Consider the following 55,390-nt stretch of genomic DNA (forward strand, 5'->3'; position numbering starts at 1 on the left):
CCGACCTCAAGCCCGGCGGCCGCTATGTGGCCAAGGACATGGGCGAGGCCGGCGGCGTGCCGATGCTGCTGCGCACCCTGCTGGACGCCGGTCTGCTGCACGGCGACTGCATGACCGTGACCGGCAAGACCCTGGCCGAGAACCTGGCCGATGTGGTCTGGCGCGAGGACCAGGACGTGATCCGTCCGGTGTCCAATCCGCTGTCGCCGACCGGCGGCGTCGTGGGCCTTTGGGGCTCGCTGGCCCCCGAGGGCGGCATCGTCAAGGTGGCCGGCCTCAAGCACCAGGTGCACCGTGGCCCGGCCCGGGTGTTCGACGGCGAGGCCGCCTGTTTCGAGGCCGTGTCGAACCGCGACTACAAGGAAGGCGACGTCCTGGTCATCCGCTATGAGGGTCCCAAGGGCGGGCCGGGCATGCGCGAGATGCTGTCGACCACGGCCGCCATCTATGGCCAGGGCGTGGAGAACATCGCCCTGATCACCGACGGCCGCTTCTCGGGCGCTACGCGCGGCCTCTGCATCGGCCACGTGGGTCCCGAAGCCGCCGTGGGCGGTCCCATCGCTCTGGTGCAGGACGGCGACATCATCAGCATCGACGCCACCAAGGGCACCATCGACCTGGAGGTCGAGCCCGAGGAACTGGCCCGCCGCAAGGCTGTCTGGGCTCCGCGCAAGCACAACTACAACAGCGGCGCGATCTGGAAGTTCACCCAGCTGGTGGGCCCGGCCTATCTGGGGGCGACCACGCACCCTGGCGCGGCCGAGGAAACCCACATCTACGCCGACCTCTAGGAGGGCGGGGCCGTGCACCACGCGGCCTGGCCTGTTGATCCAGCGATGATCGCCCCGTTCCTGGCGGCGATCATCCTGATCGAGCTCACCCCTGGGCCTAATATGGGCTATCTGGCCGGGCTGTCGGCCCTGCAGGGCCGGCGGGCGGGACTGGTGACGGTCCTTGGCATTACCTGTGGCCTTGCAGCCTATATGCTGGCGGCGGTCTTTGGCCTGACCGAAGTGCTGCGCCAGAACCGTGGCCTCTACGAGTTGCTGCGCTGGTCCGGCGTGCTCTACATGGTCTGGATGGCCTATGACGCCTGGCGCGAAGGCGAAGCGGAAGCCGACGATGGAGCCGCCCCCGGAAGCGACTGGCGGCATTTCCAGCATGGTCTGCTGGCCAATCTGCTCAATCCGAAAGCGGCGCTGTTCTATGTGACCCTGCTGCCGGGGTTCATCAAACCCGATCATGCCGCCCCGGCGACCCAGGCCTTGGTGCTGGGCAGCTGCCATGTGCTGGTCAGCGTCGTGATTCACACGACCATTGTCCTGCTGGCCGACCGGGCAGGGGCCGTGTTGCGGCGGGCCAGCGCCAGCAAGATCGTGCGCGGCGGCTTCGCCCTGTCCCTGCTGGCCATGGCCGCCTGGCTGGCCGTATCGACGGCGGGCTGACGGGAGGTCAGCGACGGCGTCTGACTTCCCGGATGAAGCGGTATTCGTTGGCCAGTTCGAACTCGCTGGCCGGCACGATGCGGCGCGCCATGTCCAGTGGGCCCGGCTCGGGGGCTTCAAACTCGGGTTCGGCCACGGCCGCGCGGGGCCTCGGCAGGGAGAGTTCGCCCACGTTTGAGGTCCGGATCAGGACGGCGGCGGCCTCGTCCTGGCTGACCACGCCATCGCGGTTGGCGTCGGCCAACGACAGGACAAGAGGCTTTGGTGTGTCCGCCGCCTGAGCAGCGGTCGCGGCGGCAAGGGTCAGGCCGGCAATCAGCAGCGTGCGCATGGAACTCTCCGGATCGGCCGCAGAAGCCTATGCCCGGTGCTGCGTTCCAGCAAGAGCGCCAAGCTTGTATCAAATACCGCTGAGTTCGACGCCTTGCGCTCTATATCCTCGTCACCCCGGGACTTGTTCCCGGGGCCCATTGTTCCACCGCAGGTGCGGCGCAGAATAGAATTCTCACGATGAAGCTGACCCATGGGCCCCGGGAACAAGTCCCGGGGTGACGGGGTAGTTTCAGAGTTGGACCCTCTGAGGTCAGGATCAACGGCCGTTGGTATCAATCATCCAGGTCGAACGGCAACTCGTTCTGTCTGGTCTCGGGCCGGGGCGTGGCCTTGGACACCGGCTTGTAGGTCGGGGCCGGCGGAGCCTGGCGCGCGGGCGGATCGGGATCCCACGGTGGATCGTCACCGAACGGCAGGTCATCGCCGAGATCGTCATCCTCGAGGTCGAACTCATCGTCGAACCCATCGTCGGGCGCAGGCGGCTGCGGAGGGGGCGGCGGCGTCCGGCGAACTGGCGCGGGCACCGGCACCGGCTCGGGCGGGGCGTCGACGGGAGGCGGCGCTTGAACCTGGGGCTCGGCGCGGGGCGGTCGGGGCCGGCGGACGATCGCCTCGCAACGCGCCAGCCAGCGGTTGGCCTCCTGTACAGCATCAGCCGGCGCCGGGCTGTCGCGCCGCTGTTCGTCACCGATCGTCCAGATGTCGAGTTCGAAATCCGGATGCCGGGGATCGTCGAAGATCAGCCTCAGGCTGACCCGTTGCACCCCTGGCGGGGCCACATGGTCGACGGGACGGCGCGGTTCGCTGCGGAAAGCCCGGCCGGTGACCTGTCCGTCGATCAGGAGTTCGGCCCCCATCAACTCGTCGATCCGGTAGACGAGGCACCAGGCTCCCTTGTCCCAGGAGACGGCGGCCAGGCCGGTGGCGAACGAGAAGCCCGCGCCGCGTCCCCGGCCTCGGGCGAAGATCATCGCTTCCGGATCGCTCTTCAGGACATGGCGGAGGGCGCGACGAAGGCTGCGCTCCTCATCGTTGAACCAGATGGCAGCGCTGCCCAGAAAGGTCACCGCCGAGCCGGCAATGGCCACCAGCAGAATAAGGCGGGCGAGTTCGCTCATGGCTGCGAGGCTAGCGGGAGTCCGGGATTCGCGACAGGGGTCAGAGGTTCAGCTCGGCCACCACGGGAACGTGATCCGACGGCTTTTCCTTGTCGCGCTCATCGCGGTGGATCACCAGGTCCGTCAGCCGGTCGGCGGCCTGGGGCGACAGCAGCAGGTGGTCGATGCGAATCCCCAGGTTCCGGGGCCAGGCGCCGGCCTGATAGTCCCAGAAGGTATAGCCGCCCGGCGCGCCGTCGGCCTGCATATAGGCATCGGTGAAGCCCAGGTTCTTCAGGGCGCGGAAGGCGGCGCGGCTTTCGGGCTGGAACAGGGCGTCGCCCAGCCAGGCCTCGGGATTGGCCACGTCTTCGGCCTCGGGAATGACGTTGTAGTCGCCGGCGATGACCAGAGGCTCTTCATAGGCCAGCAGCCCCTGGGCATGGGCGTGCAGGCGGCGCATCCAGGCCAGCTTGTAGGCGAACTTCTCGGTGCCCAGCGGATTGCCGTTGGGCAGATAGATGCCGCAGACCCGCACCGGGGTGGGCGAGCCGATCACCGCCTCGATATAGCGTGACTGCTCGTCGGTCTCGTCGTCGCCCAGGAAGGGCAGGCCGCGCCGCACGTCTTCCAGCGGGAACTTCGACAGCAGGGCCACGCCGTTATAAGTCTTCTGGCCATGCACAGCGACGTTATAGCCAAGCCGTTCAAAGGCTTCCGTCGGGAACTTCTCGTCGACGCACTTGATCTCCTGCAGCACGGCCACATCGGGGGCCTGCGCCTCGAACCAGGCCAGCACACCTTCAAGGCGAGCATTTACAGAGTTGACGTTCCAGGTGGCGATACGCATTGACGGCTCCAGAGGGCGCGCGGAGGCTAGGGCTCATGGGGCGCGTGCTCAAGTCGGGTTACAGGATTTCCAGCCGGAAGCAGGCGATACTGCTGGGTCTGGTGACGGTCGGCTGGCTGTCGATGGCTGTGCTGGGCGCCATTCTGGCGGTGTTCGCGCCATTGGTCTTCGATCGACCGGGCAATCTGCTCAATCCTATGGCCTGGCTGGGCTTTGCCCTGGGCGCGCTGTTCTGGGCGGTCTGCCTGCTGGCCCCGGCCCTGGCCTGGCGAGAATGGCGCAGAGGCCACCGCACCCAGGCCTGGGCCGCCATGGCCGCGCCGGCCGCCTGGGCAGCGGTTACGGTGACGGTGTTGCAGTTCGTGCCGGGGTAGGGGGGCAGCGCAAAGCGATTGCCCCTGGGTCCCGGCGCTCCGCTTCGCTGCGGCCGGGATGACAAGAGTTATGGAGCTTAGTGGGACGCGAGGTTTGGCGAGCGGACACCGCACCGGCTGACTGGACGTCTCCGCCCGGCTAGATCGAGAAACTCACCCCGCAGCCGCAGCTGGACTTGGCGTTGGGATTGCGCACCCGGAACTCGGCGCCGGCCAGTTCGTCGACAAAGTCGATCTCCGAGCCCTTCAGCAGGGCCATCGAGATGACGTCCACAAGGGCGGCAGCGCCGTCGCGTTCGATCTTCAGGTCGTCGGCTTCCACCGTGTCGACCAGGTCAAACCGGTACTGGAAGCCCGAGCAGCCGCCGCCGTCCACGGCGACGCGCAGCATCATCGGCCGCCCTTCGGACTGGCCGATGGCGTTGATCCGGCGTGCGGCATTGGGAGAAAGGGTTACGGTGGTGTCGGTCATGGCTGTGGAAAACTCGTTCAGGGCCTATATGAGGATAACCGGGCCCCGGCGAAAGGGGTGAAAGCTTGCAGAGCGCTTCATGTCGTCATCGTCGTTCCTCGTTGTTCGCGCCCCCTATGCCGAAGATCCGGCCAAGTCACGCGGGCGTCGCTTCCAGGAAGACGAGAGCCGCACCCGCACGCCCTTTGCCCGCGACCGTGACCGGATCATCCACAATTCGGCCTTTCGCCGCCTGAAGGAGAAGACCCAGGTCTTCGTGGCGCATGAGGGCGACAACTTCCGCACCCGTCTGACCCACTCGCTGGAAGTGGCCCAGGTGGCGCGCTCTCTGGCCACGGCCCTGGGGCTGGATTCTGATCTGGCCGAGACCATCGCGCTGGGCCACGACATCGGCCACCCGCCGTTTGGCCATGCCGGCGAAGACGAGCTGCAGGCCAAGATGGCCCCCTATGGCGGCTTTGACCACAACGTCCAGACCTTCCGGGTGGTGACCGAGCTGGAGCATCGCTATCCCGATTTTGTGGGGCTCAACCTCACCTGGGAAACGCTGGAAGGCATTATCAAGCACAACGGCCCCGTCACCGAAAAGCTGGGCAAGCCGTCCTGGAAGGCGATCTCGAAATACGACCGCGAATATCATCTGGGGCTTGATACCTGGGCTTCGGCCGAGGCCCAGGTCGCGGCCCTGGCCGACGACATCGCCTATAACAATCACGACGTCGACGACGGGGTTCAGGCAGGCCTGTTCACCCTGGATGACCTGCTGGACGTGCCGCTGATCGGGCCGATCCTGTTTGCGGTGAAGAGCGAGCGGCCGGATCTCGATGCCCGCCTGACCCGGCTGGAGGCTGTGCGGCGGATGATCGGGGCCATGGTCGACGACGTCATGGGCGAGACCCTGCAAAGGGCCGCTGCCACCGGCGTGCAGTCGGCAGACGCCGTGCGAGGCTTGGACCACGCCCTGGTGGCCTTCTCGCCCGACATGGCCGAGGACCTGGCCCGTCTGCGGCAGTTCCTCTATGCGCGGATGTATCGCCACTGGAAGGTCAATCGCACGCGCAGCCAGGCCCGCCGCATTCTGGCCGAGATGTTCGACTTGTTTCTGCGGGAGCCTGACGTTCTGCCGAGCGTCTGGTTCGAGAAGTCGCAGAATCGCGACGAGGCGGGACGCGCGCGGGTGGTCTGCGACTATATCGCGGGCATGACCGATCGCTTTGCCATCGAGGAGCACAGGAAACTGTTCCACCTCGACGTCTGGAACTAGGTTCCAATCACGCGGCGTGGGCCGAGTCGCCCACAACCGTGATGGCGCGGGCGGTTATGGCGCGCTGGTCCCTTCGCTAAACTGTTGTCGCGCGCACGTGATTCGGCGGGTCGAGCCGTGCGCGCCGAGTTCTGGAGCCTTATCGCGATGTCCGATCCTCACCGTGGCGCCTATACGCCGCCGACCGATGCGCCGCTGTCGTTCGATGCGCGTCAGCCGGTGCGCGGTACGCGCCCGCTGCCCATGACCCTGATCATCAGTGCAGTGGTGCTGCTGACCCTGGTGGTGACGGTGGTACTGATCTATCGCGGCGGCGTTCGCGGCCCCAACGAGCCGCCGGCGACCGTGGGTTCGCAGATTGCCGAGATGAAGACCCCGCCGCCAGCCGGCAGCCAGCCGGCTGATCCGGCCGCCGGCCTGCAGATCTATCGTGAACAGGAATCGGCCCCGTCGCCGACCTTTGCCGCCCAGCCCGAGGCACCGCTGCCGCGTCCGGCCGCGCCGGTCGAGGCCAAGCCCGTGCAGCCTGCGGCCCTGCCGCCGGCCCAACCCAAACCGGCGCCGGTCACCACAGCCCCGCCGCCGGCCAAGCCCGTGGCAGCCAAGCCTGCGCCGACGATCGAAACCCTGGCCACTGCAGCGGTGGCGCCCAAGCCGGTCACCGCCGCGCCGAAGCCGGCCGCTTCGGCCGGCGGCCCGGCCATGGTGCAGATCGGTGCCCTGTCTTCCACTGCCCTGGCCGACAAGGCCTGGAACGACGCCGCTCGTCTCGCCCCCGGCATGGCCGCCGGCAAGGGCAAGAAGGTCGAGGCGATCGAGAAGAACGGCGGAACCCTCTATCGCACTTCGGTGACGGGGTTCGCCAGCCGCGCCGAGGCCAAGGCCTTCTGCGACGCCATCTCGGCTGCGGGCAAGTCCTGCTTCGTGAAGTAGGAGAGGGCGCTTGAACAGCTCCGCCGCGATCCTCGGCTGCGCCGGGACCACCCTGACCCGCGAGGAAGAGGCCTTCTTTCGCGCGGTGAAGCCGTGGGGCTTCATCCTGTTCAAGCGCAATATCGCCGATCCGGAACAGGTGCGGGCCTTGACCACGGCCCTGCGCGAGACGGTGGGACGGCCCGACGCTCCGATCCTGATCGACCAGGAGGGCGGCCGCGTCGCCCGCCTGCAGCCGCCGCACTGGAAGACCTATCCGCCCGGCCGTGCCTATGGCGAGCTGGTGGCGAACGATCCCCTGGTGGCTCGCGAGATCACCCGGCTGGGCGCGCGCCTGATCGCCCATGACCTGCGGGCCATCGGCATCAATGTCGACTGCGTGCCGGTGCTGGACGTGCCCGATCCGAAAGGTCACGAGATCATCGGCGACCGCGCCTATGGCGACACCCCCGAGCAGGTGGCAAGTCTGGGTCGCGCCGCCGCCGAGGGCCTGCTGGCCGGCGGCGTGCTGCCGATCATCAAGCACATCCCCGGCCACGGCCGCGCCATGAGCGACAGCCATCTGGAACTGCCGGTGGTGAAAGCCAAGCTGGCCGAGCTGGACGCGCGCGACTTCGCCCCCTTCCGGGTGCTGTCGGACATGCCCATGGCGATGACCGCTCACGTTGTCTACACGGCCATCGACCGTCGTCGGCCGGCCACGACTTCGAAGAAGGCCATCAAGAAAATCATCCGCGAATCCCTCGGCTTCGACGGACTTCTGATGAGCGACGACCTGTCGATGAAGGCCCTGTCGGGCGACTTCCGCCAGCGGGCCAGGGATAGCCTGTCGGCCGGCTGCGACGTCGTCCTGCACTGCAATGGCGACATGGCCGAGATGGACGCGGTGATGTCGGGCGTTGGCAAGTTGTCGAAGGAAGCCCGCCGCCGGGCCCAGGCGGTGATGGGGCGGCTGGTCAAGGTGGTCGAGCCGTTCGACGTCGATCAGGCCCGGGCCCGCTTCGACGCGGCGTTTGACGGGAAGTTTGCGTGAACACGGGCTTCCAGCCCACGCTCGACTTCGAGGCCGCCCATGCGGCCGCCGAGGACGGCGCGGCGCTGGTCATCGACATAGACGGCTATGAAGGCCCGCTGCACGTGCTGCTGGCCCTGGCGCGCAGTCAGAAGGTCGATCTGCTGCAGCTGTCGATCACCAAGCTGGCCGAGCAGTATCTGGCCTTCGTGCAGCAGGCCCGGCGGGTGCGCTTCTCGCTGGCGGCCGACTATCTGGTGATGGCGGCCTGGCTGGCCTATCTGAAATCGCGCCTGCTACTGCCCAAGCCCGAACGGGCCAAGGCCGAGGAACCGCCGGCCGAGGAGATGGCCGCGCAACTGGCCTTCCGTCTGGCCAAGCTGGATGTGATGCGTCAGGCCGTTGAAGCTCTCAAGGACCGGCCGCTGCTCAAGCGCGACGTCTTCATGCGCGGCGATCCGGAAGCGGTGAAGATCGTGTCGTCCACCCGGCTGGAGGGCGACCTCTATGGCCTGATGAGCGCCTACATCATCCAGCGCAAGAAAGAGCACAGCCGCCACTACGCGCCCCGGCCGCCAACGGCCTATCCGCTGGAAGACGCTCGCGATCGCCTGCGCAGCCTGTTGCCGAGGATGGAGGCCTGGACCACGCTTTCGACCGTGGCCCCCGTCGAGCAGTCGCTGGAGGAAGACGACGGCCCGTCACCGGCCTCCTACCTCGCCTCCACCCTGGCCGCCTCGCTGGAGCTGGTGAAGGAGGGCGTGCTGGACGCGCGGCAGATGGAGGCGTTCTCGGACATCTATCTGCGCGCCCGGACCGAGCGGGTGGAGGGGATGGGGTGAGCACTTTCAAAACCTCGCTCTCCCCGGCGAAAGCCGGGGCCCAGATCGAACCCAGGGCGATGGTGGTCCTGGCAAAGGCCCCATGCGAAACATCCCAAGACTCTCAGGCTGAATCTGGGCCCCGGCTTTCGCCGGGGAGAGCGGAGATGGGGTGCTTATGATCGACCCCCTCCACACCGAACGCTGCATCGAGGCCCTGTTGTTCGCGGCGGCCGAGCCGCTGAGTGATGTCGATCTGGCCAAGCGGCTGCCCGAGGGCGCCGACATCGCCGCCGGGATTGCGGCGCTGCGCGTGCGCTATGAGGGCCGAGGGATCGAGCTGGTCTGTGTGGCCAATCGCTGGCGGTTCCAGACCGCTCAGGACCTGGCCTTCCTGATGACCCAGGAGCGCGAGGAGCCGCGCCGCCTGTCCAAGGCGGCGCAGGAGACCCTGGCGATCATCGCCTATCACCAGCCTGTCACCCGGGCCGAGATCGAGGCCGTGCGCGGGGTTCAGGCCAGCCGCGGCACTCTGGATGTGCTGCTGGAACTGGGTCTGGTGCGGATGCGCGGCCGGCGGCGCACACCGGGCCGGCCGGTGACCCTGGGCACTACCGACGCCTTCCTCGAGCACTATGGCCTGGCGACCCTGTCGGACCTGCCCGGGATCACCGAGATGAAGGCCGCCGGCCTGCTGGAGATGAACCTCCCGCCGGGCTTCTCCGTCCCCGACCCGCTGGGCCTTCGTCCGGGCGAGGACGAGGATCCGCTGGAGGACGGCGACGAGGCCCCGGAGTTCGCTCAGGATTTCCTGGGTGTTTTAGATCAATAGGAGTGTGGGCTATGGGGAGTTTTTCGATTGTCCACTGGTTGATACTCGCGGGCTGGATTGCAGTGGTCGGGATACCCGTGTCAAAGATTTTGAAACGGATCGGCTTTTCCGGTTGGTGGGCAGCTCTTGCGTTCGTGCCGCTCGTCAACCTGATCGGGCTTTGGCTATTGGCTTCGCGGCGCTGGCCGATTGATCCACCAGAGCGAGACTCGTCGGAAATGTTTCTTTGACGGTGTTCCGGCGCCATTCGAGCGCCTATATCGAAGTGATATTGTAACTGAGCGCCGCACCCGCTATTCGGCCGCGTGACAAGGAGTTTTATCATGGGCGCTTTTGGACCGATCCACTGGATCATCGTCGGAATTGTGATTCTCGTGTTGTTTGGCGGTCGCGGCAAGCTGTCGGGAATCATGGGTGACGCTGCCAAGGGCATCAAGGCGTTCAAGGACGGCCTGAAGGACGACACCAGCAGCGAAGTCGCCGACAACAAGTCGACGGGCGCCCTGCCGCGCACCAAGGCCGAAGAAGAAGACCTGCGTAAGTCTTAAAGTCCCTCCGGGCGCGCGGGCGGGGCCCGTTGCGCGCGTCCCCTCCACCTCGCGGCTGCGGGCCTCGTCCCGTGCCGCTCTAAGGCGCGTCCATGCTTCCTGATATCGGCGGCACAGAACTTCTGGTCATCGCTGCGGTCGCCCTGATCGTGGTGGGTCCGAAGGATCTTCCCGTGTTGCTGCGCAAGCTCGGCCAGTTCGTCGCGCGGATGCGCGGCATGGCGGCCGAATTCCGCTCCAGCTTCGACGAAATGGCCCGGCAGTCGGAACTGGACGACCTGCGCCGTGAAGTCGCCGCTATGCGGTCGGGCGAGTTCACCTCGCCGGTCAAGGACGTCGTCGACCAGGCCAAGGACGTCGGGGTCGACCAGGTGTTCGCCGACATCGACGCCAGCCTCAACAGCGGCGCGGTCCAGCCCTATCCCTATGCCGCGCAGCCGGCCGTCGAGCCGTCGATCCTGTCGCCGGACAAGGCGATAGAGGCCGCGCCCGCCAAGCCGCGCAAGCCTCGCGCCGCCAAGTCCGTTCCCGTCATCGAGACTCCCGCCGTCGCCAAGACGCCGCGCAAGCGCGCCGCCAAGGCTGAGGTCGCCGTCGTCGAGGCGCCCAAGCCCGCTCGGGCACCGCGCAAGCGCGCGGTCAAGGCCGGTGGCTCCACCGCTTCGGATATCGCCTCGTGAGCCAAGCCATCGGACAAGAGCCCGAAGACGAGATCGAATCCTCGCGCGCCCCGCTGCTGGACCATCTGGTCGAGCTGCGCATGCGGCTGATCATCTGCGTGGTCGCCCTGTTCGTCGGTTTTGGCGTCTGTTTCGCCTTCGCCGACCAGATTTTCCTTTTCCTGGTCAAGCCGTTCACGGTGGCCCAGCAACTGCTGGCGGCCCAGCATTCGGGTGGCAAGCACGGGCCGTTTGACCTGCTGCTGGCCCTGGTGGGCCTGAAAGACATCCCCACCGGTTCGACCAAGGCGCTGGACCTCGTTTATACGGCGGCGCTGGAGTTCTTCTTCACCAAGATCAAGCTGGCCGGCTTTGGCGCTGTGGTCCTGACCTTCCCGGTCCTGGCCTGGCAGCTGTATCGCTTCGTGGCACCGGGCCTTTACAAGAACGAGCGCGGGGCTTTCCTGCCGTTCCTGCTGGCCTCGCCCCTGATGTTCACTCTGGGCGCGGCGCTGGTCTATTACATCATGCTGCCGTTCGTTCTGTGGTTCTCGCTGAGCCAGCAGGTGCAGACGGCGGGTATCTCGATCCAGCTGCTGCCCAAGGTCAGCGACTATCTGACCCTGGTGACCTCGCTGCTGCTGGCCTTTGGCCTGTGCTTCCAGTTGCCGGTCGTGGTGTCGCTGCTGGGGGTGGCGGGGATCATCTCCAGCAAGCTGCTGCGCGAGGGGCGTCGCTACGCCATCGTCGGCGTGTTCATCGCCGCCGCCATCCTGACGCCGCCCGACCCGATCAGCCAGCTGACCCTCGCGATCCCCATGTGCCTGCTCTACGAGATCGGCATCTGGTGCGTGTGGCTGATCGAACGCGGCAAGGCGAAGGATGAGAAGAAGGCCAACGAGATCGTGGCGGTTTGATCTTCCTTCTCCCGCAAGGGGAGAAGGGGCTGGTCCAGACAGCAAAAAACCTCCGCCCCGAAAGGGAGCGGAGGTTTTCTGTTTTCAGACGGTCCCGAAGAACCGGCGAGCCATTATCTTAGAGCGCGGCCAGTTGCTTGTTCGAGCCGTTGGCGGCCTGCAGCTGGGCCTTGGCCGAGCGGACGGCACCGCCGACGCAGGCCTGGAACTCGACGCGGCTGTTGAATTCCTTCGACGACTTGCAGACCGCGTTGGCGGCGGCCTTGATCTCGGCGTGGATCTGGTCGGTCGACTTGCCCTTCAGCGACACGCGCACGATGGTCACGGCGTCCTGACGCGAGGCCACCTTGGGGTTGGAGCGGGCCTTGATGATGCTGCTCAGCTGGCGGTTGGCGTCAGCGATGGCCGTATCGACGCACTCGCGCGAGGTGTTCTTTTCGGCCAGGCAGGCCTGCTCGGCGGCGGCGCGGATCTCGGTGTTGATCTGAACGTCGGACTTGCCGGCCAGCGAAACGCGAACCAGGGTAGCGGCGCTGGCCGGAGCGGCGATGGCGGCGGAGACGGTGATCAGGGCGGCGAGGGCGGCGAACTTCTTCAAGGGATTACATCCTGTGATGTGATGAATGGAAACGCGGTTCTGCGTACTTGGCCGTCTGTTTTTCATCTCCGCCTTAAGTTCACATGACAAAACGCGATTAATATCAATTATCTATAATTATCTCGTGTATTCGCGACCAAATGAACGTCGTTATGTGATTCAGCTTTTCGCAGTATTTGAATCTACACTTGGGCTGATGTGTCAGAGTGTCGCACTCTGCTGAATATTCAGATTGCTGAAAGGTGCCGGTTTCGAGGGCAGGGCGAGGCGCATTGCCGGAAGACGCGCCTGCGACCCTGAAAAGGTTGGCGCCTTGGGCGACGCGCCTTAGAGAGGGCCTTTCCTTACGTTCCTGTTCGAGCCCGCTCCGATGCACGACATCAAGGCCATTCGCGACAATCCCGAAGCCTTCGAAGCCGCCTGGTCGGCCAAGGGGCGCTCGGGCGCGGCCGCCGAGGCCGTGAAGCTTGATGCCCAGCTGCGCGCGGCCCAGACGGCGCTGCAGGAGAGCCAGGCCAAGCGCAACGAAGCGTCCAAGCGCATCGGCATGGCCAAGGCCAAGAAGGATGAGGTCGAAGCCCAGGCCCTGATGGCGCAGGTCGAGACCCTCAAGGTCCTGATGGCCGACGCCGCCGTCCTGGAGGCGCAGGCCGGCTCCGGGTTGAAGGACCTGCTGGCGTCGCTTCCCAACATCCCGGCCCACGATGTGCCGCCCGGCGAAGACGAGCACGGCAATATCGAGATCCGCCGCTGGGGTGACGCCTCCAGCCTGCCCGCCGGCCGCCTGAACGCGCCCAAGGATCACGTCGACCTGGGCGCAGCGCTCGGCGGCATGGACTTCGAAGCCGCCGCCCGCATGAGCGGCGCGCGCTTTGTGGTGCTGAAGGGCCAGATCGCCCGGCTGGAACGGGCCCTGGGCCAGTTCATGCTGGACCTGCAGACGGTGCAGCACGGCTATGTCGAGGTGAGCCCGCCGCTGCTGGTGAAGGACGAGGCGCTGTTCGGGACGGGGCAACTTCCGAAGTTTGAAGAGGATTTGTTTCAAACGACAGATGTCGATTGGTACAAAGCCGATGCAGCGCGTCACAAAGCCGAAATGGATTTCTGGAACGTCGAAGCTTGGGAGATGTCTGACCGGCTCGCCGAGCTAAAGGCAAAAAAGCTCCCGAAAGACGAAGAACGCATCAGCTACGATGCAATAACTCGGTCGAGTGTCGGGCAAATGCTCGGCCTTGGCCAAGCGGCAATTGAGGATTATCGCCGGACCGCACCAAGACAGCGCCGCTGGCTGATCCCCACCGCCGAAGTCTCCCTGACCAACATCGTTCGCGAGCAGATCACCGACGAAGCCGAGCTGCCCCTGCGGATGACGGCTCTCACGCCCAGCTTCCGCTCCGAGGCCGGTTCGGCTGGCCGTGACACGCGCGGCATGATCCGCCAGCACCAGTTCTACAAGGTCGAGCTGGTCTCGATCACCACGCCCGAAGAGTCCGAGGCCGAGCATGAACGCATGGTCGGTTGCGCCGAAGCGGTGCTGAAGGCCCTGAACCTGCCATTCCGCACGATGCTGCTGTGCACGGGCGATATGGGTTTTGGCGCGCGCAAGACCTACGATCTCGAGGTCTGGCTGCCCTCGCAAAATACCTATCGCGAGATCAGTTCGTGCTCCAACTGCGGTGACTTCCAGGCGCGCCGAATGAGCGCCCGCTACCGAAAGACGGGCGAGAAGGGGGGGCACTATGTCCACACCCTGAACGGCTCGGGCCTGGCGGTCGGCCGCACCCTGGTGGCGGTACTGGAGAACTATCAGGACGAAAGCGGCCGCATCACCGTGCCCGACGTTCTGGTCCCCTATATGGGCGGCGTTACGCACATCGGGGGTGAGGGGTGATCCCGGCTTGCGATCCTTCTCCCCTTGCGGGAGAAGGTGGCCTGCGAAGCAGGTCGGATGAGGGGTTGAAGATCGTTTCAGCCGCTTTTCTGACCTGTGCGCGCGACCCCTCATCCGTCGGCTTCGCCGCCACCTTCTCCCGCAAGGGGAGAAGGCAGGGTAGGGAGGGCTAGGTTATGCGCATCCTCCTCACCAACGACGACGGCATTCACGCGCCGGGCCTCGCCGCGCTTGAGACCATCGCTCGCGCGCTGAGCGACGATGTCTGGATCTGCGCGCCGGAATACGAGCAGTCGGGTGCCAGCCGGGCCCTGACCCTGGCCGACCCCCTGCGGGTGCGCAAGCTCGACGCCCGCCGCTTCGCCGTCGAGGGCACGCCCACCGACTGCGTGATGATGGCCGTGCAGCAGCTGATCGACGGCCCCGCGCCGGATCTGGTGCTGTCGGGCGTCAACCGGGGCCAGAACCTGGCCGAGGACGTCACCCTGTCGGGCACGGTGGCCGGTGCCATCGAGGGCATGGCCCTGGGCATCCGCGCCATCGCCCTGTCCCAGAGTATCAACTACTTCCACGACGAGGTCGTCGCCCACTGGGAAACGGCGGAAACCTACGGTCCGGGCATCATCCAGCGGCTGCTGGAGGTGGGCTGGCCCGACGACGTGATCATGAACGTCAACTTCCCCGCCTTGCCGCCGCAGCAGGTCACCGAGGTCGAGGTCACACGCCAGGGCTTTCGCGACGGCCACCTGCGCCACTGGGACAAGCGCACTGACCTGCGCGGCCGCGACTATTACTGGATGGGCTTTACCGCCAAGGCGTTGGACCCCAAGGCCGGCACCGATCTGAAGGCGGTCTATGACGGCAAGATCTCGGTCACGCCCCTGCACATCGACCTGACGCATAACGAGACCGTCCACGCCCTGAAGGGCGTGCTGGGCGGCGCGCCCCCCAAGGCTCCCGTGGTCAAGCTGGGGTCGCGTCCATGACCGGAAAGGCCAAGGCCGCCCCGTCCACTGACCTGCCGCGCCTGATGCAGGCCCTGCGCGACCAGGGGATCACCGATCCCCAGGTGCTGGCCGCCATCGAAAAGACCCCGCGCGACCTCTTTACGCCGGATCTGTTCAAGGATCGCTCGTGGGAGGATTCGGCCCTGCCCATCGCCTGCGGCCAGACCATCAGCCAGCCCTATATCGTGGGCCTGATGACCCAGGCCCTGACCATCGAGCCGCGCTCGCGGGTGCTGGAGATCGGCACGGGGTCGGGCTACCAGACCACCATCCTCAGCCACGTCTCGCGGCTGGTCTATACAATCGAGCGCTATCGCACCCTGATGAAGGAGGCCGAGGCCCGCTTTGCGAAGCTGGGCCTGACCAATGTCATCACCAAGTTCGGCGATGGCGGCGAAGGTTGGGCCGAACAGGCGCCGTTTGACCGCATTATGGTCACGGCGGCGGCAGAAGATGATCCCAAGCGGCTGTTGACCCAGCTCAAGCCCAACGGTGTGCTGGTCGCGCCGGTCGGGAAGGGGCCGGTTCAGAGCCTGCGCAGGTATGCGGGCGACGGGCAGGGCGGTTTCACGGTCGAGGCCTTGTGCGACGTGCGGTTTGTGCCGCTGCTGGACGGCGTGGCTCGCGACCAGTGACGACGAGATTTCCGGGCTCCGTTTGATACGGTCGCCTCATGTTTAATGATTGATTTACCCTTGCGGGGCCGTCTGGACGATCCGCAAGGAAAGGAGAGGCTATGAGGCAGTTGTGGACGCGCGCGGCGGTGATCGCCCTGACGGCTGGAACGCTCGCTGCCTGCGAGACGGCCTCAGCGCCGCTCTATCCGGCCCGCGAGGGCCAGGCCCCGGGTCTGCCGCCACGGGCCCCGATGCCCAACTTCCCCATCGTCGAGGCGCAGGCCCAGGCCGTTTCGCCTCAGGATGCGCCGATCGACACCGCGCGCCAGCCCAGCGAGGCCGTGCGTCGCGAGCCGATCCCCGACGCCGTTCCGGAGGCAACCCGCCCGCCCGCGTCGGTGCAGAGCCAGGCCTTGCCCGCCCTGACCCAGATCGCGCCGCCGCCCGAGGTCGAGGCCCGTCCGGCGCCGGTGCCGGCTCCTGTTCCCGTCAAGCCGCCCGCGCCGGTGGTGGTCACCACCGTGACCGGCCCGGTGGTCTCGGTGACCGGCAAGCCCAGGGTCTATGTGGTCAAGTCCGGCGACGCGCTGGACGCCATCGCGCGCGGCATGGGCACCACCCGCGCCGATCTGGCCAAGGACAACGACCTTGAGCCGCCCTATCGCCTGAAGCTGGGCCAGTCGCTGAAAGGCCCTGCGACCAACGGCAAGGCCTATGTCGTCCAGACCGGCGACACCATGACCGCCATCGCCAAGCGCTTCAACGTCACGGCCGCCGCCCTGGCCGACGAGAACGACCTGAAGACTGGCGCAGGTATTAAGAAGGGCCAGAAGCTGCTTCTGCCGGCCGGCTTCAAGGACAAGGGGCCGATCAAGACCACCGTGCCGGGGACGGCCTCCAGCACGCCTGTCCTGGCCGGCGCTGCGCCCGGACGCGCCACGGCCTCGCGCCCTGCCGAAACGCCGCGCGTTACGCCGGTCGCCAGCGAGCCTGAGCCCGAGCGTGCCGCGCCTGTCACCACGACGACCACCACGACCAGTGTCACGGGGGCCGTGGTCACGGTCACCGGTCCGCGCCAGAGCTATTCGGTGAAGTCGGGCGACACCCTTAGTTCAATCGCCCGTCGCTTCGACATGAGCGTCAGCGATCTGGCCGACGACAACAAGTTGGATGCCGACAAGACCCTGCGGCTGGGCCAGAAGATCAAGGGGCCAGCGACCTCGGCCAAGGCCTATGTCGCCCAAAGCGGTGACACCCTGAGCGCCATCGCCAAGCGCTTCAACGTCACGCCCAAGGCCCTGGCGGCCGAGAACGACCTGAAGATCGCCGCCACCCTCAAGAAGGGCCAGAAGGTCCGACTGCCGGACGGCTACAAGGATCGCGGACCGATCAAGACGACCACCACCAGCACGGCCCGGCCGGCCGCGACTACCGTGGCTCAGGCCCCGGTCGCGGCTGAAAAGCCTGCCCTGACGCCGTCGGCCCCTGTGCCCTATACGGCCGGCAACCGCCCCGTTTCGCCGCCGGCCACCAGCTATCCGCGCCCTGCAGCGCCTGTTGCGGCCCTGCCGGTCAACCCTTCGCCCACGCGGCCGATCATCGAGACCAGCGCGGCCCCGACCGAGGCCGAGATCATCGCCTCTGGCCGTGGCAGGTTCGCCTGGCCGTTGCGCGGCGAGGTGATCTCTGACTTCGGCGTCAAGGGCACGGGCCAACGCAATGACGGCCTCAACATCCGCGCCGCTGCGGGTACGCCTGTGCTCTCGGCAGCCGATGGCGAGGTTGCCTATGCGGGCAACCAGGTCCCGAGCTTCGGCAATCTGGTGCTGGTCAAGCATGCCGACGGCTGGGTGACGGCCTATGCCCATCTGGGCTCGACCGACGTGAAGATGCGTCAGCCGGTCGCCAAGGGGCAACAACTGGGCACGGTGGGCTCCACCGGCGGGGTGACAGAACCCCAACTTCATTTCGAGATGCGCTTTGCCCCGACGGCCAAGGACAAGGCCCGTCCGATAGACCCGGACCTGGTTCTGCCGAGATAGGGGCTCAATGAGATCCTCCCCCTTGTTTGGACCGGGGACATCCGTGACAGGTGTTCGGAGACATCCGTGACAGGTTGAGGATGCTATTTTGCGGTCCTCAGGTCGATGGTTTTGAGACGTTGGGTCTGGAAGAAGACGTCGAAGACGCCATCGGTCTGGGTGGCTCGCAGGGCGACAGCTTTTCCAGCGAAGGCTTTTGGGACCTTGAGCGGACGGTTGGCAAAACTGAGATGGCCCCCTTGCTGGACCCGGCGAACCTGGTCGTCGGGTCCGTACTCGAAGGGCGGGATGACGGGCTGGTAGGGCCTTGGACTGTGTCGGTAGCGATCGACGGGAACCGCCATGTCCAGGGCCTGGTGAGGCCGGACCAGATTGTAGATGTCGCGCCAGTGATCGAGCGCGCGGGCCGCATGGTCGAGGGTCTCGAAGGGGGTGCTCAGGGCCTCGGCCTTTAGGGTGCGATGGAAGCGCTCGTCCTTGCCCAAGGTCTGGGGATGATAGGGCCGGGAGTGGCTGATGCGCACGCCCAGCTCGATCAGCCACACGCCCAGCGGGGTGTAGGGATCGCCGGGGCCGTTGCCCCAGGGCGAGCCGTTGTCGGTGGCGATGCGCCAGGGCAGACCATAGCGCGTAAAGGCCTGGATCAGTTGATCCTTGACGGTCTGGGTCTTCTGGTTGGCGCAGGCGGCCAAGACCACGGCAAACCTCGAGTGGTCGTCCAGCACCGTCAGGGGATGCAGTCGCCCTGAGCCCAGGGCCACGTGGCCCTTGAAGTCCATCTGCCACAGATCGTTGGGCTGGGGATGCTCGAAGCGGATGAAAGGCTGAGCGCCGCCGCCTTCACCGCCCAGCGCCACACCACCCCGGCGCAGGATCTGGGTTACCGTCGAGGGGGCTGGAGCCTCAAGCCCCTCACGCCGCAGCACCGCCGCGATCTTGCGGCCACCCCAGGCCGGATGCTCCGCACGGACCTGAAGCGTCGCATCCTCAACCGCCGTCTCCGTGCGCCGGGGCGAGGTCCGCGGTCGGCGAGATCGCGCCTCAAGGCCCGCATCGCCTTGCTCCCGATAGCGCGCCATGAGCCGGTAGCCCAGCGTCGCGCTGACCCCGAACCGCCGGCAAAGCTCCCGCCTGTTACAGCCTTCAACCAAGGCCAGCCGTACAAACTCCCGTTTGCGATCCATCGCAGACACCCCCGTGAACGGCATCCCGACCTCCCTCTGAGATCGGAAAATGTGTCACGGATGTCTCCGAACACCTGTCACGGATGTCCCCGGTCCAAACACCCCTCAAGGGGGAGGTGTCGCCGCAGGCGACGGAGGGGGTAGTGCTGCTGACTCTGTGCGGTCTTCCCCCTCCGGCCTGACGGCCTCCTCCCCCTTCAGGGGGAGGATTTATGGGGATACAGCGTCCTCCATCCCCGGCGCATCGCCCACAAACCCCAGCCAATTCAACGCCCTGCAAATATCTTGCAGCGCGCCATCAGACGCACTCAGAACTACCCCCATACTCAGTGCTGTCCCCGTCGCAGGGGGAGGGCGCTTGGTACCGGCCCGAAGCGGCGATGGGGATGAAGCTGAGCGGGGCCGCGCGGTCACGCGGGCAAGACGGAAAGTGGGCTGTTCGTTGGATTGATCCGGGGCCACCGGAGGTCTTGCTTTCGAGACAGCGCGGAACGACAGGGCGGTGATCGTAAAGCCGTCTATCGCGACCCGTCGGACCCCTCACGGCTGTACCGCAGGGGTTGGGCGTGCCCGTCCGGGGGACAATTGGGGGCCAGAGCTGAAACAGCGCTCGCGAGCTCGCCATCCTCACGGTCAGAACAGCTTCTGCGAAGCGGAAGAGACGAGCCGAAACGCACACAATACACATCACGGTCCCCGGGTTCGCCCCGGCCGCTTCGCGCCTCCCCAACCCCTTCAGCGGCTCGCGCCGCGTGAGGCGGGAAACTTGTGGCTGCCGAGCAGATGCTCCCCCAGAGGGGAAGGATCTCCGGAGACTACCCCGGCAGTCCCTTGCCCAGTTCACCTGCCAGGTCGCGGATGAACTGCCAGGCTACGCGGCCAGACCGCGCGCCGCGTAGTTGCGACCACTGCAGGGCCCGGCGGTCGAGGTTTTCGACGACCAGGTCGAAGCGCTCGGCATAGCTGCGGATCGCTTCCAGATAGGTGGGCTGGTCCATGGGCGGGAAGCCGATCCACAGGCCAAAGCGGTCAGAGACGCTCATCTCCTCCTCAGCATCTTCGGCAGCGGCGATGGCACCCTGGCTTTCGACATGGTCGCGCGGCATCAGGTGGCGGCGGTTGGAGGTGGCGACAAAGAGTACGTTTTCCGGCGGGCCGGCCACGCCGCCCTCCAGCGCCGACTTCAGGGCCTTGGCGGCGGCTGCGCCGTCCTCGAACGACAGGTCGTCGCACAGCACCACGAAGCGCTCGGTGCGCTGGCGCAGCAGATCAAAGAGCGGCGGCAGGGCCGCGATCTCGTCGCGATCGATCTCGACCAGCTTGAGCTCGGGATAGTCGGCGCTGAGGGCCATGAAGCCGGCCTTGGTCATCGAGCTCTTGCCCGTGCCCCGCACGCCCCACAGCAGCACGTGATTGCAGGGCAGGGCGTCGGCGAAGCGCTTGAGGTTCTGGACAAACCGGTCCTTCTGGCGCTCGACCCCGACCAGCAGGTCCAGGGCCATCGGATAGTCGGGGGCGGCGATGAAGGCGTCGCGGGCCGAGTCGTGCCGAAACAGGCGGGCCGCGCTGAAGTCCGGCTGCGCCTTTTGCGGCGGCGCCAGGCGCTCCAGAGCGTCTGCGATACGGGCGAAAAGCGGGGCGTAGGCGTCGGTCATCATGTGTGCTCCTAACCACACCTCGCCGTCATTGCAAAAGAAGAGGCGAGCGCATAGCTTCCGCCGACTTCGCGCGACCCCATATGGCAGGCGCGGCCCTAGAATTTTTTGGAGACGTCATGCCCGGTGGCCTGAGCGCACAGTTGATGCAAATCGCCCCCATCCTTCTGATGGTGGTGCTGTTCTATTTCATGCTGATCCGTCCGCAGCAAAAGCGGGCCAAGGAGCATCAAGTGATGCTCTCGAACCTGAAGCGCGGCGACAATGTCGTCCTGTCCAGCGGCATGCTGGGCAAGATCGTTCGCGTCGAAGACAAGGAAGTCGGCGTCGAGATCGCCCAGGGCGTCACCGTCAAGGTGGTCAAGGGCATGATCTCGGAAGTCCGCACCAAGGGCGAACCGGCTCCGGCCAACGACCCCAAGAGCTGATCGACCCAAACGCCCCGAACGAGACGCCGCAAGGCGTCGTCCAGAGCCTGTAATCCATGCTGACACTGTCCCGCTGGAAGATCATCGTCGTCACCCTGGCGGTGATCTTCGGCATCGTCTTCACCCTCCCGAACCTGCTGCCGCAAAGAACGCTCGACGCTCTGCCCGGCTGGGTTCCCAAGCAGAAGCTCAACCTGGGTCTCGACCTTCAGGGCGGATCCTATCTGCTGATGGAGGTTGATACGGCAGCGCTGCGCCGCGAACGCCTGACCAATCTGGTCGAGGATGTCCGCACCAGCCTCCGGGGCGAGCAGATCGCCTTTGGCGACCTGCGCGAAGCGGGCGGCGTGATCAACGTGCGCATCGCCGACGCCGGCAAGGTCAATGACGCCGCCAACCTGCTTCGGCAGTCGGTGGGATCGCCCCTGGTCGGTGCTGTCGGCGGTCGTGACATCTCGGTCGCCACGCGGGACAACCAGGTTCTGGAGATCAGCTTCGTGGCCGAGGCCGCCAAGGCCGACGCGGCGATGGCGGTCGAGCAGTCGATCGAGACCATCCGCCGCCGGATCGACAGTCTGGGCACCAAGGAACCGACCATCACCCGTCAGGGTGTTGACCGGATCGTTATTCAGGCCGCTGGCGAAAGCGATCCTGAAAAGCTCAAGGCCGTGATCGGCAAGACCGCCAAGCTGACCTTCCAGATGGTCGACGAGAGCGTCACGGCCGAAGACATGGCAGCCGGGCGCATCCCGCCCGGCTCGGAAATGCTGCCCAGCGAAGACGCCTATGCGCCGGCCTATGTGGTGCGCAAGCGGGCCGTGGTGTCGGGCGACGAGTTGACCGATTCCCGGCAGACCTTTGACTCCCAGAGCGGCAACCCGGTCGTGTCGTTCGCCTTCAACGGCCAGGGCGCGCGAAAGTTCGGTGACGCCACGGCGCGTAACATCGGCAAGAAGTTCGCCATCGTCCTCGATGGCAAGATCATCTCGGCACCGGTCATCAATGGCGCCATCAGTGGCGGTTCGGGCATCATCACCGGCAATTTCACGCCGGAGAGCGCTGCCGAACTGGCTCTGCTGCTGCGGTCAGGGGCTCTGCCCGCGCCGCTCAATGTCGAGGAACAGCGCACGGTCGGTGCCGAACTGGGCGCTGACGCCGTGAGGGCAGGGGCGATCTCCACCCTGGTGGCCTTTGTCACCATCGTGGTCTTCATGCTGCTGTCCTATGGCCTGCTGTTTGGCGGCATTTCGGTCATCGCCCTGGTGATCAACTGCACGATGATCATTGCCGCCATGTCGCTCACCCAGGCCACACTGACCTTGCCCGGCATTGCCGGCCTGATCCTGACCCTGGCCGTGGCCGTGGACGCCAATGTCTTGATCTATGAGCGGATGCGCGACGAGGCCCGGGCCGGAAAATCGCCGATCATGTCGGCCGATGCGGGCTTCTCGCGCGCCATGACCACGATCATCGACGCCAATGTCACCACCTTGGTGGCGGCGGGCATCATGTTTGCGTTCGGCGCCGGCCCGGTTCGAGGCTTTGCCTGGACCCTGTCGATCGGCGTGTTCACCTCGGTGTTCACCGCCGTGCTGGTCAGCCAGCTTCTCATCGGCTGGTGGTTCCGCGCCGCCCGCCCCAAGAAACTTCCGATCTGAGTGAGCGCACCCATGGCCTGGCCCCTGATCAAGCTGCTCCCGCAGAAAACCAACCTCACCTTCGTCAAGTTCGCGCGCATGATGGCGCTGATCAGTACGGCCCTGGTGGTCGCCTCTCTGGTCGGCGTGTTCAAGCCCGGGCTCAATATGGGCATCGACTTCAAGGGCGGGTCCGTCATGGAAGTGTCGACCGCGCCGCGCGCGGTTGACCTGGCCAAGGTGCGCACCACCCTGGAAGCCCAGGGTCTGGGCGATGTGCAGGTGCAGGCCTTCGGTGCCGCCGACCGCGCCCTGGTGCGGTTCCAGACCCCCGCAGGCGGCGACGCCGGCGTCACCCTGACCAATGTCAAGACCGCCCTGAAGCAGTCGCTGGGCGACCCGGTGCAGTTCATCAATCCCTCGGCGGTCGGCCCCAAGGTGTCGGGCGAGCTGTTCCGCAGCGGTATCATCGCCCTGGCGCTCGCGATCGGCCTGATGTTCCTCTACATCTGGTTCCGCTTCGAGCCCCAGTTTGGCCTCGGTGCCGTCGCGGGCTTGCTGCACGACCTGATCCTGACCTTCGGTTTCATCGTGCTGTTCAAGATCGAGTTCAGCCTCAACACCGTCGCGGCCCTGCTGACCGTGATCGGCTATTCGATGAACGACACCGTGGTCGTGTTCGACCGCCTGCGCGAGAATCTGCGCAAGTACAAGAAGATGCCCCTGCGCGAAGTGATCGACCTGTCGATCAACGAAACCCTGTCACGGACCATCATCACCGGCGTCACGGCGATCATGGCCCTGGGCGGGCTGGCGGTGTTTGGCGGCGAGGCGCTGTTTGGCTTCTCGGTCGTGATGATCTTCGGCATCGCTGTCGGCACCTATTCGTCGATCTATGTCGGCGCGCCGATCATCCTGCTGTGGGGCGTCAAGCGCGGCGATGAAGAGGCGACGCCGATCAAGCTCGGCGCGGCCTCGCGTCCGTAATGGCCGAGGCGCGGCGTCCCCCCTCGATCGACGCCTGGGGCGGCGGCGGTTTCCGGGTTTCCGGCGACTGGCGCCCCGGCTCGCTGCTGGTCATCGACGATCAGGCGCGCGACTGGTCTGTAACCAGCCTCGCCGACCTGACGCCCGAAGACTTCGCCCCGGTGCTGGCCGCCGGCGGCGCGGTGGAGTTCGTGCTGCTGGGCGGCGGGCTGGTCAACGCCCTGCCGCCCAAGGCGGTGCGCGAGGCGCTGAAGGCGGCCGGGGTCGGGCTGGAGTTCATGAGCACCGAGGCCGCCGCCCGTACCTATAACGTGCTGGCCAGCGAGGGCCGGCGGCTGGCGGCGGCCCTGATCGCCGTCTGAACGGCGGCTTTGCCCGACTCTCCGAAGAGGCCTATAGCTGTCGCAAGGGCTTAAACATCAGGGGGCTGAAATGGTCGGGCTGCTATCCAATTTCCGTAACACAATCATCCTCAGCTTCGTGCTGGCGATTGTGATTGTCTTTGGCTTTGGCCATGGACCGCATGGTTTCGACGGTTCCTATTTCCAGGCCGTCTTCCGCTGGCTGCACGTGTTCTTCGGCATCCTGTGGATCGGGCTGCTGTACTATTTCAACTTCGTGCAGATCCGCGTGATGCCGCAGATCCCGGCCGAGCTGAAGCCGGCCATCTCCAAGTACATCGCGCCGGAAGCCCTGTTCTGGTTCCGTTGGGCCGCCCTGGCCACCTGGGTCATGGGCGTGATCCTGGCCGTCAACCGTGGCTATTTCGCTGAAGCGGCGACGATGGGTCTGTGGGGCGGCTATGAAAAGGGCGTCGACATGGGCTTCACCTTCATCGGCCTGGGCATGTGGCTGGCGACGATCATGTTCATCAATGTCTGGGGCGTGATCTGGCCAAACCAGAAGCGGGCCCTGGGCATTGTTGAAGCCGACGCTGACACCAAGGCCAAGGCCGCCAAGATGGCCATGCTGTTCAGTCGCATCAACACCCTGCTCAGCATCCCGATGCTGGCGACGATGGCGATGTATCAGACGCTGTTTGGCTAACCCCAACGGCGACAATCCTGTAAGGGGAGGGCCCGCCGGTGCCGGCGGGCCTTCTTTCGTTTTGAGACTCATGGCCGACACCGAAACCCTCGACGATCTCGTCCGGCGCGTCGATCCTGACCGCTGGCTGGCCAGCCGCTTCATCGCCGGTCCTGCGGCGCGGGCCGACGTGATCGCGCTTTACGCCTTCAACTATGAACTGGCCCGAGTGGCCGGCGGGGTCTCCAACGCCCTGATGGGCGAGATCCGCCTGACCTGGTGGCGCGAGGCCATGGAAGAGATCGCGGCCGGCAAGACGCCTCGCAAGCATCCCACCGTCGAGGCCCTGGCCGCGTCTGGCCTTGATCCCCTGGCCCTGGCCGCCATGGCCGAGGCCCGGTTCGCGGATCTCGATGAAGGCCCGCTGGCTGGGGAGGCCGCAGTGCTGGCCTATGTCGACGCCACCGCCGGCGCTCTTGCAGTGCTGGCCGCGCGGCGTCTGGACGCGTCGTCCGACCCCCATGCGGTCAAGGGCGCGGCCCGGGCCTATGGCCTGGCGGGGCTGTGGCGATTGAGACTCATCGGCAAATCCCGTCTGCCCGAGGACTGGACGCAGGCCGACGTCGCCGCCCGCGTTGCGGTTCAGCTCAGGGCCGCTCGAAGTGAAGTTCGGAAGCTGCCAGTCGCCGCCTTCGCCGCCGTCGCGCCTGCGGCCTTCGCGGGCGTCTATCTCCGCGATCGTATCCCTGGTGAGCTCGAAAAAAAGGCCCGCCTCACCTGGTCGGTGGCGACGGGCCGGTTGTAGGGCTTCGGGGGCGGATTACTTCTTTTCCGCCGTCCACTGGTTGAGCCAGTCCAGCACTTCCTTGTGCCACTGCACCGAGTTCTGGGCCTTCAGCACCCAGTGGTTCTCATTGGGGAAGTACAGCAGCTTGCTGGGCACGCCCTTGCGCTGCAGGGCCGTGAAGGTCGAAATGCCCTGTTCCAGCGGCACGCGATAATCGAGCTGGCCCTGCACGACCAGGGTCGGCTTGGTCCAGTTGGCCACGTGGTCGGCCGGGTTGAACTTGTCGTAGGTATTGCCGGGTGCCCAGGGCGTTCCGCCATTCTCCCACTCGGTGAACCACAACTCCTCGGTGGAATAGCCCATGAAGCGGGTGTCGAAGATGCCGTCGTGATTGACCAGGCACTTCCACGGCTCGTTCCAGTTGCCGGCGATCCAGTTGACCATGAAGCCGCCGTACGAGGCTCCAAGCGCGCAGGCACGATCACCGTCCAGGAAGCTGTAGGTCTTGAGGGCGTGGCTCCAGCCCTTTTGCAGGTCTTCCAGCGGGCGGTCGCCCCAGTGCTGGCTGATCGAATCCGTGAAGGCCTGACCGTAGCCCGTGGAGCCATGGAAATCGATCATCACCACGGCATAGCCGGCGGCGGCATAGGTTTGCGGGTTCCAGCGGTACGACCAGCCGTTTCCGAACGAGCCTTGTGGCCCGCCATGGATCAGGAAGGCGACGGGATAGCGCTTGGCCGGATCGAAATTGGCGGGCTTGACCACGAAACCGTAAACCGTCTCGTCGTTCCAGCCCTTGAAGCTGAACTGTTCAGGCTCGCCCCAGGCGACATCCTTCAGGCGCTCGGCGGTGACGCTGGCGACCTTCACCGCCGGGCCCTTGGCGGGCAGGAAGAACAGCTCGGACGGGCTCTTCAGCGAATCCTGGGCATAGATCAAACCCTGCGGCCCAACATCGAAGGCGCTGACATGGCCCTCGCCGGTGACGGGCGTGACCTTGCCGGTCTTGACGTCGATGGCGAAGATCCGGGCCTGGCCCACGTCCTGAGCGGTGGCATAGATCGTTTTGCCGTCGGGGCTCCAGGCGACAGCGTCGGCTGAGCGGTCCCAGGTCGGCGCCAGTTCACGCTCGGTGCCGGTGGCCTCGTCACGCAGCATGATGCCGAAGCGGTCGGCCTCAAAGCCTGGACGCTTCATCGCGCGATAGGCGCTCCACTTGCCGTCGGGCGAAAACGCCGGCGCGGTGTCCCACGCCTTGTTGGACGAGGTCAGGGTCCGGGGCGCGGTCGATCCGTCCAGCGGCGCGGTCCAGATGTCGAAATTGGTGGTCCAGGCCTCGTCTCGCCCCGCCAGCTTGGCCGAGAACGTGACCCTCTTGCTGTCGGGCGTGATGGTGAAGTCCTCGTCGCCGCCGAACGGCTTGGTGGGCACGTCACCGTCGAAGCCTGGCGTCAAGGCCACAGGCGCGCCCGAAGCGACGCCCTGGTCGTCCAGCTTCAAGGCGAACAGGTGGTTCTTCGTTCCGTCGGCCCAGGTGTCCCAGTGGCGGATCAGCAGCTTGTCATAGACGACGCCGGTGGCCTTGCTGGCCTTCTTCGCGTCCAGTCGCGCTTGCGTACAGGCCAGTTCGCAGTTGGGGAACACCGCCTGGCTGATGACCAGGGTCTTGCCGTCCGGCGATACCTTGAAGGCACCGACATCGAACGGCGCGCGGGTTACCTGAACGGCGGCCTCACCGGTCACGTCAGTGCGAAACACCTGATCGGTTCCACCGGCGCGGCTTGAGACAAAGTAGATCGCCTTGCTGTCGGCCGACCAGCGCGCGCTAGAGGCCCCACCATCCGACACCACCAGCCGGCGCGGTGCCGTGCGCGCCTTCAGGTCGGCGATCCAGATCGACATCGAGGCCTTGTTGGCGTCAAAATCCATCGTCCGCACGGCATAGAGCACATGGCGGCCGTCCGGAGAGACGCGTGGATCGCTCAGCCGGTCCAGGCTGGCCATCTCCTTGGCCGTGAAGCTGCGGGTCTGCGCGGAAGCCGCGCCGCCGGCGAGGGCAGCGGTGAGGGCAATGGCCGAGACGGCCAGACGCAAGGTCTTGATCATGAAACGCGAAATCCTGGCGACAGTGTTCCTGAAAGGCGGGCAGAGCCTATCGGTCAGTTGCGCGTTACGCCAGAGCCGAGGCATGGCCTTGCGAACCGAGTTCATCGGACGATGATTGAATTTCTGTGACCAAATCATGTCCGGAAAAAGACACGATTTCAAAGGCTTGTATGGTAACAATCCGAAACAGGACTTGCATTGCCGCACTGCGGCATAGGTTTTAGAGGTGCAATGGGGCGTACAGCGACCGGAAGAGTCGCTGATGTCAAACCAACAAGGGTCTCAAGTGTCGGCTTCGGCTTATTTTCAGCACACGGTCGCAGGACCGGTGATCTTCGCAGGGATCGGCCTGCACACGGGGCAACACGTGCGCGTCGCCGTGCGCCCGGCCGCCATTGATGCGGGCATCACCTTCGTGCGCACCGATGTCCATGACCGCGACAACCGCGTGCCGGTCAAGGCTGACGCCGTCTGCCAGACCCAGCTGGGCACCGTGATCAACAACGCCGCCGATGTGCGCGTTTCCACCATCGAGCACCTGATGGCGGCCCTGGCGGCCCTGTCGATCGATAATTGCGTGGTCGAACTGGACGGGCCCGAGGTTCCGATCATGGACGGCTCGTCCGAGCCCTTCGTGCAGATCCTGGATCGCGCCGGTCGTCGCAAGCAGGAAGCCGCCCGCAAGTATATTGAGATCCTTGAGCCGATCCTGGTGGAGGAGGGCGACAAGCGCGCCAGCCTGGAACCGTCGGACCGCTTCGAAGTCGCCTTCGAAATCGCCTTCGGCAGCAAGGCCATTGGTCGCCAGCGCGTCGACCTGACGGTCGATGAAGACTCATTCCGCGCCGAGCTGTCGAACTGCCGCACCTTCGGCTTTGTGCGCGACGTTGAGGCCCTGCGCGCCATCGGCCTGGCCCGTGGCGGTTCGATGGATAACGCCGTGGTCATTGACGGTGACCGGGTGCTCAATCCCGAAGGTCTTCGCCGTCCTGACGAGTTTGTGCGCCACAAGGCGCTGGACGCCGTGGGTGACCTTTATGTTCTGGGCGCGCCGATCATCGGCCGCTTTGAAGGCGTTCTGGCCGGTCACGGCCTCAATAACGCCGTGGTTCGGGCGTTGCTGGCCAAGCCGCGCGCCTGGCGCCTGCGCAACCATGCGCCGGTCCTGGCCCAGGCTGTCTGAATAAGCGCGACCGACGCCGGCCCGCCTTCGCATTTGCGCCCCAAGCGGCGTGGTGTAGAAGCCTTGCACGGCGCTCTGGGCGCGCGTTTGCTTCGAGGGTGATAGTCCGTGCTGCTTAAATTTCCGGGACGTTCGGCCGTTGCTGTCGCCGCCCTTGTCGTGGCCGTCTCGGTAGCTGGCTGCGCGGGCAAGGCCAAGAAGCCGACCCTGGTCTATGAAGAACGCCCCGTTGAGCTGTTGTACTCGACCGGTGCCAACCGGCTGGACCGCGGCAACTGGAACGAGGCCGTGGACTATTTCCGCGAGGTCGAGCGCCAGCATCCCTATTCGGAATGGTCGCGCCGTTCGATTCTGATGACCGGTTTCGCCCACTATCAGGGCAACCAGTACGCCGACGCCATTGCTGACGCCGACCGCTTCGTGTCGCTGTATCCGGGTAATCCGTCAGCCTCCTACGCCTACTATCTGAAAGCCGTCTGCTACTTCGAGCAGATCGTCGACGTGAACCGCGACCAGGCCGCCACCGAGCAGGCCCTGGCGGCGCTGCGCGACGTGGTCCAGCGCTATCCCAATTCGGAATATTCGCAGGACGCCCGCCTGAAGATCGACATGGTCAATGACCAGCTGGCCGGCAAGGAAATGGCCATTGGCCGCTACTATCTGCGCCAGGGCCAGACCCTGGCTGCTGCTGGCCGCTTCCGCACCGTGATTGACCGTCACCAGACGACCTCGCACACGCCCGAAGCGCTGTTCCGCCTGGTTGAGGCCTATCTGACCCTGGGCCTGACCGAAGAGGCCAAGCGCAATGGCGCGGTGCTGGGCTACAACTTCCCGGGTGATCGCTGGTACGCCGATGCCTACAAGCTGCTCAACGACCAGGGCCTGCGCCCCGCCGTCGAGCCCCTGACCCCCGGCGCCAAGAAGAACCTGCTGGATCGTCTGGTCCACGACAAGAGCGCCACCCTGACCCCGCCGGGCGAAAAGCCGGCCAAAAAGGGCGGCGTCCGGGGCCTGCTGGGCCTGTAGATCAGGTTTTAGAACACTTGTGGAACATCGCGTGCGCAACACGCTTTGAGAAACAGTGATTCTGGGCGATTCTACTTGCCATGCTCATCGGCCTCTCCATCCGCGACGTCGTGCTCATCGAGAGCCTGGATCTGGCCATCGGTCCGGGCCTCACAGCCCTGACCGGTGAAACCGGGGCGGGCAAGTCGATCATTCTCGACGCCCTGGGCCTGGCGACCGGCGCGCGCGCCGACGCCGGGCTGGTGCGACGCGGGGCCACTGGCCAGGCCTCGGCCACGGCCATCTTCGCCCTGACCGCTGATCACCCCGCCTTCGCCTATCTCGACGACAAGGGCCTGGACTACGGCCGGGACGAGGATCTGGTCCTGCGTCGCCAGCTGTCGGCCGATGGCCGCTCCCGCGCCTTCGTCAACGACCAGGCGACCAGCGTGGGCGTGCTCAAGGACCTGGGTGCGATGTTGCTCGAGGTGCATGGCCAGCATGAGACGGTCGGCCTGCTGGACCCCCGCACCCATCGAACCCTGCTGGACGCCTTTGGCGGCGTTGCCGTCTCGGCCGTCGCCTCGGGCTGGAGCGGTTGGCGCGCGGCTCGCGAAAAGGCCGAGGCGTTGCGGGCTCTCGCCAACCAGGCCGCCGCCGAAACCGAGGAACTGACCCTTCGCTTGTCGGAGCTGGATCGCCTCGATCCTCGTGAGGGCGAAGAGACCGCTCTGGCCGAGGAACGCGCCCTGCTGGGTTCGGCTGAAAAGGCTCTGGCCGATATCGCTTCCGCGCAGGACGCTCTGGGCGGCGACGCGCTGTCGGGCAAGCTGGCCCAGGCCTATCGCGCCCTGGAGCGGGCCCGCGAGCGGGCCCTGCACGCCGGGGCTCCGGCCGATGGCGTGGCCATGACCCGCCTGATGGCCGCCTGCGACGCCGTCGACCGGGCGCTGGTCGAGGCACAGGAAGCCAGCGCCGCCATCGACGCGGTCGCCGACAGCTTTGAGTTCGAGCCCGACCGCCTGGACAAGACCGAAGAGCGCCTGTTCGCCCTGCGCGCCATGGCCCGCAAGCTGAACGTCGCCGTCGAAAACCTGCCCGGCCTGCGCGCGGAATTCGCTGCCAGGCTCCAGGCCATCGAGACATCGGGCGAGGCCCTGAAAGCCGCTGAGGAAGAGGCCGCTTCGGCGCGTGACGCCTATGTGTTCGCCGCCCAGGCCCTGACTGCCGAGCGTCGCGCCGCCGGCGACCGGCTGGCCAAGGCGGTCGAGGCTGAACTGGCGCCGCTGAAACTGGAAAAGGCCCGCTTCCGCGTGGCGGTCGAGCCGCTGCCCGAAGAACGGGCCGGCCCGACGGGCGTGGACCGCGTCGCCTTTGAGATTTCGACCAACCCGGGCGCGCCGTTCGGGCCGATGGAGGCCATCGCGTCTGGCGGCGAGCTGGCGCGTTTCGCCCTGGCGCTCAAAGCGGCCCTGGCCGGCAAGGGCGGCGGCCCTCAGCCGCTGATGATTTTCGACGAAGTCGATCAGGGCGTCGGCGGCGCCGTGGCCGACGCCGTGGGTCTGCGCCTGAAGCGACTGGCTCAGAACGCTCAGGTGCTTGTGGTCACCCACTCGGCCCAGGTCGCGGCCCGCAGCGACGCCCATTGGCGGATCGCCAAGTCGGGCGATGACCAGTCGACCCGCACTCGCGTCGAGCCGTTGTCGGCGGCCCAGCGCCAGGAAGAGATCGCGCGGATGCTGTCGGGCGCCGAGGTAACGGAAGCCGCTCGGGCGGCGGCCCGCGCGTTGATCGGCTAGATCTGCGGCTGCAGCACGGCGGTTGGCTGGCTCTGTGGCTTTGCAGCCAGCAGACGCCCCTTCACCCACATCTGAAGCGGCGCATCCACAAGCCGCTCGAACAGCCAGGCGGCGACCACGCAGGCGGGCAGGGCCATGGCCCAGGTCAGCCACAGGGCCGGGGTGTCGAGGTTCAGCTTTTCGGCCAACAGGCGCGTCACGCCAAACCAGACGATGGCGAACAGGTGGTTGGTCAGGAATAGCGAGAATGACAGCCGTCCCGCCGAGCCGGCCCAGCGCCAGCCCTTGGGCGGCGAGGCACCGGCGGTGAAGATCAGCAGGCCCAGCAGGGCCAGGCTCAGATAGTCGAACCGTCCCAGCAGTTGCAGACCCACGACGCCGACGGCGGCGGCGATGGACATTGCGTCGGCCCATCGGCCCTTCAGGGTGACGGTCTGGGCGACGCGCGCGATCAGCAGGCCGACCATGAACAGCGGAATGCCCCGGATCAGGCCAAAGCGCAGGGGAAGCTGAAAGCCAGGCAGGCCGATGACGGCCCGTACGGCCAGATCGATGGCGACATAGACGGCCAGTCCGACCGCCAGGGCGATCCAGGGTGAGCGGACCCGCATCAACAGGCGCCAGGCCATCGGAAACAGGGCGTAGCAGACGATCAGGACCGAGAGGGTCCAGGTCGGGATGTTCCAGCCCGACGGTCCTGGCGCGAACCAGGCCTGTACCAGGAAGATCTGGGGCCACAGCTGGCTCCGCTGGAACCATTGCGGGTTCTGGGGCTCAAGGCCGATGGCGCTGGTGCTCAGGAAGAAGGCGACGAAAGCGACCAGCACCACCAGGTGGGCGGGCCAGATGCGCAGAACCCGGCGCTTGAGGAACTCACCCAGCCCCACGCCGCCACTGACTATCCGCGCGCCATAGGTGCGAGCCAGCACATAGCCTGACAGCATCAGGAAGAAATCAGTGGCCAGATAGCCCCGGCTCAGGGCCGGATGAACCTCGAACAGCGGCAGGGGCGCGCGTTCGGCCACATGATAGAGCACGATGAACATCGCTGCCATGAACCGCAGCAGGTCCAGCACGCCGTCGCGCGAGAGCGTAGCTGCGCCGTTTCGGGAAAGCGGGACGGTCGGGGTCATCAGAACGGGCTCCTAGATGCCCTGCTCAGCAAGCCTCGGGCCATGGCTTGCGCAGGAGGCAGCGGCGCGGCAGGCGGCGAGGTGCTAGATTGTCTCCAACCTCGAGCCGCCGGATTCGCCCGTGACCCCGACCCCCGTCGCCGACCTTTCCGAAGCCCAGGCCGCTGAGGCGCTGGCCCAACTGGCCGATGAGCTGGCCGCCCACGACCTGCGCTATCACCAGCAGGATGCGCCCACGATCAGCGACGCGGAGTATGACGCCCTCAAGCGCCGCAACCTCGATATCGAGGCGCGGTTTCCGCATCTGATCCGCGAGAACTCGCCGTCGATGAGCGTCGGCGCGGCGCGGGCCGACCAGTTCTCACCGGTCGAGCACGGCGTACCGATGCTGAGCCTCGACAACGCCTTTTCAAACGACGAGGCCATCGAGTTCGACGCGCGGGTGCGGCGGTTCCTGCGCCTGTCGCCCGACGAGCCCCTGGCCTATACGGCCGAGCCCAAGATCGACGGGCTTTCGGCCTCGCTACGCTACGAGAAGGGCGTCCTGGTCCAGGGCGCGACGCGGGGCGACGGCAGGGTGGGCGAGGACGTCACTGCCAATTTGCGGACCATCGCCGACATTCCGCACCGCTTGAAAGGCTCAGGCTGGCCCGACGTGATCGAGGTGCGCGGCGAGGTCTATGTCGAACTGGCCGCCTTTGCGGCCTTCAACGCGGCGGCCGAGGCGGCGGGTCAGCGCACCTATGCCAATCCCCGCAACTTCGCCGCCGGCTCGCTGCGCCAGATTGATCCGAAGATCAGCGCCCAGCGGCCCCTGCGGTTCTTCGGCTATGCCTGGGGGCTGGTCAGCGACAGCTTTGCCGAAAGCCAGTGGGACGCCCTGGCCAAGCTGGAAGCGTGGGGTTTCGTGACCACGGCCCCGCCGGCTCGCCAGGCCCTAAACGCGCAGGGGCTGCTCGACGCCTATGCCGCGTTCGAGATCCTGCGGCCCACCCTGGATTTCGACATCGACGGCGTTGTCTACAAGGTCGATGACCTGGAGCGGCAGCGTCGGCTGGGCTTCGTGTCGCGCTCGCCACGCTGGGCCATCGCCCGCAAGTTCCCGGCCCAGAAGGCCCGGACAGTCCTTGAGGCCATCGATCTGCAGGTCGGTCGCACCGGCGCGATCACCCCGGTGGCGCGGCTCAGGCCCGTGACCGTCGGCGGTGTCTCCGTAACCAACGCCACCCTGCACAACGGCGACGAGATCGCTCGGCTGGACGTACGGGTGGGTGACACCGTGGTGATCCAGCGGGCCGGCGACGTGATCCCGCAGATCGTCGAGGTGGCGCTGGACGCGCGGCCCGATCCCGCGCCCGAGCCCTATGAATTTCCGCATGTCTGCCCGTGTCCCCTGAAGACGCCGTTAGCGCGCGAGACCAATGCGTCGGGCGCGGAATCGGTCGTCCGCCGCTGTACGGGCGAGTTCGCCTGTCCGTTCCAGCGGGTGGAACACCTGCGCCACTTCGTGTCGCGCCGGGCCTTCGATATCGAGGGGCTGGGCGAGAAGCAGCTTCAGGCCTTTTTCGATGAGGGCTGGATCAAGGAGCCCGCTGACATCTTCCGCCTGGCGCGGGACGAGGAGAAGCTGGCGGTCCTGCGCGAGCGCGACGGCTATGGCGAAACCTCGGTGACCAACCTGGTCAAGGGCATAGAGGCCCGCCGCGCCATTGGCCTGGACCGCGTGATCTACGGCCTGGGCATGCGCGATATCGGCGAGACCACCTCGACCGTGCTGGCCCGCCACTTTGACAGCTTCGCTGACCTCCAGGCCGCCGCCGAGGCCGCCGCCACGGGCTTGCCCACCGCGACCTATCTCGAGCTCTCGACCGCGCCGGGCGTCGGCCCCAAGGCGCTGGACCTGCTGGTCGAGGTCGGCAAGGGCGGGCTGAAAGCCGATCCGTGGCCAGAGGCTGACAGTCTGGAGATCAAGATCGGCCACGCGGCTCCCAAGCTGACCAAGCCGGCCCGCGCCGCCCTGACCGAGCGCTACGGAACCTGGGACGCCTTCGCCCAGGCCCTGGCCGAGGCCGCCAATGGCGCGCCGGGCGAAGACTACCTGCATCTGGCCGCTGTCGATGGGGTGGGCCCGGTTGCCGCTCAGTCCCTGGCCCGATTCTTCAGCGAGGATCATAACCGGGACAAGGTGAAGAGCCTGGTCGATGAACTCACGATCGAGGCCGTCGCCAAGCCCAAGACCGACACCGCCGTGGCCGGCAAGACCGTGGTCTTCACCGGTGCGCTGGAGAAGATGACCCGCGACGAGGCCAAGGCTCAGGCCGAAGCGCTGGGCGCCAAGGTCGCCTCGTCGGTCTCGAAGAAAACCCATCTGGTGGTGGCCGGCCCCGGCGCGGGCTCCAAGCTGAAAACTGCCACCGAGCTGGGGATCCAGGTCATGACCGAGGACGAATGGCTGGCCATGGTCGCTCCATGAGGACGACGGGATGACGGTCATCGCCCTGGACTTCGAGACCGCCAACGCGGCGCGGTCCAGCCCGTGCTCCATCGGCCTGGCCTGGATCGTGGACGGCGAGGTGACGCGGATCGAGCACCACTATATCCGGCCGCCGGGCAACCGCTTCGCGTCGTTCAACATGGCGTTCCATGGCATCCGGCCTGAACACGTCGCCGATTCTGATGAGTGGCCAGCCGTTCTGGAGCGGTTACGTCCCGAGCTCGAGGGCGCGCTGGTCCTGGCCCACAATGCCTCTTTCGATGTCAGCGTGATCCGTCGCACTTGCGAGCACTACGACGTGCCAGCGCCGGGCTTTGATTATCTGTGTACGGTGCAGGTGGCGCGCAACGTCTGGCCGGACCTGCCGTCGCACAAACTCAACGTGGTTTCCGGGCACCTGGGCGTCGACTTCAAGCACCACGACGCGGCCGGCGACGCCTATGCCTGCGGGAAGGTGGCGCTGGCGGCCATGGACCTGAACGGCGTGAGCCACGCGCGCGACTTGCCAGAGCGCTTGGGCATGACATTGGGCCGGCTGGACCACGACGGCTACACGCCCTCGCGCGGAGCCATCAAGACCAAACCGCGCGCCTCAATCAGAAGCGCATGGTCGAATTCTTGAATCCCGCCCTGATTTCGCCTTCGGCCTTGTCCTGACTTGCCGGATCAAGCAACGAGGACAAAAGCGCGCAGACCTGATGGATCGGGCGCGCGACCTCTGGGAGTAGACGCATGTTCCGCACCACCCTGATCGCCGCCCTGGCCCTTGGCACCCTGGCCAGCCCAGCCTTCGCCGCCGACGCCATCGGTCTGTGGGCCACGCCCGCTAATGGCGGTCAGGTCGAGATCTCCCGGTGCGGCAACAGCCTGTGCGGCAAGCTGGTCACTTCGACCCAGATCAAGGCTGACCCGGCGCTGAAGGACCTCATGAACAAGGACACCGCCCAGCGCGGCCGCTCCCTCAAGGGCCTGCAGTTGCTGTACGATTTCACCGGCGGCCCCAGCAAATGGACCGGCGGCAAGGTCTATAATCCCGACGACGGCGGCACCTATTCGGGGACCATCGAGATGGTGTCCGACAAACAGCTGAAGCTGAAAGGCTGTATCGTCGCGCCGATGTGCAAGACGCAGGTCTGGAACCGGGTGAAGTAGGGCGTGTCAGGCGGCGCTGAGCCGTGCCGCCGCTTGCGCCTGGTTGACTGCTGATTGCGCCTCGGGCGTGGCCGCGTTCAGGCCCGCGCAGAAGATCAGCCCCGTCCTTGGCGCAATCAGGACCTGATGCCACCACTGACCGTTCGAGCCTGTGTGCCCAAGTTCGCCGTCCGGTCCCACGCCCCAACCCAGCGCCATGTAGCGGGCCTCGAACGGCGGCGTCTGCAGAGTCCGCCATGTCTCTTCACGCAGGAAGTCGGCGCGTCGATCTCGGTGCGCAGCCAGATAGGTCAGGGTGTCGGCGAGGCTGGAGTGGACCAGGCCTGCCGGGCCATAGACAAACGGAAGGTCGCTTTTTCCCGGGTCAGCCACCGAGTGCAGTTGGCCGTCCGCGCGGCGAAGGTGGCCAAAGGGCTGGTTTAGCCGGCGCGGATCGCCCGGGGAGCCGAATCCGGCGCTGCTCAGCTTTAGGGGCGTGAAGACGTGCCTTCGCATCAGCGCTTCCCAGGACGCGCCCTCCCGCGCTTCCAGCATTGCGCCAACTGTTATGTAGCCGAGGTTGCTGTAGGCTGCAGTGTGGCCCTTGGGGCCGATAGGCGGCCGCTGCAGGCCCAGGGCGACAAAGGCGGCGCGGGCTTTTCTGGCGTCGTCTGGTGGTGTCACCGCGAAGCCGGCCATGTCCCTTTGCTCGATCTCGCGCGGCAGGCCGCCGGTGTGCGACAAGAGGTGCAGCAGGGTTACGCCGCGATAGTCAGGATGCATGTCCGGTATGGCTTGGCCCAGCACCTCGTCGATTGTTGTCGTCCATTGCAGGCGACCAGCTTCGACCAGGCGCGCGACGAGGGTGGCGGTCATGGACTTGGTGTCCGAGCCGATGTGCCAGGCGTCGCCTGGCGCCACCGCGACCCTGGCGTCGACCGAGCGCAGACCGTCGACCCATATCGTCGGCTTCTGGCCCCGATAGGCGAAAGCTGCACCCATGGCAGGCGCGCCGGATAGCCGCCGCAGTCGCTTCAGGCGCTGGAGGTCCAGCGGGCCGGGCGGCAGGACAGTGTCATCAATCCTGTACTTTGCGCCACGCGTCAGAATGAACGGCTGGCGCGCTCCGTCCTGCTCGAAGATCCCTTCGATTTGGTCAGGACCTGACAGCCGACCTTCCATCGTGATCCCTTCGGACCAGGTCAGCTTCAGAGTGGGCGTTGTCAGGGTGACTGAGGCGCTCGGTACCCGCAGACCTCCAGTATCGATCACAACCAAGGTGGCGGTGCTTGGAGTCAGCTCCAGCAAGAAGCGGGTCATGACGTCGTTGGTCACGACCGCCGTTGACCAGACTCCCGTGAATGGATCCTCAGCGGCGCGCCCGGGACCAGCCAGGCCCAGAGCGCCGGCACCGATCAGCCAAGCGCGACGCGACGTCTGCATATGAACCCCGAAAGTCTCAGGGGTATTGTTCGCAACTTGAGGTTAAGCGTCAAGGCGTCGGCTCACAGCGGCGCGCAGGCCTCTTGCATCCACGCCCGAACATCCGCCTCGACCCGAGGCCCGATCTCGCGCAGGACCCGCGCATGATAGGCGTCGAACTGGGCGACCTCTTCGGCGCTCAGCAGGGCCTTGTCGATCAGGCGACGGTCGATGGGGGCCAGGGTCAGGGCCTCGAAGCGGTGCATGGGGCGCTCGCCGCCGGCGATGTCCTCGGCCGGCATGACCACTTCCAGGTTCTCGATGCGGATGCCGTATTCGCCGTCCTTGTAGAAGCCCGGCTCGTTGGAGACGATCATGCCGGGCTGCAACGCGATGGTGTTGGGGGCCTTGCTGATCCGCTGCGGACCTTCGTGGACGCCCAGATAGACGCCGACGCCGTGGCCGGTGCCGTGGTCATAATCCAGGCCATGGGCCCACAGGGCGGCGCGGGCGAAGGCGTCGATGGCTGAACCGGTGGTGCCGGCCGGGAACCGCAGACGGGCGATGGCCAGGTGGCCTTTCAGCACCAGGGTATTGCGCTGGATCATCTCGGCGCTGGGCTCGCCGATGGCCACCGTGCGGGTCACATCGGTGGTGCCGTCCAGATACTGGCCGCCGCTGTCGACCAGCAGCAGCGAACCCATGGCGGCGCGCTGATTGCTGCGCTCGGTCGGGCGATAGTGGGGCAGGGCCCCGTGACCGTTGGCGGCTCCGATGGTGTCGAAGGACAGGTCCTTCAGCACGCCGGTGGCCTCGCGGAAGCCCTCCAGCTTGGCGACGGCTTCCTTCTCGTCGGGCGGGTTGATCTGGCCGTCAGTGGCCAGCCAGTGCAGGAAGCGGGTCAGGGCGGCGCCGTCGCGGCGGTGGGCTTCACGCGTGCCGTCGAGCTCGACGCCGTTCTTGCAGGCGCGGGGCAGGGTGCAAGGGTCCATGCCGCGCAGGACCTTGGCGCCGGCAGCCGTCAGAGTGTCGAAATACCAGGCCGAGGACTGGCCGGGATCGACCAGCACGCTCTTGCCGGACAACTCGGCAAGGGCACCATCGAGGGCGTCAGGCGTCTCAAGCGAAACCTGATTGCCCAGCCAGGCCGGCAGGTCCTCAGTGACCTTGGCCGGATCCAGGAACAGGCGGGCCGTGCCGTCGGCATTGATGATGGCCTGTGACAGGGGCAGCGGTGTGCGGATCACGTCGCCGCCACGCACATTGAACAGCCAGGCGATGGAGGCGGGAGCGGTAATGACGGCTGCATCGGCCCCCATTGCCGAAAGACCTGTCCCGATGCGGCCACGCTTCGAGGCCGAGTCCTCGCCAGTGTGTTCGAGGGCTTGAGGAACCACCGGTGCCGTGGGCTGGGCCGGGCGCTCGTCGCCCCAGGCCTGGTCCAGCGGGTTGGCGGCGACGGCTTTCAGTTCCGCACCGGCCTTCTTGGCGGCAGCTTTCAAGGCCTCCAGCGCCTGGGGGCTGTGCAGGCGGGCGTCATAGCCGATCACGGCGCCGGGCCTGGCGGTCTCCAGATAGGCCGGCACGCCGCCCTCGACGAGGTCGCGGATCTCGAAGATGTCCTGGTCGACCTGCTCGCGCACCTGCAAGGTATAGCGGCCGTCGACGAAGACGGCGGCGCGGTCGATCATGATTACACCGGCTCCGGCCGAGCCGGTAAAGCCGCTGGCCCAGGCCAGGCGGTCATTGGCGGCGGGCAGATATTCGTTCTGGTGCTCGTCCTCGTGCGGCACGAGGAAGCCGTCCAGACCCTGCGCCGCCATGGCGGCGCGGATCAGCGGAACGTGCTTTGAACCAAAGGTCGGGTCGGTGGATTCGTCGAAGGTCTGGCGCATGGCGACCGATTTAGGCCCCCATGCGCGCCTTTGGAAGGCTGTTTGGGTCGATCAGGGCCGCTGAAGCACCAACGTCGCCCAGGCGTCGCGGTGGATGCGGGTCTTTACGCGGAAGCCGCGCGACAGATAGGCGGCTTTCACCATGCGCTCCTGGGTGCGCAGCAGGCCTGACAGGATCACGGTGCCACCCGGCACCAGGGCGCGCTTGATGTCCTGGGCCAGGCTGATCAGGGGGCGGGCCAGGATGTTGGCGAACACCAGGTCATAGGGCGCATTGTCGGCGACCAGACGATCCCCCAGGCCCGAGGCGTGGACGAACTTGGCATTGGCCTGATTGACCTTGGCGTTCTCACGGGCGATCCGCACGCTGGGCCGGTCAATATCGGTGCCGACCGCCAGCTTGCTGCCGGTGCGGGCAGCGGCGATGGCCAGCAGCCCCGTGCCGGCGCCGACATCAAGGACCTTCTTGAAGCTGCGGGCCTTGATCAGGCGGTCATAGGCCTGCAGGCAGCCAACCGTCGTGCCGTGGTGACCGGTGCCGAAGGCTGCGCCGGCTTCGATGCGCAGATTGACCGTGCTGGCTGGCAGGCGGCCGCGATCGTGCATGCCATAGACGAAGAAGCGGCCGGCCCGAACGGGCGGCAGGCCCGACAGCGCCATGGCCAGCCAGTCCGCGTCGGCCAGGACTTCCGTGGTCACCTTGACGTCGTACTCGGCCAGCACCGCGCGCAGGCCGTCGGACTCGTCCTGGGTGGTGGGGAAGGCGTCGATCCGCCAGATTCCCTTGTCCTCGTCCTCTTCCAGGATCGAGTAGGTCGCGCCTTCGAGGCCGGGGTGGTTGTCGATGGCGTCGGCGGCGGCTTCGGCGTCGGCGCGGGCGCCGCGGGCGACGATCTGTTGGGGCGTGTAGTCGGTCATGCCGCTCCAGTAGCCATCCCTGAGCCGAAAGGCGAGCCTTGCCGAAGCCCAAACACTGGGGCGGGCGACCAAATGGGCGTGATCGGGGCGGGCGTCAGGTCGATCTCGACGCTTTGCGGGACCCAGGGCGTCATCGCCGGAGCGGGGTCGGCGACGATGGTTTCTGCCTCAAGCGGCGGAGCCTTGCTCAGAGCAGGCCCCAGCAGCCGCGCGATCGCAGCGCAGGCCATCGCCCAGGCCAGGCCGTTGCGCTCCAGGATGAAACTCTCGGAGAAGGTCACCAGCAGGAAGATGGCCAGGTACAGCGTGGCCCAATAGCCGTCGGCCACGCGGCGAAAGCGGAACAGGGCCGCGATAACGGCCAGGCCCAGGGTGGCGGCGATCAGGCTCACCCCGATCCAGCCCAGTTGCACCAGCATGTCCAGCCAGCCGTTGTGGGCCGTGGGCACATTCCAGCCGGTGTCGCTGCGCACCCAGTTGGCGGGCACCGAATCGTCGCGCCAGAACACGGCATAGCCATAGCCGGTCAGCGGTGCCTTGGCCGACTGGCGCAGCAGCGAGTCCCAGATCTCGGTGCGTCCGGTCAGGGAAGGGTCCTTGCCCAGGGCCGCATAGACCGCCTCGGGTGCCAGCCACATGACCATGGCCGCCAGGCCGCCGACCGTGACGCCCAGCCACAGCAGGACGATGGCCGTGGCGGGCCCGCGTCGCATCAGGGTCAGCATCGCTGCGCCCGCGACCACGATCAGCAGGCAGACCAGTGAGGTCTTGGATTTGCTCATCAGCACCATGATTGCGCACAGCACGAGGGTGGCGATCATGGTCTTGCGGCGACGCGATCCCGCAGCCAGGGCCGCCACGGCGGCCAAAGCGCCTTGAACCATCATGGCACCCATCTGGTTCTTCTCGAACCACAGGCCGCGCCAGTCGCCGGCGTTGATATCGTGCTGAACGCCCATCTTGGGATAGGCGATGGCGGCCAGCAGGCCGCCGGCGGCCAGGATCAGGAAGGTGGTCGCAATGATCTCGGCCATCCGCCGCCCGTCAAAGCTGGCGACGAAATAGAGCCCGAACAGGGTGGTGAAGGCCGCCGCAATGGCCCGGCGCTGCGTGGTGCCCGGATCAAACGACCACGACGCCGAGGCGAACACCCAGCCGATCAACAGGACGCAGAGGCTGACCGGCAGCCAGAACCGCGCCAGACGTGGCGCGCGCCAGATCGCCAGGCCCAGGATCAGGCCATAGATCGGCAGCCACATCAGCCGCAGCACCGGCATGTCTTCGCCGCCCGCCTGGGTGGGGTCGAGCAGCGGGCCGATCAGGGCGTTGGACAGCATGAAGACGATGAAACCGCAGGCGAGCGCCTCGAAGGCGCGGGCCGGGCCGCGTTCGGTCTCGGGTTCGGCGCGGTCCTGGCTCATCGAAGCTTCCCGGTGGGCTGGCGCGAAACGACACAGACGCGCTTCACTCGCCCTTGAGGTTGCAAGGGGAGGGCCGGGCTTGGTGCTAGTCCTGTTGCGGGGGCTCTGCCGGCGGCGGCACATCCTCGGGCAGTCTGACGTCGAGGATATCGCCGTGTGTCGAGGCCCACTGCGGCGCGACTGCGGGCGTATGGGCCGCCACCTCAACCGGTTCGGGTTCCGGCTGGGGCGTGCTATAGGCCGGGATCTCCAGCAGCGGGAATTCCTCGGCGTCGGATCGGTATGCGGCGCTCTGCGGCGGGGCACCCGCCAGGAAGTCGGTTCCAATCACGTAGTCAGGCACGCGGCCGGGCGGCCAGGCGACCGGGTTTGCGGTGCTTTCGGCAGACGGGGGCGCTGCGGCCATGGGCGGCGGGGCCTCGTTGATCTGGCCACCGACGCGGAACACCAGTCCGCAGATCACGCCCAGAGCCGTCGCTGCCGGGACGCCGTAAAGCACCGGCCGGGTAAGCGCGAAGCGCTTCAGGGGCGAGAGCGACAGGTCCATGAACCTGATAGCGCGCGGGCCATTGCTTTGTTCGATCCAGCGGCGAGACTGTCGGGAGGCCCGCCCGGCTTGTTGATCTGGCCCGACCAGACGGCGCCTGTTGGCCTTGACCGCCGTTTACGAAAGTTCTCAGCCCTTCTCGACGAAGCTGTCGATCACCTTCTTGTCGCCGGCCTTGTCGAAGGCGACGGAAAGCTTGTTGCCCTCGACAGCAGTCACCTTGCCGTAGCCGAACTTGACGTGGAACACCCGGTCGCCGCGCTGATAGGCGCTGGCCTTCGAAGGCGCTGACACCGCCACCAGTCGGCCCTCGCCCTCGATCGGGGCCGAGCGTGCGCCCGAGCCGCCGGTGCGGGGCTGGCTCCACGAGCCGGCGGCAACGCGATCCTGGGCGCGCTTCCAGCCGGGGCTGTCATAGCCGGAGCCGCCGAAGGAACTCTTGCCCGTATCATCCCAGCGCGAGGCCGCCGTCTGCTGCATGCCCGGGCCGCCGCCATAATAGCCGGTCTCCGAAGCGGCCTCGACATGGGCCAGGGGCAGCTCGTCGACAAAGCGGCTGGGCAGCTGGCTGGTCCAGCGGCCATAGACCTGCCGGTTGGCCACGAAGCTGATCCGCGCCTCTTCGCGGGCCCGGGTGATACCCACATAGGCCAGGCGGCGCTCTTCCTCGAGGCCCTTGGTGCCCTTGTCGTCCATGCTGCGCTGGCTGGGGAAGACGCCTTCCTCCCAGCCGGGCAGGAAGACCAGCGGGAATTCCAGGCCCTTGGCCCCGTGCAGGGTCATGATCCAGACCGAGTCGTCGCTGGAGCCCTTGTCGAGGTCCATGACCAGCGACACGTGCTCCAGATAGCTTTCCAGGGTGTCGAAGGCGCTCATCGACTGGACGAGCTCCTTGAGGTTTTCCAGGCGCGTCTGGCTGGTCGGTCCCTTGTCCAGGCGCAGGGTGTCTGTATAGCCGCTCTCTTCCAGCACGGCTTCCAGCACCCGCTGGTGCGGGGTGGTGGCGGCCAGGGCGCGCCAGCGGTCGAGATCGCGCAGGAAGTTGCTCAGCGCCGTACGGGTGCGGGCCGGCAGCTCGTCGCTGCTGACCAGGACACGGGCCGACTCCACCGCCGACAGGTTTTCCGCGCGAGCGATGTGCAGCAGCTTCTGCACCGAGGTGTCGCCGATGCCGCGCTTGGGTGTGTTGACGATCCGCTCGAAGGCCAGGTCGTCATCGGGCGACTGGATCAGGCGCAGATAGGCATGGGCGTCGCGGATCTCGGCCCGCTCGAAGAAGCGCGGTCCGCCGACCACCTTGTAAGGGATCTGCAGCATCACGAAGCGCTCTTCGAAGGCGCGCATCTGGAAGCTGGCCCGCACCAGAATGGCCATCTGCGTGTATTTGCGGCCGGCGCGTTTGGCCTTTTCGATTTCGTCGGCGATCATCCGGCTCTCGGCCTCGCCGTCCCAGACGCCGCTGACCTTGACCTTTTCGCCGCCCATGGCCTCGGTCCACAGGGTCTTGCCCAGCCGGTCCTTGTTGGCCGTGATCAGGCCGGAAGCCGCAGCCAGGATGTGCTCGGTCGAGCGATAGTTGCGCTCCAGCCGCACCACCTTGGCACCCGGAAAGTCGCGCTCGAACCGCAGGATGTTGTCGACCTCGGCCCCGCGCCAGCCATAGATCGACTGGTCGTCATCGCCCACGCAGCAGACGTTCTGGCGACCCTGGGCCAACAGACGCAGCCACAGATACTGGGCGATGTTGGTGTCCTGATACTCGTCGACCATCACGTATTTGAAGCGGGTCTGGAAGTCGGTCAGGACGTCGGGGTGGCTGGTGAAGATGGTGATGTTGTGCAGCAGCAGGTCGCCGAAGTCGCAGGCATTGAGGATCCGCAGGCGGTCCTGATACTGGCGATACAGGGTCACGCCCTTGCCGGCCGCGAACTCGGCCCCGTCAGCCGCCGGAACCCGGTCCGGCGTCCAGCCCTTGTTTTTCCAGTGGTCGATCATCCCGGCCAGGATCTTGGGGGTCCAGCGCTTGGCGTCGATATTGGCCGCCTCGATCAGTTGCTTGAGCAGCCGCTCCTGATCGTCGGTGTCGATGATGGTGAAGCTGGACTTCAGGCCGACCAGTTCGGAATGGCGACGCAGGATCTGGGCGGCGACCGAGTGGAAGGTGCCCAACCAGCGCAGGCCCTCGGCTTCGGCCCCAATGATGTGGGTGATCCGCTCGCGCATTTCGCGGGCGGCCTTGTTGGTGAAGGTGACGGCCAGCAGTTCCCAGGGCCGCGCCCGCCCGGTGGCCAGGATGTGAGCCAGGCGGGTGGTCAGAACCCGGGTCTTGCCGGTGCCGGCACCGGCCAGGACCAGCACAGGGCCTTCAGTAGTTTCGACAGCCGAGCGCTGCTCGGGGTTCAGCCCGTCCAGATAATCGGGCGCAGCCGTCGCCGGTGCGCGCGGGCGGGCCAGGTCGGAGATGCGGGGCGAGGGGAGATCACCATCAAAGGGCGGCGAGTCGAAGACTGAAGACATGGAACATATGTAGCACAGACATCCGCCGGCTTAAGCCCCCGCCGTCGATTGCCGAGCCTGGGGGGTGACGGCCGGGTGTTCGGGCCCGACATTATAAGCGGTTCACAGGGCCGAAGTGCCAATAGCCTCGGAGCCGAGGGCGAGGGCTGGGAAAGCGGCCAAGCTCGACTAGGTTAGGGCTTTTGAGGCTTGCCGGAGCGCGAAAACCCGGCAGGCTGAGGCCAGGGGCCGCTCGCCGCGCTCGGTGTCTATCTTCTGGATCAAGGCCGCCAGGCTGAGCGCGTCGCGGGTCGCGGCCATCTCCAGAACGCTCCAGAATTCGGGTTCAAGCGCCAGCGAGGTCGCGTGGCCAGCCAGGTTCACCGAGCGCTTTTTCAGACTTCCCACGGGTGATGACGGCCTTTGATCGTGCTGACAGGACGCCATGGGCTGGCGGGTTGGGCTGGAAGATGCCTGATGGGCACGGCCATGCAAGGCCCGCTTCGGTCTGGCGGTGACCAAGAGCTGCATGCACAGGCATTTGCGGCGTCAATGGGCCGTGAGCGGCAGTCCCTTCGGCGCTGGCAGTCAAGTCGCCTCCATATCATGATCAGCCCGACTCGACCGGCCGTCGCTCAACTGCGGCAGGGGAGCCTGGGAGTGGCGCGGCTGTGAACGACAAGGCGATCAGGTCGATCCTCATCCTGGGCGGCGGCACGGCGGGCTGGATGGCCGCCGCAGCCCTGCGCACCGCGTTGGGACGGACGTGCGACATCCAGCTCGTCGAGTCCGCCGAGATCGGCATCGTCGGGGTGGGCGAGGCGACGATCCCGGCCATTCGCCAGTTCAACGCGATGATCGGCCTGAAGGAAGCGGCCTTCATGCGCAACACCAAGGCCAGCCTGAAACTGGGTATCGAGTTCGTCGATTGGGGCGACAAGGGGCGGCGCTACATGCACCCCTTCGGCGTATATGGCCTCGATGCCGAGTTGGGCGATTTTCACCAGCTGTACCTGAAGCTTCGCAAGCAGGGCCTCACCGACGATCTGGAGGCCTATTCCCTGTGCGCCCAGGCCGCCCGACGCGGGCGCGTCGGAACCGCGGTGGTCGATCCGGCATCGCCCTTGTCACGCCTGTTTTCGGCCTATCATTTCGACGCCGTGCTTTACGGTCGCCACCTGCGGCGGTTTTGCGAGCAGATGGGCGTTCGCCGGATTGAGGGGCAGGTGGTGGACGTGGTCCGCGCGCCCGCCGGCGGTCTGGTTGAAAGCCTGACCCTCAAGGACGGGCGTTCGCTGGCGGCCGATCTCTTTATCGATTGCTCTGGTTTTCGCGGCCTGTTGATCGAAGAGACGATGCAGGCCGGATACGAGACCTGGGATCATTGGTTGCCGGTTGATCGGGCCGTGGCGGTTCCGTGCGAGAAGGTCGGGCCAATGACGCCCTACACCACCTCCACAGCGCGTGAGGCGGGGTGGCAATGGCGCATCCCGCTGCAGCACCGCACCGGCAACGGCTACGTCTTTTCCAGCCGCTTCACCGACGAAGACGCTGCCACCGCAACCCTGATGGCCAATCTGGACGGCAAGGCCCTGGCCGAGCCCCGGCTGCTGCGTTTCGTCACTGGCCGTCGGCGGGCGGCCTGGAAGGGCAATGTCGTGGCGCTGGGCCTGGCCAGCGGCTTCATCGAGCCCCTGGAATCGACCAGCATCCACATGGTCCATTCGGGGTTGGTGAAGCTGTTGCAGCATTTCCCCGACCGCGACTTCAGTCCGGTCAATATCGCGACCTATAACAGCCGGGTGCGTGAGGAAGCCGAACGGATCCGCGACTTCATCATCCTGCACTATCACCTGACCCAGAGGCGCGACACGCCGTTCTGGGACTATGTGGCGACCATGCCGATCCCGGACAGCCTGGCCGAGCGGGTCGAGATTTTCCGGGATCGCGGGATACTTCTGACCAGGCCAGATGAGCTGTTTTCACCCTCGTCCTGGCTGGCGGTGATGATGGGGCAGGGCGTCGAGCCCCGCCACTACAACCCCCTGGTGGACCGTCAGGCGTCGGCTCAGATCGAGGCGGGCTTCAAGGCGATTCAGGCCAGGATTTCCAGCCTGGTCGATCCATTGCCCGAGCACGAGGCGTTCCTGGCGGACAACAGAATGCTTGACCTGGAAGAGGCCTGACCTGCCGCCATAAGCGTGATGGCGTTTGTCGGAACCCTTCCTATGGCCGCTCTTCCTCGCTTTCGCGGGGAAGAGCGGGGTGGAATGTGAGATTCCGTCAAATGATGGCGCGCCCTACTCTTCGCGCTTGGCGCCGTCCAGGTCGCGCCTGAGCTTGTCGGCGCGAAGCTGGTCGAGGGTCTTCTCGATCTTGCTGCGACCGTGCTTGGCGCGGTTTTCGGCGGCCCTTTCCTTTTCGGCCGCCTTGGCCTTGGCCTTGCGGGCGCGGTTCAGATTGAGGATTTCGGCCATGGTCAGGGCTTCTTGGGGGAAGGCTTGGGGCCGACAGGCTTGGGCACCGAAGGCTTGGCCGGCGTCGCAGGACTGATGATGAGGGTTTCCTGCAGGCGCAGGGTCTCGTCCTTCTTTAGCACGAACGGCGCACGGCCGGGAAAGACGCAGTTCTGCATCGACAGGGACTTGCGCAGGATCCAGCGCTTGATGGGCTGTCCGTTGGCCCGGCAGCTGAGGCCCACTGTCCAGGCCGGGGCACCGGGCGTGGCAGACCAGGCAAAGCCCATGGCATTGCCGGCTTCCAGGGCTGTATCGGTGGCCACCACCGCCTTGCCGCCCGAGGCGAAGGACAGCCTGTCAGGCTGAACGAGACGGATGGAAAAGCCGCCATAGCCCTTGGCGTCGTCGCTGCCGCCCAGGGCCAGGGTGTCGGCTCGGGCCGTGATCAGGGTGTCGAAGGTGATGCGGCGCACCCCGTCTTTCAGCGGGTAGACCCGCACCCGCGTCGTCTCGCGGGCCACATAGTCGACCTCGGGTCCGGAGTTGACGATCCAGTCGGCATTGACGGTCAGGGTCCCGCCGCCCTGGGCGTCGCCCTTGAAGCGCTTTTCGCGGACATGGAAGGTCAAGCCCTTCATGAACCAGCCGTCGGCGACGCTCTTGCCGTTCACCAGCACCTGATGCCAGCTCCAGAACGCGCCGCGCTGGTGCAGGTGGTCGGCGGGGCGATCCTCGGTCAAAACCGTGCCATCCGGCGCATGGAGCGGATGGACATAGTTCAGCCGGCCCGGTTCGTTGGCGGGATCCAGCGGCTTGGTGCGATAGACCAGAACGGTCTTGCCGCCCTCGGTGAGGGTCACGGCGTCGTCGGTCAGCACCGCATCGACCCGGGCACCGATGGCGGGATCGGCGTGTGCAACCAGCGGCGGGGTCAGCGACAGGACCGCGAAAAGCGCAAGGGAGAGGCGGCGCAGCATCATCCGGCGTCCTTTTCCATAGCGCGCGCCAGGGCCGGGCGGGCCATAGCGCGGGCCAGCCAGTCATCATAGACCGCGTGCGGCGGCAGCATCTGACGGGCGAACTGCAGCAGGCTTATGAACAGGATATCGGCGGCCGAGAACTGCTCGCCCAGCAGCCAGGGCGAGGCCTCGAGCGTGGTCTTCAGGCGGTGGTCCAGCGCCTGGTAGATCGCCTTGTCCTCGTCGTCCTGGCGCTGCTTCCACAGATTGGTCACGGCCGGTTCCAGCACTCCGGCATAGTAGGCCAGCCAGGTCAGGTAGGGGCCGCGCAGGGGATCGCCGACGGTCGGGCCGAGCCCCGCCTCGGGGAACCTGTCAGTGAGATAGAGGGCGATGGCCGAGGATTCGGTGATCAGCACGCCGTCGTCCAGAAGGGCGGGAACCTGGCCGTGCGGGTGCGGATTGGCCGGATCGCGTGCGCCTGTTCCCGAGGCGCTGCGATAGATGTCGACGACCTTTACCTCGTAGGTCGCGCCGAGCTCCTCCAGCAGCCAGAGGAACCGCGTCGAGCGGGAGCGGGGCGCATGGAGCAGGGTGAGCATCGTCGTCTCCTCAATCTGGCCGCGAACGTAACCGGAACAAATCGGCTTCGCAAGCGCCTCCGCCCTGTCGCAGGCGCTGGTACTTTTGTTGCCTCTGGCGACTTGACCTGACTCGCCGAGCGGCGGTCTATCGCCGCCATCCAGAACGCCGGAGGCCCCGCATGTACACGCTCTATGGTTCGCCCAGCACCGCAGGCACTGCGATCCACTGGCTGTTGCTGGAACTGGGCGTTCCTTTCGAACTGAAGATGCTGGACTTCGAAACCGGCGAGCAGAAGTCGGACGCCTATCTGGCGATCAATCCTGATGGCGTCGTGCCCACCCTGATCGTCGATGGCATCCCGGTCACCGAGATGGCAGCGATCGCCACGCTGTTGGCCGAACGGCATCCGCAGGCGGGTTTCGCGCCGCCTGTCGGCTCGCCGGATCGCGCCGCCTACTTCAGCTGGAGCTTCTGGCTGGCCAACGGGATGCAACCGGCCTTCCGGGCCTGGTTCTATCCGCAGGAACCGGCCGGCGGGGCGGGAGTTGACGATGCACAGGCCTTGGCGCGGGCCAGTATCGAGGCCGGACTGGCGCGCCTTGACGCCCATCTGGCTGACCGCAACGTCATTGTCGGCGACAGCTTCACGACCGTGGATCTGCTGGCGACGATCCTGTGCCGCTGGACGCGCAACATGCCCCGCCCGGCGACTGACTGGCCTCACCTGAAACTCTATCTGGATCGCATGCGCCAGCGTCCGGCCCTGCGTGAGGTTCACGCCCGTGAGGGCCTGACGGACTGGATTGATGGCTAGGTTGCAGGGCCGCCGCTCAGGCCGGCTTGCGCAGGTCGGGGTCCAACGCTTGTTTGAGGTTCGCAGTCAGTGGGGTGGGGTAGCGGCGTGCCTGATCGTGATGCTCATTCCATTGGCGTCGCGGACGGTCATGGCGCCGTTCAGTTGCTTGACCAGGGCTTCGACGATCACCGTGCCTAGCCCGCCGTGCCTGGAGGGGTCTGGCGTCGGCGCCTTTGCGATGCCCATGCCGTTGTCGACGACGGCCAGCGTCCAGGCCTCACCATCGCTGTCATAGGTGACGGAGATGCGAGCGTCGGCCTTGCGCGCGGGGAAGGCATATTTGATCGCGTTGATCACCAGCTCCGTGACGATCAGGCCGATGCTGACAGCCTTGTCCGATCCGATCAGCCCGTGGTCTGCCCTAACCGCCAGATCGATAGGCTGGTCCTCGGCGATCATCGAGGCGGCCAGACTGGCACACAGCTTGGTCAGATAGGGGCCGACCTCGATCTGGTCGACGCCGCCGGATGCATGCAGGTGTGACTGGACTTCGGCCACCGAAATCACCCGCTGATGGGCGTCGCGCAGATGGAGCCGGGTTTCCTCGGATGTCACGGCGCGAGCCTTGAGCAGCAGGATGCTGGCGATGATCTGCAGGCTGTTGGCGACCCGGTGTTGCATCTCCTGCAAGAGAACCTGCTTCTGGCGCAGCAGCTCCTGGGTGCGTTCGAGCAGGTCTTCCTGGGCGCGTTCGATGGCCCGGCGGGCGGTGATGTCGGTGAAGGCCAGCAGGATCGTGGCGTTGGCGCTGGTTGCGTAGATCACCTTGCGAGCGTTCAGCAGCATGGTCCGCTGGCCGACGCCGGGAAAGTCGTGATCAACCTCGAACCCGTCCATGGCGGTCCGCTCGGGGATGATGGTCTCCAGCAGAACGCGCAGGGCCGGTATGTCCCACTGGCCATCGCCCAGAGCGTAGAGCAGGCAACCCATGGTATGTTCCGGGTCGACCTTGAACGTCTCATAGAAGGAGCGGCTGGCGGCCAGTACGCTGAAGCTGGCGTCGAGCACCAGCAGCGGCTCGTGGATTGTATCCACGATGGCCTGAGCGAGGGTCTGGGCGTCTTCAATCCCGGGGATCGAACGCGGCATGGCAGGACGGTGGTCCAATCCTGGGCGCAGGGACGTTCGCGGACGGCAGCGGATGGATACCGATGGGTTAGTCCTATGCCTAATCGGCACAAGAGTCGTGAAAGGCTTTCGGATCGCTCGATATTAGTGGGTCTCGACTGATCGGGGACGGCGTTCTGCCCCAGAACGCGCAAAGCAAAGCAGCAGCACAGCAATGCTTCGCACGACGCTCATATCGCTTTGGCCGGGTTTGGCGTATCCGGCCAAGCCCTGACGCAAGGGGCGGTTGCAGCCTTGACGCGAACTGGCCCGGAGACGCTGGGTGCGCTCCGGGCCTCGCCGTTTATTTCACGGCGCCGCAGAAGCGCTGGATGCGCGAGCAGGCGTCTTCGAGCACGTCATTGCTGGTGGCGTAGCTGATGCGGAAGAACGGCGAGAGGCCAAACGCCGCGCCATGGACCACGGCGACGCCTTCGGTTTCCAGCAGTTCGACGGCGAAATCTTCGTCGCTTTCAATGACCTTGCCGCTGGGCGCAGTCTTGCCGATCAGGCCGGCGCAGGACGGATAGACATAGAATGCGCCTTCCGGGGTCGGGCAGTGAATGCCGGTCGCCTGGTTCAGCATCGACACCACGAGGTCGCGGCGCTCCTGGAAGAGCTTGGCGTTGGGCTTGATGAAGTCCTGCGTGCCGTTCAGCGCCTCCACCGCCGCCCATTGCGAGATGGACGAGGGGTTCGAGGTGGTCTGGCTGATCATCTTGGCCATGGCCTTGATCAGCGGCTCGGGGCCTGCGGCATAGCCGATGCGCCAGCCGGTCATGGCATAGGCCTTGGACACGCCGTTCATCGTCAGGGTGCGGTCATAGAGCCTGGGCTCGACCTGGGCGATGGTGGTGAACTCGAAGTCGTCGAACACCAGGTGCTCGTACATGTCGTCGGTCAGCACCCAGACTTGCGGATGCTTCAGAAGCACGTCTGCGATGGCCTGTAGCTCGGCGCGGGTATAGGCGCCGCCCGAGGGGTTGGAGGGGCTGTTGATGATCAGCCACTTGGTCTGGGGCGTGATGACCTTTTCCAGGGCCGCAGGTGTCAGCTTGAAGCCGCTTTCGGCGGTGGTCTCGACCGGCACCGGCGTTCCACCGGCCAGCAGCACCATGTCGGGATAGGACACCCAGTAGGGTGCCGGGATGATGACTTCGTCGCCCGGGTTCAGCGTGGCGACCAGGGCATTGTAGATCACCGGCTTGCCGCCCGGGGCGACGTGAACCTGGCTGGGCTTGTAGTCGAGGCCGTTCTCGCGCTTGAACTTGGCGCAGATCGCGGCCTTCAGGTCCGGCATGCCGTCCGGGTCGGTGTACTTGGTCTTTCCGGCGCGGATCGCCGCGATGCCGGCTTCCTTGATGTTATCGGGAGTGTCGAAGTCCGGCTCGCCTGCCGACAGCGCGATGATGTCACGGCCGGCGGCCTTCAGCGCGCGCGCCTTGGCGCTGATGGCGATGGTGGCCGACGGTGCGATGCGCCGCAGGGCGGCGGACTCGAGCGACATGTCTTTGGACTCCCCTGGGAAACCGATTTTCAGGATTGCGGGGGTCTTTACGCCTCCGAATGCCGCGGTGCAACGCGCCGCGACAGGGATGTTCGCAGGCTCATGGCGGCCAGGACGCTGTGGATTGGTCTGACCTCTTGCATGACGGCCATTCTGGCGGTAGCGCTACCATCAAGAAGATCAATCAAGGGGCGACGCTGTGGTCGACCGCCTTGAGGGAGAGAAACGCCAGAGCCGTCCGACGCGACGATTCTGTTCACGTGTTGGAGCATGGGGGAGGAAAAATCATGAAAGCCATCATCGTTGCCGCTTCGCTGGTTGCACTGGCCATTGGAGCCGGGACGTCAGTCTCGGCGCGTCAGGATTCTGACGGCGATATCCTGAAGAAGGCCATCAACAAGCCGTCGGCCAACTGGCAGATCTATGGTGCTGGCCAGACCAGCAAGCCGATCAAGGACAAGACCGTCGCGGGCGGCGGCGGAATGCGTGTCGAGATCGCAGCGGCTGGCGCGCAGCCATGGTCGGTGGGAGCGCAACAGCCCATCACCGGCAAGATCACGAAGGGCGACACCCTCCTGATCGCGTTTTGGGCCAAGGCCGAAAGCGTCGACGGCGGTCCTGCGGCGGCGACGATTTCGTCGGTGCGCGTCCAGCAGGCCAGCGCGCCTTATGATGCGGCGATGCAGGGCTCGGTCAAGGTGGGCGGCGAGTGGGCCATGCACACCGTGCCGGGCAAGGCGACGATCGACATCCCCGCCGGCGGTGGCAACGTGGCCCTGCATCTGGCTGCGGCCAGGCAGGCTGTGATTCTGGGCCCGGTGTTCGTGCTGGACTTCGGTCCTGACTACGACATCTCCAAGTTGGCCAACTAGGGCATCGTGCGGAAAAGCGGATGCCGGCTTTCTGCAAAAACGATGCGAAAACAAAAGGCTAGAGCGAGGTATGCGCTTCCTGTAGCGCGCGTTTCGCTCTAGCCGGCCTTCAGCCGATCGACAAAGGCGGCCAGATGGCGGGCGAGATAGGTCCTGGTGGTTTCGTCCGCCAGGACCCCGTCAATGATCTTGGCATGGGCCTGGCCGACCAGGACCTCGCCCAGGGGTACGGCGTCTGCTCCGGCGCGGCGCAGGCAAAGCCGCAAGGCGTCCTGCGCACGCACGGTCCCGGTCATGCCGGGGCTGGCGCCGATCACGCAGCAGGTCTTGCCGGCCAGCGGCGCAGGCTTGCCGCGCGAAGCCCAGTCTATGGCGTTTTTCAGCACGCCGGTGATCCCGCCATTGTATTCCGGGCAGGCCAGCAGCAGGGCGTCTGCGCCGCGCACGGCGTCCTTCCAGGCCGAGACAGCAGCGGGATCGCCCGTCGCCTCGACGTCTTCGTTGAACAGCGGCAGGTCGTGCAGGCCGAAGATTTCGATCTCGACGCCTTCGGGGGCCAGCGCCTGGGCGGAGCGCAGCAGGGCGGTGTTGAACGAGGCGGCCCTCAGGCTGCCGGATACGCCAAGAATCTTCATCAGGGCCTCCTGTTTGCGACCTCAAGTTTAGGGCGGTTCGCGCAGCGAAACCACACGGATCCTTCCTTTGCGGTACTCGCGACGCTTGACCCGTCGCCGCCGGTGGGCGAGGCAGGGGCGTGATACGCCGCCTGATCGACTTCGTGACCAATATGGACGCCCGCGCCTGGCGCACGGTGGCGGTTTCGTTCGTGCTGTTTGGTGGCGTAGGGATCGTCTTCCTGTTCGGTGCGCAGTTCCTCGGGTTCAATGGCGAGGCGACTGTCGAACACTGGCTGGGCGCGGCCAGTGGGCCCTGGGCCCTGCCAGTGGCCGTCGGCGCCTTCGCGCTCATGGCCTTTCTGGGCGTGCCGCAATTTGTGCTGATCGCCGCTGCGGTGGTCGCATTCGGCCCCTGGACCGGCTTTGCCTATAGCTGGATCGGCACACTGGTGTCGTCGTTGGTCGGCTTCTGGCTGGGGCGATCCTTTGGCGCCAAGGTGCTGAGGGATTTCGCGGGCGATGGCGTGGCCAAGTTCATGCGATTGATCGGCAAGAATGGCTTCCTGGCCAGCCTGATCGTTCGTCTCGTGCCCTCCGCGCCGTTCATCGTGGTCAACATGGCCGCCGGTGTCACGCCGATGCGGCTACGCGACTTTGCGGCGGGCACAGCCATCGGGATCATTCCCAAGATCGCCCTGACCGCCTTCGCCGGAAACTCCATCGTTCAGGCGATGCGTGGCGGCGGCAAGCAGCACATCATTCTGCTGGTGATCGCGGTCGCCATCTGGATCGTTGCAGGCCTCGTCGCCCGCACCTGGCTCAAAAAGCGTGAGGCGGCTGACTAGCCAGGGTCGTGGGTTCGGGGGCGTCGGGCAGGCCCAGAGCCTCGCGCGTGGCGGTTCGCCAGGCTCTGACCATGTCGCCGAACCATTTGATGCGGGCGGTGTCCGCCATGCCGTCGTTGCGCTCGATGCCCGCGATCCAGGTCTGGATCACGAAGGGCAGGAAGGTTCGCGCCGCATGAGCGCAGGCGGCCTTCAGGTCGTCCGAGGCTCCGGATGGCGGGGCCACGAAGGGTTGGGTCAGGCCCGAAAGCAGGGTGTCGCAGGCGGTCGCCCACGGCGTGGTCTCCGGCCCGCCGCGCGCCTCGCGCAGGAGCAGCAGGAAGAGCGCGGGGCGGGCGCGCCCCATTTCGATCAGGGCTGCCATACCTGATCCGTAGCCGCCCCAGGGCTGGGCCGCGATGGCTTCGATCTCGACCAGGATATCGCTGAACAGGGCGTCGATCAGGGCCTGGCGGGACGGATAGAGGCGGTAGATCAGGATCTTCGCCATGCAGACGCGGTCGGCGATGTCCTGCATCGTTGCGGCGTGCAGGCCCTTTTCAGCAAAGACCAACACGGCGGCGTCGAGCACGGCCTGAGCGCGCGCATCGCGATCAACCCGGGGCTTGGGCTGACCG

At 66.2% G+C, this 55,390-nt stretch carries 55 protein-coding genes (2 of these 55 running past the window's edge); 32 read left to right on the top strand and 23 right to left on the bottom strand.

Annotated elements, in window-relative coordinates:
• A protein-coding gene (gene ilvD / locus ACW179_RS12380) for a dihydroxy-acid dehydratase (RefSeq protein ID WP_492059811.1) crosses the window boundary here: on the top strand, window positions 1-791 show its 3' portion. The gene continues 940 nt to the left of window position 1, outside the view; the window shows 791 of its 1,731 coding nt (coding positions 941-1,731); its start codon lies beyond the left edge, outside the window; the stop codon is at window positions 789-791.
• Between the two features lie 12 nt (window positions 792-803).
• Window positions 804-1,445, top strand: a complete 642-nt coding sequence (locus tag ACW179_RS12385) for a LysE family translocator (RefSeq protein ID WP_492059812.1) — start codon at window positions 804-806, stop codon at window positions 1,443-1,445.
• Window positions 1,446-1,452: 7 nt separating this feature from the next.
• Here ACW179_RS12385 and ACW179_RS12390 read toward each other — a convergent pair whose 3' ends face one another.
• The 3 genes from ACW179_RS12390 to xth form a co-directional block, all read right to left on the bottom strand.
• Window positions 1,453-1,776 carry a hypothetical protein gene (locus ACW179_RS12390; RefSeq protein ID WP_492059813.1) on the bottom strand — a complete coding sequence of 108 codons (324 nt, stop codon included), beginning with the start codon at window positions 1,774-1,776 and terminating at the stop codon, window positions 1,453-1,455.
• Between the two features lie 274 nt (window positions 1,777-2,050).
• On the bottom strand, window positions 2,051-2,896 hold the full coding sequence (locus tag ACW179_RS12395) for a hypothetical protein (RefSeq protein WP_492059814.1): 846 nt from the start codon (window positions 2,894-2,896) through the stop codon (window positions 2,051-2,053).
• 40 nt (window positions 2,897-2,936) lie between these two features.
• Complete coding sequence (gene xth / locus ACW179_RS12400) at window positions 2,937-3,725, bottom strand: exodeoxyribonuclease III (protein ID WP_492059815.1); 789 nt, start codon at window positions 3,723-3,725, stop codon at window positions 2,937-2,939.
• A 35-nt stretch (window positions 3,726-3,760) separates the two neighbouring features.
• On the opposite strand from xth, the gene ACW179_RS12405 reads away from it, so the two are divergent.
• On the top strand, window positions 3,761-4,099 hold the full coding sequence (locus ACW179_RS12405) for a hypothetical protein (protein WP_492059816.1): 339 nt from the start codon (window positions 3,761-3,763) through the stop codon (window positions 4,097-4,099).
• 139 nt (window positions 4,100-4,238) lie between these two features.
• Here ACW179_RS12405 and erpA read toward each other — a convergent pair whose 3' ends face one another.
• Entirely contained in the window at window positions 4,239-4,571 is a 333-nt protein-coding gene (gene erpA, locus ACW179_RS12410) for an iron-sulfur cluster insertion protein ErpA (RefSeq protein ID WP_492059817.1), read from the bottom strand.
• A 79-nt stretch (window positions 4,572-4,650) separates the two neighbouring features.
• Here erpA and ACW179_RS12415 point away from each other — a divergent pair, with 79 nt between their 5' ends.
• The 9 genes from ACW179_RS12415 to tatC all read left to right on the top strand — a co-directional run bounded on the left by ACW179_RS12415 (window position 4,651) and on the right by tatC (window position 11,557).
• Window positions 4,651-5,835 (top strand): deoxyguanosinetriphosphate triphosphohydrolase, encoded by a 1,185-nt coding sequence (locus ACW179_RS12415; RefSeq protein ID WP_492059818.1) that lies wholly within the window; start codon window positions 4,651-4,653, stop codon window positions 5,833-5,835.
• Between the two features lie 147 nt (window positions 5,836-5,982).
• Window positions 5,983-6,768, top strand: coding sequence for a cell division protein FtsN (gene ftsN / locus ACW179_RS12420; protein WP_492059819.1), 786 nt, complete (start codon window positions 5,983-5,985; stop codon window positions 6,766-6,768).
• Window positions 6,769-6,778: 10 nt separating this feature from the next.
• Window positions 6,779-7,801 (top strand): beta-N-acetylhexosaminidase, encoded by a 1,023-nt coding sequence (gene nagZ, locus ACW179_RS12425; RefSeq protein ID WP_492059820.1) that lies wholly within the window; start codon window positions 6,779-6,781, stop codon window positions 7,799-7,801.
• Window positions 7,798-8,622: a segregation and condensation protein A gene (locus tag ACW179_RS12430; protein ID WP_492059821.1), complete on the top strand. Its 825-nt coding sequence runs from the start codon at window positions 7,798-7,800 to the stop codon at window positions 8,620-8,622. The genes nagZ and ACW179_RS12430 overlap by 4 nt, the downstream gene beginning before the upstream one ends.
• A gap of 151 nt (window positions 8,623-8,773) precedes the next feature.
• The gene (scpB, locus tag ACW179_RS12435) at window positions 8,774-9,433 is read left to right on the top strand and encodes an SMC-Scp complex subunit ScpB (RefSeq protein ID WP_492059822.1); all 660 of its coding nucleotides are present in this window, start codon (window positions 8,774-8,776) and stop codon (window positions 9,431-9,433) included.
• Between the two features lie 11 nt (window positions 9,434-9,444).
• A complete protein-coding gene (locus tag ACW179_RS12440) occupies window positions 9,445-9,663 on the top strand; it encodes a Sec-independent protein translocase family protein (protein ID WP_492059823.1) in 219 nt (72 codons plus the stop codon).
• 93 nt (window positions 9,664-9,756) lie between these two features.
• Complete coding sequence (gene tatA, locus ACW179_RS12445; protein ID WP_492059824.1) at window positions 9,757-9,981, top strand: twin-arginine translocase TatA/TatE family subunit; 225 nt, start codon at window positions 9,757-9,759, stop codon at window positions 9,979-9,981.
• Between the two features lie 92 nt (window positions 9,982-10,073).
• The gene (gene tatB, locus ACW179_RS12450) at window positions 10,074-10,661 is read left to right on the top strand and encodes a Sec-independent protein translocase protein TatB (RefSeq protein ID WP_492059825.1); all 588 of its coding nucleotides are present in this window, start codon (window positions 10,074-10,076) and stop codon (window positions 10,659-10,661) included.
• On the top strand, window positions 10,658-11,557 hold the full coding sequence (tatC, locus tag ACW179_RS12455) for a twin-arginine translocase subunit TatC (RefSeq protein ID WP_492059826.1): 900 nt from the start codon (window positions 10,658-10,660) through the stop codon (window positions 11,555-11,557). The genes tatB and tatC overlap by 4 nt, the downstream gene beginning before the upstream one ends.
• Before the next feature lie 118 nt (window positions 11,558-11,675).
• Here tatC and ACW179_RS12460 read toward each other — a convergent pair whose 3' ends face one another.
• Complete coding sequence (locus ACW179_RS12460) at window positions 11,676-12,155, bottom strand: hypothetical protein (RefSeq protein WP_492059827.1); 480 nt, start codon at window positions 12,153-12,155, stop codon at window positions 11,676-11,678.
• 370 nt (window positions 12,156-12,525) lie between these two features.
• On the opposite strand from ACW179_RS12460, the gene serS reads away from it, so the two are divergent.
• The 4 genes from serS to dipM all read left to right on the top strand — a co-directional run bounded on the left by serS (window position 12,526) and on the right by dipM (window position 17,712).
• Window positions 12,526-14,046: a serine--tRNA ligase gene (gene serS / locus ACW179_RS12465; RefSeq protein ID WP_492059828.1), complete on the top strand. Its 1,521-nt coding sequence runs from the start codon at window positions 12,526-12,528 to the stop codon at window positions 14,044-14,046.
• A 176-nt stretch (window positions 14,047-14,222) separates the two neighbouring features.
• Window positions 14,223-15,032, top strand: a complete 810-nt coding sequence (gene surE, locus ACW179_RS12470; protein WP_492059829.1) for a 5'/3'-nucleotidase SurE — start codon at window positions 14,223-14,225, stop codon at window positions 15,030-15,032.
• Window positions 15,029-15,688, top strand: a complete 660-nt coding sequence (locus ACW179_RS12475) for a protein-L-isoaspartate(D-aspartate) O-methyltransferase (RefSeq protein ID WP_492059830.1) — start codon at window positions 15,029-15,031, stop codon at window positions 15,686-15,688. Before surE ends, ACW179_RS12475 begins: the two co-directional genes overlap by 4 nt.
• Window positions 15,689-15,789: 101 nt before the next feature.
• Window positions 15,790-17,712, top strand: a complete 1,923-nt coding sequence (dipM, locus tag ACW179_RS12480; protein WP_492059831.1) for a cell division endopeptidase DipM — start codon at window positions 15,790-15,792, stop codon at window positions 17,710-17,712.
• An 83-nt stretch (window positions 17,713-17,795) separates the two neighbouring features.
• Here dipM and ACW179_RS12485 read toward each other — a convergent pair whose 3' ends face one another.
• Both ACW179_RS12485 and ACW179_RS12490 read right to left on the bottom strand, forming a co-directional pair.
• Window positions 17,796-18,920 carry an IS481 family transposase gene (locus ACW179_RS12485; protein WP_492059470.1) on the bottom strand — a complete coding sequence of 375 codons (1,125 nt, stop codon included), beginning with the start codon at window positions 18,918-18,920 and terminating at the stop codon, window positions 17,796-17,798.
• Between the two features lie 791 nt (window positions 18,921-19,711).
• Window positions 19,712-20,551: an ATP-binding protein gene (locus ACW179_RS12490; protein WP_492064307.1), complete on the bottom strand. Its 840-nt coding sequence runs from the start codon at window positions 20,549-20,551 to the stop codon at window positions 19,712-19,714.
• 119 nt (window positions 20,552-20,670) lie between these two features.
• On the opposite strand from ACW179_RS12490, the gene yajC reads away from it, so the two are divergent.
• The 6 genes from yajC (at window position 20,671) to ACW179_RS12520 (ending at window position 25,434) form a co-directional block, all read left to right on the top strand.
• Window positions 20,671-20,979 (top strand): preprotein translocase subunit YajC, encoded by a 309-nt coding sequence (yajC, locus tag ACW179_RS12495; protein ID WP_492059832.1) that lies wholly within the window; start codon window positions 20,671-20,673, stop codon window positions 20,977-20,979.
• Window positions 20,980-21,035: 56 nt separating this feature from the next.
• A complete protein-coding gene (gene secD / locus ACW179_RS12500; protein WP_492059833.1) occupies window positions 21,036-22,637 on the top strand; it encodes a protein translocase subunit SecD in 1,602 nt (533 codons plus the stop codon).
• Window positions 22,638-23,603 carry a protein translocase subunit SecF gene (gene secF / locus ACW179_RS12505; RefSeq protein ID WP_492059834.1) on the top strand — a complete coding sequence of 322 codons (966 nt, stop codon included), beginning with the start codon at window positions 22,638-22,640 and terminating at the stop codon, window positions 23,601-23,603.
• A complete protein-coding gene (locus ACW179_RS12510; protein WP_492059835.1) occupies window positions 23,603-23,965 on the top strand; it encodes an Mth938-like domain-containing protein in 363 nt (120 codons plus the stop codon). Before secF ends, ACW179_RS12510 begins: the two co-directional genes overlap by 1 nt.
• A 70-nt stretch (window positions 23,966-24,035) precedes the next feature.
• Window positions 24,036-24,650: a urate hydroxylase PuuD gene (locus tag ACW179_RS12515; RefSeq protein ID WP_492059836.1), complete on the top strand. Its 615-nt coding sequence runs from the start codon at window positions 24,036-24,038 to the stop codon at window positions 24,648-24,650.
• Between the two features lie 70 nt (window positions 24,651-24,720).
• Window positions 24,721-25,434, top strand: a complete 714-nt coding sequence (locus tag ACW179_RS12520; RefSeq protein ID WP_492059837.1) for a squalene/phytoene synthase family protein — start codon at window positions 24,721-24,723, stop codon at window positions 25,432-25,434.
• Between the two features lie 15 nt (window positions 25,435-25,449).
• Here the strand turns inward: ACW179_RS12520 and ACW179_RS12525 are convergent, their stop codons facing one another.
• Window positions 25,450-27,522 carry a S9 family peptidase gene (locus ACW179_RS12525; protein ID WP_492059838.1) on the bottom strand — a complete coding sequence of 691 codons (2,073 nt, stop codon included), beginning with the start codon at window positions 27,520-27,522 and terminating at the stop codon, window positions 25,450-25,452.
• Between the two features lie 286 nt (window positions 27,523-27,808).
• Here ACW179_RS12525 and lpxC point away from each other — a divergent pair, with 286 nt between their 5' ends.
• From lpxC to recN, 3 genes are all read left to right on the top strand, one after another.
• Window positions 27,809-28,705, top strand: coding sequence for a UDP-3-O-acyl-N-acetylglucosamine deacetylase (gene lpxC, locus ACW179_RS12530; RefSeq protein WP_492059839.1), 897 nt, complete (start codon window positions 27,809-27,811; stop codon window positions 28,703-28,705).
• Window positions 28,706-28,813: 108 nt separating this feature from the next.
• Window positions 28,814-29,731, top strand: coding sequence for an outer membrane protein assembly factor BamD (locus ACW179_RS12535; protein WP_492059840.1), 918 nt, complete (start codon window positions 28,814-28,816; stop codon window positions 29,729-29,731).
• 80 nt (window positions 29,732-29,811) lie between these two features.
• A complete protein-coding gene (recN, locus tag ACW179_RS12540) occupies window positions 29,812-31,509 on the top strand; it encodes a DNA repair protein RecN (RefSeq protein WP_492059841.1) in 1,698 nt (565 codons plus the stop codon).
• On the opposite strand, the gene ACW179_RS12545 is transcribed toward recN, so the two are convergent.
• The gene (locus ACW179_RS12545; RefSeq protein WP_492059842.1) at window positions 31,506-32,642 is read right to left on the bottom strand and encodes an acyltransferase family protein; all 1,137 of its coding nucleotides are present in this window, start codon (window positions 32,640-32,642) and stop codon (window positions 31,506-31,508) included. The two genes, recN and ACW179_RS12545, sit on opposite strands and share 4 nt — an antisense overlap.
• Before the next feature lie 121 nt (window positions 32,643-32,763).
• Between ACW179_RS12545 and ligA the strand changes: the two genes are divergently transcribed.
• From ligA to ACW179_RS12560, 3 genes are all read left to right on the top strand, one after another.
• On the top strand, window positions 32,764-35,115 hold the full coding sequence (gene ligA, locus ACW179_RS12550) for an NAD-dependent DNA ligase LigA (RefSeq protein ID WP_492059843.1): 2,352 nt from the start codon (window positions 32,764-32,766) through the stop codon (window positions 35,113-35,115).
• Between the two features lie 10 nt (window positions 35,116-35,125).
• Complete coding sequence (locus ACW179_RS12555) at window positions 35,126-35,758, top strand: 3'-5' exonuclease (RefSeq protein ID WP_492059844.1); 633 nt, start codon at window positions 35,126-35,128, stop codon at window positions 35,756-35,758.
• A 110-nt stretch (window positions 35,759-35,868) separates the two neighbouring features.
• Window positions 35,869-36,288, top strand: coding sequence for a DUF2147 domain-containing protein (locus ACW179_RS12560; RefSeq protein ID WP_492059845.1), 420 nt, complete (start codon window positions 35,869-35,871; stop codon window positions 36,286-36,288).
• Between the two features lie 6 nt (window positions 36,289-36,294).
• On the opposite strand, the gene ACW179_RS12565 is transcribed toward ACW179_RS12560, so the two are convergent.
• The 7 genes from ACW179_RS12565 to ACW179_RS12595 all read right to left on the bottom strand — a co-directional run bounded on the left by ACW179_RS12565 (window position 36,295) and on the right by ACW179_RS12595 (window position 45,374).
• Window positions 36,295-37,710 (bottom strand): serine hydrolase domain-containing protein, encoded by a 1,416-nt coding sequence (locus tag ACW179_RS12565; RefSeq protein ID WP_492059846.1) that lies wholly within the window; start codon window positions 37,708-37,710, stop codon window positions 36,295-36,297.
• 62 nt (window positions 37,711-37,772) lie between these two features.
• Window positions 37,773-39,584: an aminopeptidase P family protein gene (locus ACW179_RS12570; RefSeq protein WP_492059847.1), complete on the bottom strand. Its 1,812-nt coding sequence runs from the start codon at window positions 39,582-39,584 to the stop codon at window positions 37,773-37,775.
• 51 nt (window positions 39,585-39,635) lie between these two features.
• Window positions 39,636-40,502, bottom strand: a complete 867-nt coding sequence (locus ACW179_RS12575; RefSeq protein ID WP_492059848.1) for a 50S ribosomal protein L11 methyltransferase — start codon at window positions 40,500-40,502, stop codon at window positions 39,636-39,638.
• Window positions 40,499-41,923, bottom strand: a complete 1,425-nt coding sequence (locus tag ACW179_RS12580; protein ID WP_492059849.1) for an O-antigen ligase family protein — start codon at window positions 41,921-41,923, stop codon at window positions 40,499-40,501. Before ACW179_RS12580 ends, ACW179_RS12575 begins: the two co-directional genes overlap by 4 nt.
• An 85-nt stretch (window positions 41,924-42,008) precedes the next feature.
• A complete protein-coding gene (locus ACW179_RS12585) occupies window positions 42,009-42,470 on the bottom strand; it encodes a hypothetical protein (protein WP_492059850.1) in 462 nt (153 codons plus the stop codon).
• Window positions 42,471-42,599: 129 nt separating this feature from the next.
• Window positions 42,600-44,987 (bottom strand): ATP-dependent helicase, encoded by a 2,388-nt coding sequence (locus ACW179_RS12590; RefSeq protein WP_492059851.1) that lies wholly within the window; start codon window positions 44,985-44,987, stop codon window positions 42,600-42,602.
• Between the two features lie 168 nt (window positions 44,988-45,155).
• On the bottom strand, window positions 45,156-45,374 hold the full coding sequence (locus ACW179_RS12595) for a ribbon-helix-helix domain-containing protein (RefSeq protein ID WP_492059852.1): 219 nt from the start codon (window positions 45,372-45,374) through the stop codon (window positions 45,156-45,158).
• A 263-nt stretch (window positions 45,375-45,637) separates the two neighbouring features.
• Here ACW179_RS12595 and ACW179_RS12600 point away from each other — a divergent pair, with 263 nt between their 5' ends.
• On the top strand, window positions 45,638-47,152 hold the full coding sequence (locus ACW179_RS12600) for a tryptophan halogenase family protein (protein ID WP_492059853.1): 1,515 nt from the start codon (window positions 45,638-45,640) through the stop codon (window positions 47,150-47,152).
• Between the two features lie 114 nt (window positions 47,153-47,266).
• On the opposite strand, the gene ACW179_RS12605 is transcribed toward ACW179_RS12600, so the two are convergent.
• Genes ACW179_RS12605 through ACW179_RS12615 form a run of 3 tightly spaced genes read right to left on the bottom strand, consistent with a single transcriptional unit; the run spans window position 47,267 to window position 48,986 of the window.
• Window positions 47,267-47,443: a DUF4169 family protein gene (locus ACW179_RS12605; RefSeq protein ID WP_492059854.1), complete on the bottom strand. Its 177-nt coding sequence runs from the start codon at window positions 47,441-47,443 to the stop codon at window positions 47,267-47,269.
• A 2-nt stretch (window positions 47,444-47,445) separates the two neighbouring features.
• Window positions 47,446-48,405, bottom strand: coding sequence for a DUF6807 family protein (locus tag ACW179_RS12610; protein ID WP_492059855.1), 960 nt, complete (start codon window positions 48,403-48,405; stop codon window positions 47,446-47,448).
• On the bottom strand, window positions 48,402-48,986 hold the full coding sequence (locus ACW179_RS12615) for a glutathione S-transferase family protein (protein ID WP_492059856.1): 585 nt from the start codon (window positions 48,984-48,986) through the stop codon (window positions 48,402-48,404). The genes ACW179_RS12610 and ACW179_RS12615 overlap by 4 nt, the downstream gene beginning before the upstream one ends.
• A 161-nt stretch (window positions 48,987-49,147) precedes the next feature.
• Here ACW179_RS12615 and ACW179_RS12620 point away from each other — a divergent pair, with 161 nt between their 5' ends.
• Window positions 49,148-49,783, top strand: coding sequence for a glutathione S-transferase family protein (locus ACW179_RS12620; protein ID WP_492059857.1), 636 nt, complete (start codon window positions 49,148-49,150; stop codon window positions 49,781-49,783).
• 66 nt (window positions 49,784-49,849) lie between these two features.
• Here the strand turns inward: ACW179_RS12620 and ACW179_RS12625 are convergent, their stop codons facing one another.
• Both ACW179_RS12625 and ACW179_RS12630 read right to left on the bottom strand, forming a co-directional pair.
• The gene (locus ACW179_RS12625; protein WP_492059858.1) at window positions 49,850-50,914 is read right to left on the bottom strand and encodes a sensor histidine kinase; all 1,065 of its coding nucleotides are present in this window, start codon (window positions 50,912-50,914) and stop codon (window positions 49,850-49,852) included.
• Window positions 50,915-51,236: 322 nt separating this feature from the next.
• Window positions 51,237-52,439: a pyridoxal phosphate-dependent aminotransferase gene (locus tag ACW179_RS12630; protein ID WP_492059859.1), complete on the bottom strand. Its 1,203-nt coding sequence runs from the start codon at window positions 52,437-52,439 to the stop codon at window positions 51,237-51,239.
• 287 nt (window positions 52,440-52,726) lie between these two features.
• Between ACW179_RS12630 and ACW179_RS12635 the strand changes: the two genes are divergently transcribed.
• Window positions 52,727-53,311: a carbohydrate binding domain-containing protein gene (locus ACW179_RS12635; protein WP_492059860.1), complete on the top strand. Its 585-nt coding sequence runs from the start codon at window positions 52,727-52,729 to the stop codon at window positions 53,309-53,311.
• Between the two features lie 98 nt (window positions 53,312-53,409).
• Here the strand turns inward: ACW179_RS12635 and ACW179_RS12640 are convergent, their stop codons facing one another.
• The gene (locus ACW179_RS12640; RefSeq protein ID WP_492059861.1) at window positions 53,410-53,946 is read right to left on the bottom strand and encodes an NADPH-dependent FMN reductase; all 537 of its coding nucleotides are present in this window, start codon (window positions 53,944-53,946) and stop codon (window positions 53,410-53,412) included.
• Window positions 53,947-54,065: 119 nt separating this feature from the next.
• Between ACW179_RS12640 and ACW179_RS12645 the strand changes: the two genes are divergently transcribed.
• A complete protein-coding gene (locus tag ACW179_RS12645) occupies window positions 54,066-54,773 on the top strand; it encodes a TVP38/TMEM64 family protein (protein ID WP_492059862.1) in 708 nt (235 codons plus the stop codon).
• On the opposite strand, the gene ACW179_RS12650 is transcribed toward ACW179_RS12645, so the two are convergent.
• On the bottom strand, window positions 54,748-55,390 hold the 3' portion of the coding sequence (locus ACW179_RS12650) for a TetR/AcrR family transcriptional regulator (protein ID WP_492059863.1). It continues 47 nt past the right edge of the window; 643 of the gene's 690 nt are visible here — the last part of the coding sequence; its start codon lies off the right edge, out of view; the stop codon is at window positions 54,748-54,750. The genes ACW179_RS12645 and ACW179_RS12650 overlap by 26 nt on opposite strands.

The sequence above is a fragment of the Caulobacter sp. AVps18 genome (genome assembly GCF_058681425.1).

What these genes read in the sequence shown, in the direction of transcription:
- ACW179_RS12390 (WP_492059813.1), bottom strand. Translation starts at nt 1,776, where the DNA reads ATGCGCACGCTGCTGATTGCCGGCCTGACCCTTGCCGCCGCGACCGCT.
- ACW179_RS12395 (WP_492059814.1), bottom strand. Translation starts at nt 2,896, where the DNA reads ATGAGCGAACTCGCCCGCCTTATTCTGCTGGTGGCCATTGCCGGCTCG.
- xth (WP_492059815.1), bottom strand. Translation starts at nt 3,725, where the DNA reads ATGCGTATCGCCACCTGGAACGTCAACTCTGTAAATGCTCGCCTTGAA.
- ACW179_RS12405 (WP_492059816.1), top strand. Translation starts at nt 3,761, where the DNA reads ATGGGGCGCGTGCTCAAGTCGGGTTACAGGATTTCCAGCCGGAAGCAG.
- erpA (WP_492059817.1), bottom strand. Translation starts at nt 4,571, where the DNA reads ATGACCGACACCACCGTAACCCTTTCTCCCAATGCCGCACGCCGGATC.
- ACW179_RS12415 (WP_492059818.1), top strand. Translation starts at nt 4,651, where the DNA reads ATGTCGTCATCGTCGTTCCTCGTTGTTCGCGCCCCCTATGCCGAAGAT.
- ftsN (WP_492059819.1), top strand. Translation starts at nt 5,983, where the DNA reads ATGTCCGATCCTCACCGTGGCGCCTATACGCCGCCGACCGATGCGCCG.
- ACW179_RS12440 (WP_492059823.1), top strand. Translation starts at nt 9,445, where the DNA reads ATGGGGAGTTTTTCGATTGTCCACTGGTTGATACTCGCGGGCTGGATT.
- tatA (WP_492059824.1), top strand. Translation starts at nt 9,757, where the DNA reads ATGGGCGCTTTTGGACCGATCCACTGGATCATCGTCGGAATTGTGATT.
- tatB (WP_492059825.1), top strand. Translation starts at nt 10,074, where the DNA reads ATGCTTCCTGATATCGGCGGCACAGAACTTCTGGTCATCGCTGCGGTC.
- serS (WP_492059828.1), top strand. Translation starts at nt 12,526, where the DNA reads ATGCACGACATCAAGGCCATTCGCGACAATCCCGAAGCCTTCGAAGCC.
- surE (WP_492059829.1), top strand. Translation starts at nt 14,223, where the DNA reads ATGCGCATCCTCCTCACCAACGACGACGGCATTCACGCGCCGGGCCTC.
- ACW179_RS12475 (WP_492059830.1), top strand. Translation starts at nt 15,029, where the DNA reads ATGACCGGAAAGGCCAAGGCCGCCCCGTCCACTGACCTGCCGCGCCTG.
- dipM (WP_492059831.1), top strand. Translation starts at nt 15,790, where the DNA reads ATGAGGCAGTTGTGGACGCGCGCGGCGGTGATCGCCCTGACGGCTGGA.
- ACW179_RS12485 (WP_492059470.1), bottom strand. Translation starts at nt 18,920, where the DNA reads ATGCCGTTCACGGGGGTGTCTGCGATGGATCGCAAACGGGAGTTTGTA.
- ACW179_RS12490 (WP_492064307.1), bottom strand. Translation starts at nt 20,551, where the DNA reads ATGACCGACGCCTACGCCCCGCTTTTCGCCCGTATCGCAGACGCTCTG.
- yajC (WP_492059832.1), top strand. Translation starts at nt 20,671, where the DNA reads ATGCCCGGTGGCCTGAGCGCACAGTTGATGCAAATCGCCCCCATCCTT.
- secD (WP_492059833.1), top strand. Translation starts at nt 21,036, where the DNA reads ATGCTGACACTGTCCCGCTGGAAGATCATCGTCGTCACCCTGGCGGTG.
- ACW179_RS12510 (WP_492059835.1), top strand. Translation starts at nt 23,603, where the DNA reads ATGGCCGAGGCGCGGCGTCCCCCCTCGATCGACGCCTGGGGCGGCGGC.
- ACW179_RS12515 (WP_492059836.1), top strand. Translation starts at nt 24,036, where the DNA reads ATGGTCGGGCTGCTATCCAATTTCCGTAACACAATCATCCTCAGCTTC.
- ACW179_RS12520 (WP_492059837.1), top strand. Translation starts at nt 24,721, where the DNA reads ATGGCCGACACCGAAACCCTCGACGATCTCGTCCGGCGCGTCGATCCT.
- ACW179_RS12525 (WP_492059838.1), bottom strand. Translation starts at nt 27,522, where the DNA reads ATGATCAAGACCTTGCGTCTGGCCGTCTCGGCCATTGCCCTCACCGCT.
- recN (WP_492059841.1), top strand. Translation starts at nt 29,812, where the DNA reads ATGCTCATCGGCCTCTCCATCCGCGACGTCGTGCTCATCGAGAGCCTG.
- ACW179_RS12545 (WP_492059842.1), bottom strand. Translation starts at nt 32,642, where the DNA reads ATGACCCCGACCGTCCCGCTTTCCCGAAACGGCGCAGCTACGCTCTCG.
- ACW179_RS12555 (WP_492059844.1), top strand. Translation starts at nt 35,126, where the DNA reads ATGACGGTCATCGCCCTGGACTTCGAGACCGCCAACGCGGCGCGGTCC.
- ACW179_RS12560 (WP_492059845.1), top strand. Translation starts at nt 35,869, where the DNA reads ATGTTCCGCACCACCCTGATCGCCGCCCTGGCCCTTGGCACCCTGGCC.
- ACW179_RS12565 (WP_492059846.1), bottom strand. Translation starts at nt 37,710, where the DNA reads ATGCAGACGTCGCGTCGCGCTTGGCTGATCGGTGCCGGCGCTCTGGGC.
- ACW179_RS12570 (WP_492059847.1), bottom strand. Translation starts at nt 39,584, where the DNA reads ATGCGCCAGACCTTCGACGAATCCACCGACCCGACCTTTGGTTCAAAG.
- ACW179_RS12575 (WP_492059848.1), bottom strand. Translation starts at nt 40,502, where the DNA reads ATGACCGACTACACGCCCCAACAGATCGTCGCCCGCGGCGCCCGCGCC.
- ACW179_RS12580 (WP_492059849.1), bottom strand. Translation starts at nt 41,923, where the DNA reads ATGAGCCAGGACCGCGCCGAACCCGAGACCGAACGCGGCCCGGCCCGC.
- ACW179_RS12585 (WP_492059850.1), bottom strand. Translation starts at nt 42,470, where the DNA reads ATGGACCTGTCGCTCTCGCCCCTGAAGCGCTTCGCGCTTACCCGGCCG.
- ACW179_RS12590 (WP_492059851.1), bottom strand. Translation starts at nt 44,987, where the DNA reads ATGTCTTCAGTCTTCGACTCGCCGCCCTTTGATGGTGATCTCCCCTCG.
- ACW179_RS12605 (WP_492059854.1), bottom strand. Translation starts at nt 47,443, where the DNA reads ATGGCCGAAATCCTCAATCTGAACCGCGCCCGCAAGGCCAAGGCCAAG.
- ACW179_RS12610 (WP_492059855.1), bottom strand. Translation starts at nt 48,405, where the DNA reads ATGATGCTGCGCCGCCTCTCCCTTGCGCTTTTCGCGGTCCTGTCGCTG.
- ACW179_RS12615 (WP_492059856.1), bottom strand. Translation starts at nt 48,986, where the DNA reads ATGCTCACCCTGCTCCATGCGCCCCGCTCCCGCTCGACGCGGTTCCTC.
- ACW179_RS12620 (WP_492059857.1), top strand. Translation starts at nt 49,148, where the DNA reads ATGTACACGCTCTATGGTTCGCCCAGCACCGCAGGCACTGCGATCCAC.
- ACW179_RS12625 (WP_492059858.1), bottom strand. Translation starts at nt 50,914, where the DNA reads ATGCCGCGTTCGATCCCCGGGATTGAAGACGCCCAGACCCTCGCTCAG.
- ACW179_RS12630 (WP_492059859.1), bottom strand. Translation starts at nt 52,439, where the DNA reads ATGTCGCTCGAGTCCGCCGCCCTGCGGCGCATCGCACCGTCGGCCACC.
- ACW179_RS12635 (WP_492059860.1), top strand. Translation starts at nt 52,727, where the DNA reads ATGAAAGCCATCATCGTTGCCGCTTCGCTGGTTGCACTGGCCATTGGA.
- ACW179_RS12640 (WP_492059861.1), bottom strand. Translation starts at nt 53,946, where the DNA reads ATGAAGATTCTTGGCGTATCCGGCAGCCTGAGGGCCGCCTCGTTCAAC.